We start from the raw sequence: 57,186 nt of genomic DNA on the forward strand, positions 1-57,186 counted from the left end.
AAATTTTGCGCCTTGCAGCGGCGAGAGCCACGCCCACCGGCGCGGCTCCCGATCGTCGGCTAGTTTATTTTGCAGGCAATCGACTCGGGGAACTGGCACTCGTCTCCCGGCGCGGTGAAAGCGACCCGGTCGACCTGCATCATCGAGGGACCCTTGTAGGCAAAGGCGCCCATCCAATCCGTCAGGGTATCGGTTCCCCAAAGGCTGAAGAAAATCTTTTGCGGATTGGGCGGGATCTTCGCTGGGTCGGTGACCTCGTGGACCAGTTCGCCATTTACGTAATAGCGAATACGCTCCTTCTCCCAGACGAAAGCGTAGTCGTTGAAGCCCTGGTTGGCGCCGCCCGGCACGTCGACCAGCTTCTCGTTGCCGCCCTTGGCGGAGACGTATTGATTGATCTGGACCTTTGCCGGGTTCTTGCCGAGCACTTCGAAATCGATCTCGTCATGCGGCTTCTTGTCGGCCGGCCCGATATAGGTGAAGAAGGCGGAGTTGAGCCCCGAGCCGTCGGCCGTCTTGATCCGCGCCTCGTAGGTGCCATAGCTGAAGCGCTTGCGGGTCTGGATTTCGCCGCAGGCGTAATTGCGCTCGCCGAGTTTTCCTTCAGCAAACGTCAGTTCGGCGATGCCGTTGACGACCTTCGCCTGTTTCTTCGACCAGGTGCAGTTCTGATGCGCGCCATTGTTCCAGCCGTCCGAGACGTACCAGACGGCGGTGTCGAGTGTATCGAAGTTGTCGATGAAAGACGCACCCGTCGTGGTCTCTTCGGCCAGGGCCGGACCGGCAACGCCGACGGCGACAAGGGTGAGCAGGGCGAGGCGGTGAGGTCGTTTCGATCTCATGGTCAGGTCCTTTGCTGGGGGGAGGGACCGGCGCGAACAGCCCCTGTCCGCGCACGCATGTCGCGGGCGGAGCCGGTCCGGCTGCCGGTGAGAATAGCGGTGAGGGCTGGCAGCCAGCGCGCGGAAAGAGCGTAGGCGCCGGCGAGGAAGGCGATCGTGATGAGCGGAACCGCGCAGTAAAACGCCGGGTAGTAGCCGATGTCCGAGCGGTTCCAGATCATCCAGAAGAGCACGAGTAGCGGAAAGTGCGTGCAGAAGATCCAGAAGCTGAGACCGCTGCCGCGCGAAAGCTGAGCGCCGATGTTGGTTCGCACGAGAAGTGCCGAAACCGCCCAGGAACCGACGATGCCGGAAATCGCAATCAGACTGCGCAGCATTTCGAGCCACACCGGAAAATTCGGGCCAAACTGATAGAGCAGGATGGACAGGAGCACGGCTGCGCTCAGGAACGCGATGGTAATCGGCCAGGAAAAGCGATCGAAGCTGCGGACATCGATGCGATGCAGGCTCATGTAGATGCCGGCGCTAAACCCGAAAAGGATCGACTTCTTCAAAAAGATGCCGTTCGGAACGGGCAGCACCGCATAGGCGAAGAGGACGGCGAGCGTCTGTGCCGGATAGCGCTTGATCAGCCAGGCGAGCGCTGGCGAAAGAACGATACAAAGCAGGAGATCGCGCAGAAAATAGAGCGGTAGATTGATCGGCAGATCCTCGAGCGCGAAGGCAAAGCTCAGCCACTCTCTGGGGCTGGCTCCGATGACCTCCGGCAAATAGCCCGAACTGATGTCCTTGCTCTGCGCGACGAAAACCAGCGCGAGAAACGCCAGGTTCCACAACAGGAATGGCAAAAGTACCGTGCGAGCCTTGGTCTTCAGCGTCCGGCCATAGTCGAAATTTTCGAGACCGCGACGGAATAGGAGATAACCGGAAATCGCGCTGAGGCAGGGGACGCCGACACGGAAGAGGCTGTCGCCCAGGAAAATGCGCAACCAGTCGATGCCGCCATAGGTGCCGACATACGGACTGGTCGCCGGATCATAAGGCACATGCACAAAGACAATGCCTGAGATCAGCACGATGCGCATCAGATTGATCCGCGAGGAGATATTCGCGTTCACATCAACGATATCCGTCACCCCCATCTGGCAGCGCGTTTAGAAGCGGCCGTTTCAACAGAGCAGACCAGAGCCCGCACCCAGAAGATTAGGCTCGGGCACGGATCAAAATATGGCGCCGCAGCAAACGAATCGGCCTTGGTTTGCTGCGGTGCAGCATTGGAATTTGCGGCAATACTAGGAAAATAGGCCTATCCCCGCACTTGGACTGGGAAAAAACCAAGACGTGGGCGTCAGTTGCGGAATATTAACGGCCGCTGATTTTCTGATGCTTCTGCTTGTTAAAGTGCATATGTAACGCCGAAAAGTTGTGCGCTTTTTCTTCTGTTTTTCAGTTGAGACAATGCCGCGGATCTCATTCCTCGCCGAAATGCGGCAAGGGTGGGGCAGTCTTTAGCGCTATTCCAGCCATTACTCGGCGGCGGCTGGTACAGAGCTCGAAGCACCACGGGAACGAACCATATCGGTGAGCTTTGCCAGCAGCGACCGTTCGGTAACGAGTACCAGCACCAGATAGATCAGGGCACCGATCGCGGCGCCAACAAGAACCTGGAGCACCGCGCTTGGAAGAAGCGTGCCGTAGTGGTCCAGCAGCAGCCTTACGACGACAGCCATGATGCAAGCCGAGACCAGCGGCCTCACCGAAATCAGGAACCCGCGCAGGAAGGGCAGCTGGTCGGCGCGAAAGACAACCCAGGAATAGCCGACAAGCGTCGCTAGGTTCACGAGGCAGAGGGCGATCATCGCTTCGACGAGCGATCCGCCGATCGCGGCATAGGCGACGGCGGCAGTGGTGGCGATTGCCCGGATCACCGCCCACCAGAAGAGGGTCGTGCCCTGGCCGATACCCTTGAGATAGGGAATGTAGGTGCTGCAGGGTGTCAGCAGGCCCTTCGACAGGGCGAGCAGGCCGAGCACCGGCCAGGCTGAGGCCCATTGCTGTCCGAAGAGCACGAGCATCGCCGGCTCGGCAAGCGCCCAGAGGCCGAACATCATCGGCGCGAGCAGCACGGTGGTGACCTGCGTGCTGAGCATCAGCGCTTGCGAGCGCCGCTGGCGATCCTCGCCCATATGGCTGAAGGCGGGGAAGAGAACGCCCATGACTGCTGAAAGGACGATCTGGTTCGGAATGCTGGAAAAGCGGTTCGCCGCCGAATAGGCGCCGGCATCCGAAAGGCCGAGATAACGGCTGATGACGACCATCGGCGATTGGAAGGTGACGAAGTTGGCGATCTCGGAGCCCATCATGCCAAAGCTGAAGCGGCAGAGCGAAAGTACGCGCCGTGCCGAGAACACGAAACGCGGGACATAGCCGGAGACGGCGTAGAGACCGGCCAAACGGATGAATGCAGAAACGAAAAGCTGCGCAAGCAGCGACCACACCCCAAAGCCGAGAAGCGCCGCCCCGACCGCGATGAGCGCGCCGAGGATTTCGGAGAGCATGGTCCAGACCGCGTCCTTGCTGAAATTCATCCGCCGGGCAAGCAGTGAATAGGCAACATCGCCGGCAAGCTGCAACGGGATGAGCAGGCTCATGATCTGGAGCAGATGGCTTGCCTCCGGCGCACCCAGCAGGCTCGCCAGCGGTCCGGCAAAGACGAAAAGCCCAACCGCCATCATCAGCGAAACCACCAGATTGGCCCAGAAAGCGGAGTGGATGAGTTCCATGTCCTCGTCGCGCTGGATGATCAGAGCGGAGGCAAGACCGGCGCCGCCGATCATCGCCAGAAACTGCACGACGGTGAGCGCGACGGCGACCGTTCCGAACTCCTCGGGCGTCAGGATACGGGCAAGAATCGGCACGGTGACAAACTTCAGCCCGAATGTGCCTGTCTTTGAAAGGACGCTCCAGCCGACGTTCCGAGTCACAGACTTGGCATTTACGTTTGAAGGCATGTGAGCATCCCGTGATGCCTTTGAAGGATTTCCGACAAAGGGCAAGCGCTAGATTTGAGGTCGCGACCCGGTGGGAGGAGACCACGAAATACTCTTTTAGAGAAACCGCAGGGGCGAAAAGATGGCGAAGCTGACTGTTATTATTCCCTACTACCAGAAGGAGTCGGGTATTCTTCGGCGCGCTCTCGCGTCCGTCTTTGCCCAAAGCTATCAAGACTTCCATGTCCTGGTGATAGACGATCAATCTCCCTACTCGATCGACGAGGAGTTGAGGCCGCTTGCCGATGGCGAGCGGGCGCGCGTGACGGTGATCCGGCAGGACAACAAGGGTCCAGGCGGCGCGCGCAACACCGGGCTCGACAACGTTCCGGCCGACGCCGCGTTCGCCGCGTTCCTCGATTCCGACGACATCTGGACCACCGATCATCTCCAGAATGCCGTCGACAGCATGAGCCGCTTTGGTGCCGACTGCTACTGGGCGTCGATAACAGGCGGCGAGGCCTTCTACTACCATTTCGGCATCGCCGATCTCGAGGCAAGCGATACGGTCGTGCGCTTGCAGGAAAGCCCGCTTGTCGTCGAAATTCCCGATCTTTCCAATGTCATGCTGCGGAACTGGAGCTTCCTGCACCTGTCTTGCATGGTGGTTGGTCGCCGGCTTTTCGAGACGGTGCGCTTTGATGCCGAGCTGCGTCTCGCGGCCGAGGACGTGCTGTTCTTCTGCGACTGCATTCTGGCGGCAAATCGTGTCGTGCTTTGCGATGCAGCCGGTGCCGTGCGCGGGGAGGGCATCAACATCTTCCACTCGATCGACAACGACTCGCCGCAATTCCTGCAGCAGCAGTTCAACACCTTTGTTGCCCTTGAGACGCTTGAGCACCGGCTTTCGCGCAAGCCATCGGCCGTCGCGTCGATCCAGTCCTACCAGCACACGGCCCGTCGTCAGGCGCTCTGGAGCCAGGCGCGCCGGCTGAAGCGGCGGAAGTCGCCGCAGTTTCGACTGCTGGCACGTTGGGTCCTGCGCGATCCCAAGCTGTTGCAAAGCGCATTCGAGCTTGCCGTCGGCAAGTTTTCCCGTTCACGCTGATCCGGACAGAAACTCCTTTTGGAGGAAGAACAAGCCCGCAACGCGCGGCATCGAACCTATCTCGCATTTGAAAGAAGGGACCGCCCATGAAGCCCTATTACTGGGAATCTCAGCACGGCAATTTCGGCGACGACCTCAACCTCTGGCTTTGGGATTTCCTACTGCCGGGTTTTCGCGATGTCCATGACGACATCCTCCTCGTCGGCGTCGGCACGGTGCTCAACCGCGCGCTTCTGCCTGATGGCGTCCGCAAGCTCGTTATCGGCAGCGGTTTCGGCTACGGCAGCTTGCCGGACATGCGGGATGCCGCCGAATGGGACCTTCGCTGCGTGCGCGGGCCGTTGACAGCCGAGAAGATCGGCCTTGCGCCGGAGCGCGGTATTGTCGATCCCGCGGTCATGGTCGCCGACATGCCGGAATTCCGGAACCTGCCTAAGCTATACAAGCGCAGTTTCATTCCCCATTGGGAAAGTGCGATCGCCGGTATGTGGCCCGTCACCTGCGGCACCGTCGGCATGCACTACATCGACCCGCGCGGCGAGGCCAAGAGCGTGATCCGCGAGATCGCGCAATCGGAGTTCATTGTCGCCGAATCGATGCATGGGGCGATTCTTGCCGATGCATTCCGCGTTCCCTGGGTGGCGGTGACGACGTCGGACAGCATCAACAGCTTCAAGTGGAACGACTGGGCAAAAACCGTCGGCGTCGAATACCGTCCCCGCCATGTTCCGGTCTCCAGCCGCACCGAAGCCATGATCAAGGGCGCACGTTTCTGGGGCATGGGCTTCGAGGCGCAGACCGTGCCGGAGGCTGCGAACCTGCGATCCGCCGACGGCGAGGTGATCGTCGCGGCCAGAGAACCGCGTCAGACGTTCTTGCGCAGCGCGGCCAAGCAGGTGCTTGCGGCGCCGTCGACGCTTGCACTTTGGCAGGCCACTCGCGCAGAGCCGCAATTGAGCAGCGACAGCCGGCTCGCCGAACGCAAGGAACGCTTCCAGGATGCGTTGGCCGCCGTACGGCGCGCCTACTTCTAGGACGTGACAAACGACGCTCCGGACGAGATGCCGGAGCGTATTCCGCTCGCGATGGTTCGACGTGGCGCCGACGCCGCAACGCGTGGTGCTAGCGCGCGTGCTCCGCGCCGATGGGCAGAAGGTAGCGCACTGCCGCGCCTCCGCCCGCCGGTGCCGCATCCTGGCGCGGCCTGAAGCGCTCCGTCTTGTCGGCGAAAATACCGGCGGTGACGGCCGGCGCGGCGCCCGGGCGCCGCATGAGGTAACCGATCGCAGCCATAGCACCGCGCTCTTTCTTGAGGTCGAGGAAGTGGCGGTGCTGGTAGCGGCCACGCACGTGACGCTCATGCCGTCGCACGGCAGCCGCTGCCTCACCGTCGAGGTCGTTTGCCGCGAGTATGACGCGGTCGGCCTCGTAGAGGCGCTTTAGATCCTCGGTCCGGTGGCTGCCGCTCAACGAATTGCCGCGCACGATCGCCGCATAGCCACAGCTTTGAATGACCTTGTAGCGTGCACCTTTGGCCAGTGCGCGAAGATAGAGGTCATAATCCTCCCCCAGACGAAGCGCCTCCTGATAGCGGATGCCATGCTTATCGAGGAAGCGGCGGCGCATCAGCGGCTTCAGGAAGCCGATCTCGCCACGTTTCACGCCCGGCTGCGAAATATTGCCCTCGACGAAATCAATGAGGCCGAGAAGGCGCGGCCGTGGCGGGAAGTCATCGACCCTTGGAGCCGCACCAGTCACTGCGGCCTCGCCCATGAAGGCGATATTGTCGGCGATGAAATCCCACTCCTCTACTGCGAGGAGCCTGCCGAGCCTGCCCGGTAGAAAGAAATCGTCGGCGTCGAGGATCGCCAGGACCGGGGCGCGGCTGATGGCAATCGCATGGTTGCGCGCTGCTGAAGGACCGCGATTGCTTTCAAAGCGTGCGATCGTCAGCCGTCCGCTGTGATCGTCGGCAGATCGCGCCGCGGCGACGGTCTGATCGGTGGAGCCGTCATCCACCACGATCACTTCGGCGGTTTCCTGTTCGGCCAGCGCCGACGCGACCGCGCGGGCGATGGTCGCCTCGGCATTCTTCGCAGCAATGATGACGCAGACATCTGTCCGGGCGACTGTGGTCATGGGGGCCTCCAGTATCGTGTCTCGCGGGCAGCGCGGCGCCTAGGGGCCAAGTGGACTGCACCAGTTCTCGATCGCTACATGACGCAGCCGGGTCATTGGCGACCGGCTAGATCATGCAGCCCGGCATGGAATCTTGCCGTAACGGGCCGCACCATGCAGGGCGATCATGTCGCAACCGCGTCAAAGGCGATTTTTTTGAAGAATGGCGAGGCAGGCTTGTCCGGCCGTGCGGTCAACGATTGAAGTGACCGGGCCGGTCCAGGCGGTGGCTATTGCTGCCCGGCTTGTCGTCATTGGCCGATTGCAGCACTTCAGCCGCTTTTTTTCCGCGCTCACGCGCCTTTCTCCAGATTAGGAAAACGACCGCGAGGAAATAGCCGATCTGAATGAGGACCGCACAGATCGCCGTCTGGATGAGCGTGGATGTGAGAGAGCCATTGAGGAAATAGGTGACGACAGCAAAAACCGTCAGGGCGCCGATCATACTCACGAAGACGCGTGGTGCGTACATGGTACTAGCTCGCAATCGGTTCTATCGCTGCAGACGTCATCGCAAAATCGGCCTTTCCTCTGCAAATGTTAATATATTGGCGACGGACATCGGCTGCAACCGGCAATAGCCGCCGCTTTGGTACATAGAAACAGGCAAATCTTTATGTCGCGTTTCGAGCAGCGTCGATCGAATCAAAAATCAGTTGATCAACCTCGAGCGCCATTGTGACGCGAGCCTGCGCTCGGCAGCTGATTTTCCACCTCCCGTCGGGAGAGGGTCTCCACGTCGCCCAATGGTTGCCGCCACACGCACGTGCTGATCAACTTTTATTACAAGTTTGAATGATGTTGCGAGTCTTTGTGTGCGCCGCGAAGACTTGGTGCGATGCAGCAAAATTTGGGAAATACGGAGGACCGATAATTTTGGAGCAGGGGAAATCACGCTCCCGAAGCTCAAAGAAAACATCGGCCTGCGAAGATATCGCCACTTCTCCGGAAATGTAATTTGGCTCGCCAGAAACAATACAGGAATACGTGCGAGGTGATACTGTTTCTCGCAATAATATAACAGCGCCTGTCACGAGAAATATTTCATATTCGAAAGTGGTGATATACGCATTTTGGCCCCTGCTCGGATACTCGCCTTTATTTCGCCTTCAAAAAGCAAATCCTTACCGGACGTTCATTATTCACGATGAGCGCGCCCCAGTGTGGGCTGTAGGCCCCCCTGGGGAGACCGACAAATCGCCAAACGTAAATGGAGTCACCTCTATGAAGTCTGCGACCAGATCGGCCAATTCGCCGTTTTTCAGTGCCGCAGAGTTTGCGGCAATCCCACCCGTGGGTGGCGTTTCGAAGCGTGGCTTCGACGTGCTTGCCGCTTCCCTCGCCCTGGTTGTCTTAAGCCCGCTGTTCCTGATGCTCATGGCGCTGGTCAAGTTTTCCGACGGCGGCAGCATCTTCTACGGCCACCGCCGCATCGGCCATAACGGCAAGTCGTTCCGTTGCCTTAAGTTCCGCACCATGCGCCCTGATGGGGACCGGATCCTGCAGGACTACCTCAAGGCCAATCCGGCCGCCTACGAGGAATGGCGCGCGACGCGCAAACTGCAGGACGACCCGCGTGTCACGGTCGTCGGCAGTGTCCTGCGCAAACTAAGCCTTGATGAACTGCCGCAGCTCGTCAACATCGTGCGCGGTGAAATGAGCATGGTTGGCCCGCGCCCGGTGGTGGAGGACGAACTGGAGCTCTACGACAGCGCCGCCGTCTACTACCTGCAATCCCGACCCGGTCTTACCGGCCTTTGGCAAATCAGCGGGCGCAACGACGTATCCTACGCAACCCGCATCGCGTTCGATACCCAGTACGTCCAGAACTGGTCGCTGCTGAAGGACTTCTCCATCGTTGTCAGAACCATACCCGCCGTTTGCCTTTCGCGCGGCAGCTACTGACGCAACAGCGCCTGGAAAGCCCGCGCGACCGGTCGCGGGAAGGCGCCTTCATTCGGGAAGCCCAAATGAGAGAACATCATCTGTCGGGAAAGTCGCGCATGCCGCGCACGCTACCCCGTTTCCTGCGCCGGGCGGTTCTCATCGCCGCGGCGCTCACTTGTGCTTTTCCGGCTTGGGCCGATGAGTATCAGCTCGGCACTATGGATAGGCTGAGAATTCGCGTGGCCGAATGGCAGACCGCGGAGGGGGCTGTCCGCGACTGGTCGGTCGTCAGCGGCGAGTACACCGTTGGTCCTTCGGGTGCGCTCTCCTTGCCCTTCATCGGCGACCTGCCGGCGGCGGGCAAGACGACGACCGAAGTTGGTGAAGCGATCGGCGAGAAGATGCAGACGCTCTTCGGTCTGCGCGATCGGCCTTCCGCCTCCGTCGAACTCGCGCAGTACCGCCCGGTTTATCTGGCGGGCGAGGTCCAGAAGCCCGGCGAATATCCTTTTGCCCCCAATCTGACGGTGCTGAAGGCCGTAAGCCTTGGCGGCGGATTGCGCCGTTCGGAAAGCGGCCAGCGCTTTGCGCGAGACTACATAAATGCGCATGGCGATTCGAGCGTCCAGACGTCCGAGCGCAACCGGCTGCTGATCCGTCGCGCCCGCCTTCAGGCTGAGATCGCCGAAAAGGATGGCATCGAACTGCCGAAGGACCTTCAGGGCGTTCCCGGTATCGACAAGCTTCTCGCAAACGAGACGGCGCTGATGGCCTCGCGTGACAGGAAGCAGAAGCTGCAACTGAAGTCGCTCGCCGATCTGAAGTCCCTGCTCGAAAGCGAAATCCAGTCGCTGGCAAAGAAGACGGAAACCCAGAACCGCCAGCTCGAGCTCGTCGTTGAAGACCGCGAGAAGGTCGAGAGCCTTGCCGAAAAGGGCCTGGCGCTCAGCCAGCGCAAGCTGTCCCTGGAGCAGCGCGTTGCCGAATTGCAGGCCGCTCTTCTCGACATCGACACAGCTTCTTTGAAGGCGAAACAGGACGTCAGCAAGGCGGGCCAGGACGAAACCAATCTTCGCAACGATTGGGACGCTCAGCTGGCGCAGGACCTGCAGAACACCGAGGCCGAACTCGACACGCTTTCGATCAAGCTCGGCACCAGCCGCGACCTGATGGCCGAAGCGCTGCTGCAATCAGCCGAAGCCGCACAGTCGAAAGACAATACGGCGGAGGCGACGATCGCCTATTCGATCATGCGCGAGCGCGACGGAAAGCCGACGGAGATCTCCGCCGACCAAAATACGCGTGTATTGCCCGGTGACGTGATCAAGGTCGAAGCCAACCTGGCAACGCAGTAGGAACCGCTGTGAAAATTTCGAAGGCGAGCCTGATTTCTTCCGATCGCAATGGTGTCTATGGCACTGTTGCGATCGCGCTATCGCTCTTCGTCTTCGCCTATTCCTCGCGCTTCGGACAGGCGTCGATCCTACTCTACTATGGCCTGTGGCTGCCGCTGGTGCTGGTCGATTACCGTCGTGTGCTCGGCAACTACGGAATCCGCCTCTGGATCTTAGGATTTGCGATCTTCGCCTGCCTGTCGGTCTTTTGGTCGGCGGCCCCCGGAATGACGGCGCGAACGGGGATACAGTATCTCTCCCACGTGATCTGCGCCCTGATTGCCATGCGGGTTGTCGACATCAGGACCCTGGTGCGCGGCGCGATTGCCGGAACCGGCGTCGTTCTCGTCTACTCACTGCTCTTCGGCGTCTACCACCTCGATCCTCTCGACGGCACTTACAGCTTCGTCGGCGCTTTCGCCTCGAAGAACCAACTGGGCTTCTACGCCTCGCTCGGCATCTATTTCGCCTTTGTCGCGCCGATCGCGCTTGGCGAACGCGGCCTGTGGTTCGCGGCATCCAGCCTGGTCGCGTTGCTGTCGGCCTATTCACTTTTTGCCTCGCAATCGGCGACGTCGGTGTTGACCACAGTGGTCATCCTCGGGCTGTGGCTGGGCATGCGGTTGGTCGGACTATTGTCGCCGGCACACCGCAAGGGGCTCTTCCTCGCCGCCGCCGTCTGTGGCGTCATGGTCGCCGTTGCGGCCATCTATGGTGGGGGCGTCGATCTTGTCCTCGGACTTTTCGGCAAGGATTCCACCCTAACCGGACGGACCTATCTGTGGCAGCAGGGCATCGAGGCGGCCATGTCCTCACCGCTGGTCGGTGTCGGCTATCAGGCCTATTGGGTCCAGGGCTTCTCGGAGCCCGAACGCCTGTGGGAAGAGTTCTATATTGCCACGCGCTCCGGCTTCCACTTCCACAACACCTTTATCGAAGCGATGGTGGAGACCGGCGCGATCGGGCTCGTGCTTCTGTCCGGCATCCTTCTGATAACCGTGCTCGGGCATACCAAGCGGTTGTTGACGCAGGATCATGACACGCAATCTTCCGTGCTCTTCGGCATAGCGCTGCTTCTGCTGGTGCGGTCCTTCGTCGAAATCGACATCATGAACCCCTATCACATCGGCTCGTTCCTGCTCTATTTCGCCGCCGGAAAGCTGACTTTACCGGAAGCGCGCACGCACCAGAGCGTCGAAGATCGTCCGGCGCCGGCCGTATCGGAGATCCCGCTACGACTGAGGTATCAATGATCAGCGCCCCGACGACGACGATCTACGGCATTCAGTATCTGCGGGCCGTCGCAGCGCTCGGGGTCGTCGTCTTTCATGCCGCCGAGCGCACCGGGCACCACTTCGCAATTGGTGCTGCCGGCGTCGATGTCTTCTTTGTCATCAGCGGCTTCATCATGTGGGTGATCAGCGAACGGCGGCCGGTGTCACCGCTCGCCTTCCTCCGTGATCGCATACAGAGGATCGCGCCGATCTACTGGCTCGCAACCGCGGTCATGGTCATCGGCGGCCTTGTTGGCCTGTTTCCCAATCTGGTCTTGAGCAACGCGCATGTGCTTTCCTCGCTGCTGTTCATTCCCATGCGATCGCCAAGCAGCGGCGAAATCTGGCCAGCGCTGGTGCAGGGGTGGACGCTGAACTACGAGATGTTCTTCTATGCGGTCTTCGCCTTGACACTGCTGTTGCCGCGGTCGAGGCGGCTGCCGGCGATCGCTGGCTGTTTCTCGGCGCTGGTTGCCATCGGCTTTGCCGTCGACAGCGACAACGCGCTCTTCGTCACCTATACGCGGCCGATTATTCTTGAATTTGTGGCAGGCATGATCGTCGCCGAGTTGTGGATGAGAGGCAGGGTGCCGGGCGCAATGTCCGGCCTTGTGCTTGTCGCCGGCGCGTTTTCAGGATTTGCGGCGGTCGCCGTGCTTCGCCTGCCTTTCGACGAATTCATCCTCGGGCCTTTGGCCGTCATGCTCGTCTTGGGAACGCTGGCGCTCGAAGCGCAGGGCTGGTTCCGCCCCAGCAGGCTGCCGATGATGCTCGGCGACGCATCCTACTCGATCTACCTCTGGCACACCTTTGCGATTTCGGTCGTGGTCAAGGCTTGTGGAATGATGGGTATAGGGCTGCTCACATCGGCGCTGCTGGCGGTCATTGCGGGGACCGCGCTCGGCGTTTTCGCCTATCTTCTGATCGAGAAGCCGCTGGCCACACGGCTGCGCTCGGGCTTTTTCTCAAGGCCGGTGCAGCACACGGCCTGACAAATCGGAGCCGTCTGGCGCGGCGATCACCGCCGCGCCAGACGTGGTCTGTATCTCAGGCGCCCTGATTACGACGGGAATGCCAGTTCCAGGCCGTGCGCGTGATGTCGGTGAGACCGTATTTCGGAACCCAGCCGAGAATGTCGCGCGCCTTGTCGTTGTTGGCGACCAGGGTGGTCGAATCCCCTTCGCGGCGGTCGACGAGATCGACCTGGAATTCGCGTCCCGAAACCTCGGAAATCGCCGTCAAGAGTTCCTTGACGGTCGTGCCGGTGCCTGTTCCGAGGTTGAGCTCGACGCTGTCGCCGCCCGAAAGCAGGTGTTCGACCGCGCGCACATGGGCGTCGGCAAGATCAAGCACGTGGATGTAGTCGCGCACGCAGGTGCCGTCGCGGGTGTCGTAGTCCGTGCCGAAGATCTTGAAACTCTGGCGTCGGCCGAGGGCCGCGTCGATGGCGAGCGGGATGGCATGCGTCTCCGGCTCGTGCCACTCGCCGATGCGGCCTTCCGGATCGGCGCCAGCGGCGTTGAAGTAGCGCAGGATCACCGAGCGCAGGCCCTTGTACTGCCCGTAGTCCTTCAGTGCCTGTTCGCACACCCATTTGGTCCGGCCGTAAGGGTTGATCGGCGCCTGGCGGTGCTGTTCGTCGATCGGCACGCTCTCCGGCAGGCCATAGGTGGCGCAGGTCGAAGAGAAGACGAACGCTTCGACGCCCGCGGCAAGGGCAGCCGAAAGCAAGGTCAGCGTGCCGATGACATTGTTGTCGTAGAAGGAAACCGGGTCTTTCACCGATTCACCCACCTCGATCATCGCGGCAAAATGCAGGATGGCGCGTGGCTTGTGACGGGCAAGGACTTCGTCGAGCCGCTTTCGGTCGCGGATATCACCCTTTTCCAGCACGCCCCATTTGACGAATTCTTCGTGGCCGTTCGAAAGGTTGTCGTAAACGACAGGCTCGAAACCCTTGTTGGCGAGTTCGAGGCACGTATGCGAGCCGATGTAGCCGGCACCGCCGACGACGAGGACTTTATTGCTTTCCATGATGCTTACGATCCTTGGGAGGTTCAGAGAAATTGCCAAGATTTTTCAACGGATGACGACAATGGTGTCAATGCCGCGCGCAATCAAGCACGTGTCCATGTCGCGTATGTGGCGGTGGTTACCAGCGGGCTTCTTTCCACACTTCCGTCGATCCCGGCCCTTCAAAATTGGTGGGAAAAATGCGGGAAGGGACAATTATCTCCCCGGCGACGTCGCGCTAGATGCTTCTTTCGGTTCGGGTAAAACATATAGCATATTAATTTACTAGATTTAATTGATTATGGCGGCCGCAGTCGTACCATAGCCTCCAGATTTCTGAAGGAAGGCTCTCATGACGACGAAACTGAAACGCTTGGCACTGACGCTCGCCACACTTGCGACCACTGGCCTGGCTCTGAGCGACGCGCAGGCGCAAGCGGCAGATCCGGTCAAGGGCGGTACGCTGATCTATCTTGAGCAGCAGGCCCATACGAACCTCTACCCGCCGGCCGGCGGCTTTTATCCGAACGGTGGCATCCTCAACCAGATCACCGACAAGCTGACCTATCAGAACCCGAAGACGCTGGAGATCGAGCCCTGGATCGCCGAGTCCTGGACGGTCAACGCGAATGCGACCGAATATACGTTCAAGATCCGTCCCGGCGTGACGTTCTCCGATGGTTCGCCGCTCGACGCGGCTGCGGTTGCCAAGAACTATGACGTCTTCGGCCTCGGCAACAAAGCCTTGAAGCAGCCGGTCTCCGAGGTCATCAACAACTACGAGCGCAGCGAAGTCGTCGATCCGCTGACGGTCAAATTCTACTTCAAGAAGCCGTCGCCGGGGTTCCTTCAGGGAACGTCCGTGATCGGTTCGGGCCTGGTCGCGGCAAGCACGCTGGCACTGCCCTTCGAAGAACTCGGCGACGCCACGAAAATCATCGGCTCCGGACCGTTTGTCGTTGAGAGCGAGACGATCGGCAAGGAACTGAACCTGAAGGCGCGCGACGAATACAATTGGGGCCCGGCCAAACTCGAACACCAGGGCCGCGCCTATCTCGACGGCATCAAGTACATCATCACCGGTGAAGACAGCGTGCGCATTGGTGCACTGCTCGCAGGGCAGGCGGATTTCATCCGCCAGGTCCAGGCCTATGACGAGGGCCAAGTCGAGGCGCAGGACTATCAGATCTACGCGCCTTCCACCCGCGGGGTGAACAACAGTGTCGTCTTCCGCCCAGACAACCCGTTGGTGTCCGACATCAGGGTGCGTCAGGCGCTGCTGCATGCGACCGACACCAAGGAAATCGTCACCACATTGTTTTCTGCCAATTATCCGCAGGCAACCTCGATCATCGCGTCGTCGGCCCTCGGCTACAAGGATATCTCGGCCAAGCTCGCTTTTGATCCGGCGAAGGCCAAGGCCCTGCTCGATGAAGCGGGCTGGTCGGTCGCCGCCAACGGTCTGCGCCAGAAGGACGGCAAGGAACTGGTGCTGACGGCTTATGAATCGCTGCCGCAGCCGCAGAACAAGGAAACGCTGCAACTGGTCGCGCAGCAGTGGGGAAAGGTGGGCGTCAAGCTGAGCGTTCTTGCCGGCGATAGCGGCAGCAAGACGGTGGATGATCTCGATCCGCTGAAGACGCCGGTGTCGCCTGCCATGGTCGGCCGTGCCGATCCCGATGTGATCAAGAGCCAGTACTATCCGAAGAACCGCGATGTGCTGCGCCAGAAGGGCGGGCTTAGCGACAAGGTCCAGAGCTTCGTCGATACCAAGCTGAATGGTCTGCTCGATGCGCTCGCGTCCGAGCCGGATCGCCAGAAGCGCCTCGCGATTGCCGGCGAGGTTCAGGATTACGTCGTCGATCAAGCCTATGCGATCCCGATCTTCGAGGAGCCGCAGGCCTATGCAGGTGCGCCCTACGTCCAGGGCGTGGCATTCGAGGCCGTCGGGCGTCCAAGCTTCTACAGCACCTGGCTTGCTGAACATTGATCGGTTCGACGGCCACCGCAACGTCGGTGGCCGTCGTCTCTGAAATCCGCCTGCGAGGAACGGATCATGTCAGCCTATTTGTTCAATCGTGTTGCTCAGGCTCTGTTTGTGCTTTGGGCCGCATTCACGATCTCTTTCGTGCTGCTGCAGGCAATGCCCGGCGATGCGATCCTCATTAAGTTCCAGAACCCCGATCTCGGCCTGACCGCCGAACAGGTCGCCGAAATCCGCGCCTCTTATGCGATCGATAGCTCCGTGCCGGTGCAATACGCGCGGACTATCGGCAAGTTCCTGGCCGGCAACTTCGGCTACTCGGTTCAAGCCGGTGTTCCGGTTTCAAGTCTGCTTGCTGCGCATCTGCCGGCAACGCTGAAGCTCGCGGGGCTCGGCTTCCTGCTAGCTGCGATCCTGGCGACCGTCATCGCTTTCCTCTCCAGTCTCGCGCCGTTTGCGTGGCTGCGTGGCGCGCTGCAGTCGGTTCCGTCGCTTTTCATTTCTATCCCGACCTTCTGGCTCGGCATCATGCTCATCCAGATCTTCTCCTTCCGCCTGAAACTCGTGCCCGTCATCAACCCTGGTCCCTGGCAGGAATTGATCCTGCCGGTCGCGACACTTGCCGTGCCGATTTCCGCGCCACTGGCGCAGGTGCTCGTTCGCAATATCGACGAGGTGTTGACGCGCCCCTTCGTCGCCGTGGCGCGGGCAAAGGGCGCCACTCGCCTTTGGGTTCTCTGGCGGCACGTCGCGAAGAACGCGCTGCTTCCGACGCTGACGATTGCCGGCGTGTTGTTCGGCGAACTGATTGCCGGGGCAGTGGTGACGGAGACCGTCTTCGGGCTGAACGGCATTGGCGGACTGACCGAACGCGCCGTGGGCAGCCAGGACGCAGCCGTGCTTCAGGCGATCGTCGTTCTGTCTGCGCTGGCCTTCGTGATCATCAATCTCGCTGTGGACCTGCTCTATCCGGTGCTCGACCCACGCCTTAGGACCAAAACGGGAGCCGTTGCATGACGACCTTCGATACGCTTCACGATGACGCCGTTGCGGCGCCAAGAGCAAAGAGCGAACTGCGTTCTGGCGCGGCATCGCGGCTGCGCCGTGTACCCGTAGGACTGGCCCTTTCCTGGCTTATCCTCGGTTCTGTTTTCCTCTGGGCGGTCGCCCCCTCGTTCTTCACAGGCTACAACCCGCTTGAGGGCGTCGGTGGCGCGCAGTTGCAGCGGCCGAGCGCTGATCATCTGCTCGGAACCGATGCGCTCGGGCGCGATCTCTATGCGCGCATCGTCTACGGGGCCGTCCATTCCCTGACCGGTGCTTTTGTCGCCGTTGGGCTGGGACTTGCGGTTGGCACCGGTCTCGGCGTCGTCGCAGGTTCGGTGCGGCGTCGCTTCGACGATGCGATCATGCGCGTTGTCGACGTGCTCCTGTCGATCCCTCCGCTGCTGCTTTCGCTCAGCATCATTATCCTGCTCGGCTTTGGAACTGTGAACGCGGCAATCGCTGTTGGGGTCACCTCGGTCGCAGGCTTTGCCCGGCTGGCGCGGGCGGAAGTCGTGCGCGTGCGTCGCAGCGATTATGTCGAGGCGGCCTTCGGCAGTGGCGGGACCTTTGCCTCGGTTCTGTGGCGCCATATTCTGCCGAATTCCTTAACCTCGGTCGTCGCCTTTGCCGCGCTGCAATTCGGATCGGCCGTACTGCAGATTTCGACGCTCGGATTTCTCGGCTACGGCGCGCCGCCGCCGACCCCGGAATGGGGGCTGCTGATCGCCGAGGGGCGCAATTACATTTCGACCGCCTGGTGGCTGACCACCGCGCCCGGCATCGTGGTTGTCCTCGTCGTGCTGGCTGCCAATCGCGTCAGCCAATCTTTCGGGAGGGCCGCAGCATGACCGTCATACCTGGACCTTTTCCCCCCGTTCTCGAGGTCGAGGATCTTTGCATTGCCTACGCTGACAGCAGCGGCGAACGCCGCGCCGTTCATGACGTTTCGTTTCGCATCAATCCAGGTGAGGTTGTGGCCCTTGTCGGTGAATCCGGTTCCGGCAAGACGACGACCGCACAGTCGATCATCGGTCTGCTCGCTGCGAATGGCCGAGTGGAACGCGGAACCATCAAGCTGAACGGAACCGACATTGCCCGCTGGACGGATCGGCAACTGGACACGGTGCGCGGCGCTAGGATCAGCCTCGTGCCTCAGGATCCGGGAAGTTCGCTCAATCCGGTCAAGACGATCGGCTCGCAACTCGGCGAGATGTTCCGTATCCACGGCGCGCTGCGATCCGACGAGATCGAGGCCCGGGTGCTCTCTCTTCTGGCCCGCGTCGGCTTGAGCGAGCCGGCACTTCGGACGCGGCAGTATCCGCATGAACTGTCGGGCGGCATGCGCCAAAGGGTCTTGATTGCGATTGCGATTGCGCTGAAGCCGCAGCTGATCATCGCCGACGAGCCGACGAGCGCGCTCGACGTCACAGTCCAGAAGCGCATTCTTGATCTCATCGACGAGTTGCGAACCGAGTATGGTACGGCCGTGCTTCTGGTGACCCACGATCTCGGTGTTGCCGCCGACCGGGCCGATCGGATCGTCGTCCTACAGGGCGGCCGGATTCAGGAGCAGGGCGCAACGGGCGCTGTTCTGGCCGCACCACGCAGTCCCTACACGAAACAACTGCTTTCGGACGCGCCATCCTTTACCGCCCCCCCGAGGTTGGCAACGGTTCGACCACCCGTTGCGGAGGCTCCGGACGATATCGTCCTCGTCGAGGGCCTTGTCCGCGAATTCGTTCGCAAGGACGGCGGATCCCCGCTACGCGCCGTCGACGACCTGAGCTTCCGCGTCCGGCGCGGAACGACCCATGCGATCGTCGGGGAATCCGGTTCTGGGAAGACGACGACGATCCGCAACATCGTCGGCTTTGACAGGCCGACGGCGGGGCGGATTGAGATCGACGGCACCAATGTCTCGGGCCTGACCGGAGAGGGGCTTCGGCAGTTCCGCCGCAAGGTCCAGCTCGTTTACCAGAATCCCTACGGCTCGCTGGACCCGCGTCAAAGCGTGCTGCAGATCGTGACCGAGCCGCTGACAAATTACCCGGGGCTCCTGCGTTCTGATCGCGAGGAGAAGGCTAGGGCGATCCTTGGCCGCGTCGGTTTGCCCGAGGACGCATTTGCACGGCGGCCCCATGCGCTTTCCGGCGGCCAGCGCCAGCGTGCTGCCATCGCCCGGGCGCTCGTGCTCGATCCGCAACTGGTTGTGCTCGACGAAGCGGTTTCCGCACTCGACGTCAGCGTGCAGGCCCGCATTCTCGAACTCTTGGACGAACTGCAGGGCGACCTCGGGCTCACCTACCTCTTCGTTTCCCACGACCTCGCCGTGGTGCGTCAGATCTCGGACACCGTTTCGGTTCTGAAGGATGGGCGGCTGGTCGACGGCGGAACCGTTTCCGACGTCTTCGAAAACCCTCGCAGCGATTACACCCGTGAGCTGATCAATGCCATTCCCGGACGCAACCGCCGGGCTGCGGCCTGAAGCAGCGGACTACAGACAGGACCGACCATGATTGAGACGACGCCACGCAAACGCCTCGGTTTTTTTACCCGACTGCTCGACGACGTTCCGGCGGGCACCCGCTACCATTACGCAAAGGAGCAGATCGTCACCGCCGAGCGTTTCGGCTTCGACACGGCCTGGGTCGCGCAGCACCATTTCCACGCGGACGAAGGCGGCCTTCCGGCGCCCCTGGTTTTCCTTGCCCATGTCGCCGCGGAGACGACGCGCATCCGTCTTGGAACCGGTGTCATTACGCTGCCGCTCGAAAATCCGATCCGGGTGGCCGAGGACGCCGCCGTTTTCGATCTGCTCTCCGGCGGGCGACTGGAGGTCGGGTTCGGGACCGGCGGCACGCCGTCCTCCTTCACGGCCTTTGGCTTGGAAAGCGCCGATCGCGGCGCGATCTTCGGCAGGCATCTCCAAACGGTTCTCGACGCTTGGGCAGGTCGTGGCCTTCCAGGCGGAGATCGCCTCTACCCGTCAGCGCCGCAACTGCTCGGCCGTATCTGGCAGGCAACCTTTTCGGTGGCGGGTGGCGAGCGGGCAGGGCGGGCCGGCGACGGCCTGATGTTGTCACGCACCCAACCGCGGCCAGAAGACAATCCGCACGCTTCGTTGGCGGAGTTGCAAAACCCGATCATCGACGCCTATCTGCATGCGCTTCCTTCCGGCCGCGCGCCGCGTATCCTCGGTTCTCGCAGCCTGTTCGTTGCCGACAGCCGCGCCGAAGCGTTGCGGCTTGCCGAGGTTGGGTTGAGACGGGGTGCGGAACGACTGATCGCTAGCGGTCATACAGTTCCCGGCAATTCGCTTGCCGATCTGATTGCGGCCTTCGACGTACATGTCGGCTCCGTTGACGACGTCATCGCCAGTCTCAGCGCAGATGAGACGCTGGAGCGTGTCACCGATCTGGTGTTCCAGGTTCATTCCGTTGATCCGCCGCACCCATTGATTCTGCGCTCCATCGAGCTCATCGCCACCAAGGTCGCTCCGGCGCTCGGCTGGTCGCCGCAGGAGAAATTCCATGCCCGGCGTTTCGGCGCCGTCGGTTGAAACGAACAGCTGGTTCCATTTTTCAAAGGAGACGACGTCATGACCACCACGTCACCGGATATCATCGATCTGCTGGCCGGCATCACCGCCGGGTCGGCGCTCGACCGCATTCGCGCCCAACGGCCGGAAACCCGCGAACAGGCGCAGAAAAGCTATCTTGCACTCTTTCAGCCCGCGGATTTCGGAGACGTGTCGGCGGCGGAGCGGCATGCGATCGCAAGTTTCGTTGCCGGCCTGCACCGTCAGCCGGACATTTTTGAATTTTACAGCAGTCCTTTCGAGGATAGCGACACCGATCGCTGGTTGATCGAGGTTATCAAGGCCGAGATCGGGGCAGGACGAGCAACAGGGCCATACGGCAACTATCCGGACGGGCCGCTCAATGGAGAGAATGAAGCCGGCCCACTCTATCAAGTATCACGGTCAAGCCGCGAGGTGCTCGGCCGTAAGCTGTCCGCCGCGCTGGAGCACGCCCACCTGCTCGTCTTCCATTTGCGTGATGCCAGCCCGCAGGCGTTGCAAGCCTTGCTCGACGCTGGCTGGACGACAAATGGTGTCGTGACCCTGTCGCAGTTGGTTTCCTTCGTTGCGTTTCAAATCCGCGTCATCACCGGTCTTGGCTTGCTGTCGACCGCCACGAAGCGCGCTGCGGCTTAAGAACTCAAGAGGACATGCGAATGACCGAGCATGCCATCATCCCGATCGTTGAAAATCCGCCTGTTACCTTCACGCAGGCCGAGATCGGCTGGACACCGTGGCTGCATCCCTTGCCTGAGGAAGAGCTGACGGAGCGTCACCTCAAAGGCCTGGTCGAGGCTGGGCGGGCAAAGTCGCCCTACTTCCGCCTGCTCGTGCGCGATCCGGAAGTGCTTGAAGCGCGCACGAAAACTGACAAGGACATCTTCTACAACACCCGCTCGGGCCTGCCGCGCGCCGAGCGCGAACTGGCGGCGACCGCCGCGTCTAGATATAACGGCTGCATCTTCTGCGCCTCCGTACATTCGCGCTTCGCTTCGCATCACTCAAAGCGCACAGAGGATGTGCAGAAGCTCCTCGACGAGGGCGTCGAAACCGATCTCGGCGAACGCTGGAATGCAATCGTCGCCGCTTCTGTGGCGTTGACGGCGAACCCGCCAACCTTTGGGGAGGAGCACATCGGCCGACTTTCGGCAGCAGGCCTCGACGAACTGGAGATCGCCGACGTCATCCATGGTGCCGCCTTCTTCAATTGGGCAAACCGGCTGATGCTCTCACTTGGAGAGCCGACACCGGCAAACTAAGCCGCTCACGCGATCCGCCGCAACTGGCACCACACATAGAGAGCCCGCAAGGTCGAGAGATGTTGCGGGCCTCCTTCATCCGAGTTTAATCGGGTTAGAAGTTACGCTGCAGACGGACGTAGCCGAGAACCTGGTCGTCCGACTGCGACCTAGATCGCTCTCGGCTCCGCTGCTGCTCTCGCAGCATTTTCCGGCGCCCAGGCCGCCGATCCCATCGTTGCAGCGGAGCCGGAGCCATGGAATACGTTCGCGTTTGCGACGCTTCGGCACTGGCTACTTCTACATCCCGGGCACCGACACCTGCCTCAAGATCGGTGGCTTCATCCGCTTCCAAATCTCGTTTGGTAGAGCCGGCCTTTGGGAAGAGAGGCTTCCGGTGAAAGCGCCGTCAACTTTGAACAGTAGGCGGCGCAATTATTTTCTAGCGATATATTTGGAGGGTCTAGGATTCTCCGGCACTCAGGATCTACTGCGTCGTCGCCACCGGCGGCTCGGCGTTTCGCCTTACGACCTTGCCTTCCTCAGCCTTGTAGAAGAACTGACTTGAGACGAGCCAGCCCTTCAGGGGGCGAAGCGGCGGAATGCAGGTCAGCAGCATGAAGGGCCCGGTCACCAGTAGGTGTATCCAGAGCGGTGCGCTGTATTGAACTTCCAGCCAGACGCCAAGAAAAACGCTCGGTACGCAGGCAAAGCAGATGACGAAGAAAGCGGGGCCATCGGCCGGATCGGCAAAGGAGTAATCCAGGCCGCAGACTTCGCATTCCTTGCGCATCTTCAGGAAGCCGTTGAACAGGTGCCCTTGCCCGCAGCGCGGGCAGCGGCCGCGCAAGCCAGTCTGCATGGGCGGGATCGGCGGCCAATCACTATCGGAAGACATGTTTGTTCCTTTCAGGCGTTCCGGTTGGCGCTGGAGTTTTGCGCCGAGATTGCCTGGATATGCGGCCGCTTCTTCTTCTTGGGGCCGCATCAGGCTCGCCAAGATTAGGCGCCGAAAAACATACATTGTCAATTTATTGTATGCATACATGTCTGCGACAATTTCGCCCGCCGACCATTTACACCACGAAGCTTGAGGCGGCGGGGGGCTGGCCGATGAGGTCGTTGATGACAAGAAGACTGCGTCGCAGCTCCGCGTGGCCGGCAGCGGCGCCGAGGCCGAGGCGGACGGCTTCCGGTGGCGCGCCGAGCGCAAAGGCGTCGCTTGCAACGACGCTGATGCCGGCCGCTTGCAATCGCGCGCTCAGTTCGCCGCGTGTCCAAGGAGGCGGCAGCTGCAGCCAGGCGTGAAAGGCGTGCGGATGCGTTTGTGCGACGCCGGCTGGAAGAAGCTCGGAGACGATGCGCTGTCGCGCCGCCGTCTCTCTACGTATGGCTGCGAGCACGGCGTCAGCCGTCCCGTCCTCGATCCAGCGCGTGGCGATAGCGGCCGCAAGAGGGGACGCCATGCCGACCGTGGCGCGGATCGCGCCTTCGACGCGGACCGAGCTTCGGCTGTCCGGCACGACAAGATAGGCGATGCGCAAGGCCGGCGACAGGCATTTCGCAAGGCCGCCGACATAGTAGACGAGGTCAGGCGCCAGTGCCGCCAACGGGCGCGGCGTCGAAACGGGAAGGGCGCCATAGGCATCGTCTTCGATGATCGCTACGTCGTGCCGCCGGGCAATTGTGACGATCGCCTGGCGCCGTTCGAGCGAAAGTGTCGTTGTCGTGGGATTGTGAAGCGTCGGATTACAATAGAGCGCTTTCGGCGTTTCCTTCGCGCAGAGTTCTTCGAATGCTTCGGGCAGGAGGCCCTCTCGATCCATGGCGAGGCCGTGCAGCCTGATGCCGAGATGTGCTGCGAGCGCGCGCAGGCCGGGGTAGGTGATTGCCTCGGCGCAAATCATGTCACCGGCCTTGGTCAGGCTGCCAAGCGTGGCAAGCAGAGCCCCTTGCGCGCCAGCGGCAATCAGAACGCGCTCAGCCGGAACCTCGCCCAGCCTGGGTTTCAGCCATGCGGCGCCTGCAGCACGGTTGTGCAGGGTGCCGCCCGGCGGCTGGTATCGCATCAGGAGTTCGAGCCCATGATCGGCCTGCAGCGCCGCCATGTCGTCCCAGAGCCGAGCGGCGAGCATCGGGTCGTCGAACAACGGCGGCAGGTTCATGCTCATGTCGATGAGGCCGCCTGCCGGCGTACGGTCGGTTCGGATGCGTCGCGTTTTCACGTAGGTGCCCTGGCCGACCCGGCCCTCGACGAGGCCGCGATGCCGGGCTTCGTTATAGGCGCGACTGACGGTGGTGAAGTCGATCCCCAGCGCCTCGGCAAGCGTGCGCTGCGGCGGCAGACGCATCCCCTCGGACAGGCGCCCTTCGCTGATATCGGCAGCGATGGCGTCGGCGATCGCGAGATAAAGCGGTCCATCCGATTTACGGATTACCGGTTGCCACGAAATTCCCAAGCGCACGTCCGCCATCGCGATTACCTCATGCTAATTGTATGGATATTGCATGGTTATCAGATTGAGGGCAAGTGTTAACAGTGGGAATGCAGCGGCGCGCCCGCGACCAAGCGTCGCCTAGCGTGTCACGCTTGCCGTTGCCAGCAACGCGCCGAAGCCGACGAGCAGGGCGCCGAAGGTGCGATCGATCCAATGGCGAAGCGCGATAAGACGAAGCCTTACCGTGCCGGAGGAAAAGAACAGGGCAACGATTGCGAACCAGATCAGATGTGCGGCAGAGATAAACGCGCCGTAACCCATCTGGACGGGCAGAGCCGTGGTCGGCCCGACGACTTGCATGAACAGGCTGACGACAAAGATCGTCGTTTTGGGGTTGAGCGCGTTCGTGAGAAACCCCACACGCAGCGCACCGATGTCGGAGAGGGCGGGATGTGCGGCCAAGCCCGTCGTTTCGGCTGGCTTGGTGCGTAGCATCCTGATGCCAAGCCAGATCAGATAGGCGGCGCCGACGAACTTCAGGACTGTGAAGAGAAATAGCGACTGGCGGATCAAGAGGCCGACGCCGAGCAGAGTGTAGGCGACATGGACCCAGACGCCGGCGACGATACCGAGCGCCGTCAGGACGCCGGCCCGTCGCGACAAAAGCAGGCTGTTGCGTGTCACCATCGCGAAATCCGGTCCCGGACTGATGACGGCAAAGATTGTAATGGTTACTACAGCTAACAGTTCAGTCATTGTCTTTCCCGTTCGTCTCTTTCATTAATGTCTAAATAACTTGATCGATGAGAAGCGACTAACGATGAGTTCTGACCATTTTGGTGAGCTGCACTCACAGATGTCGGCGACGCGGCTTCCGCCGCTGGCGGCGCTGCGCTGTTTCGAGGCGGCGGCCAGACTCGAGAGCTTCAGTCGCGCCGCGGACGCGCTCCATCTGACGCACGGCGCGATCAGTCGCGCGGTCCGGCTTATCGAAGATGAACTCGGCGTGGCGCTGTTCGAACGCCGCAGCCGGCGTGTCTTCCTGACAGAAGCCGGGCGAAAGCTGGCGGCGGCCGTGCGCGAAGGTTTCGGTCTGGTGGAGAGTGCCGTCCGGGAGATCAGGGACGTGGCGCGAACGCCGGCGCTGGTGGTGTCCTGCGAGCCGACCCTTCTGATGCGCTGGCTGATACCGCGCCTTCCTGATTTCCAGGCGCGGCATCCGGAGGTGTCTATCCATCTCGTTGCCGGAGGTGGGCCGGTGTCCTTGGGCCGTGGCATCGATCTGGCGATCCGACGCGATGATTTTCCTCGAGCGGGCGGCACGCATGCCGTGCCGCTCTTTCCGGAGCGAATAGGTCCGGTCTGCCGAACGGACAAAATCGCCCTGTTTTTTAACGAGGCTGAGGCCGGCTCTTTGCCTCAATTGCGCAAGGACGCGATCCCCTTGCATACGCGAACGCGGCCAAATGCGTGGGAGACCTGGGGGACGACGGCAGACCGCGCCGCACCCGAACAGCGCGGCCAAGTCTTCGAGCATTTCTATATCAGCCTTCAGGCGGCCATCGCCGGGATCGGCGTGGCGATCGGGCCTTGGCAACTCGTCCGCGACGATATCGACAATGGCATCCTGGCCGCGCCATGCGGATTTATCGAAGACGGTACGGCCTATCATCTGCTGTCGCCGTCAGCGATCGGCGACCATGGACCAAGCGCGGCGTTGCGTGACTGGCTGCTGGCCGTATCGATCTGAAACGGACCGTTTTCATTTCTGTCATTTGCATAAAGGCGAGCAACGTCATACGTTTAACGAACACGCGCGCATGACCGGCGATGCCAGTCGGCGGAAAGGCGCGCGAAGCACCTGATATGCAATCGATTCGACCCTCGGGTCCTGGAGCGGCGCCATGAACATCCTCAAAATCAATCTCGGCCAGGAGCGGGGTACGCTGCGCCCGGCTAGCGCAAAGGCATCGAGGATCGTGGCCGACGTCATGAAGGCACTGGTCGTTCCGGCGGCGGCTATAGGCCTAGTGGCGTTCGCAGCGCCGTCGATGGCGCATGCCGCCAGTTGCAAGGATTCCGCATCGCCTGGAGCCGATTGGACCGACTGCAACAAGAAAGCGCTTATGCTCGGCGGCAGCGACCTTCAGGGTGCCAATCTCGTCAACACCGACTTCACCTTGACGGATCTGCGCGGTGCGAACCTGACAGAAGCCAATCTGGAAAAGGCAACTCTGGTTCGATCCTCGATTGCGGGGGCTACCGCGAATGGCGCGAACTTCTCCAAAATCGAAGCCTATCGGTGCAATTTCGCAGGCGTCTCCGCCGAGAAGGCATCGTTCGTCAATTCCGAGCTGCAGCGGGCCAATTTCAGCGGTGCCCGCCTGACGGGGGCAAGCTTTGAGAAGGCCGAACTCGGCCGGGCGAATTTCGACAAGGCGGAGCTCACCGGAACCCGGTTTACCCATGCCAACCTTTCGCGCGCGGACCTGACCAGCACGAGTTTTTCCGGCCCGATCGATTTCCAGGGGGCGTTCATGTTCCTGACACGTATCGAGGGCGTCGACCTGTCCGAGGCAACCGGACTTGAACAGGAGCAGGTCGACATGACTTGCGGTGACAGCTCGACCAAGCTTCCCGCCGGCATGAGCACGCCGGCGGGCTGGCCCTGCGCCAGCGACTGATCGCCGTCACAAAGCCGCGGCCCAATCGGTCGTTATGCCAAATGCCGCTTTGCGGCAATTGCAAGGCATTCCTTGAAGGCTTGCAGGTCGGTCAGGCGATCGGCCTCAGGCACTTCGCGCTGGACGAGCCTGCCTTCCCTTCGCAGAACGCCGCCATCGAGCATCAGGTTGTCGGCCATATCGAAGTCTTCGATGCTGAGCCCGTCCGGACCGGCCATGCGGCCGTCGAGGCGCAAGCCGGCCTTGCCGCCGTAGTGGTCGTGCAAGATGCGCTCGTAGTAGCTGCGGGAGGTGTTCGTATAGGCATAGACGTGCTTGCTGTGACCGCACATGAAGCCGAGTTCGAAGACCGTGCCGACATCGGCGCTGATGCCGCGAAACGGTGTCAGGTTGGCGATGATCATGTCGGCGGCAAGCATCATGCCTTCGTCGACGGCGTAGATCGCAAGGCCGCGCTGATGCTTGGTCGGAGCCGGCGGAATCTCAAGATCGCCGGGCACGAGCGGTGTGAACCCGGCTGCACGCGCCAACTCTGCCTTCAATTTCTGAATCTCCGCCGCATTGGGCAGAAACACTTCCGGGCCAGCGAGATAGACTTTCACGCGCATTTCTCCTCACATTTTCGAGCGGCCAATCTAGGAGAGCTGCAGCGCCGAGCCTAGCCATGGACTTCAACTTGCCCACGGTTTTTTGGAGCGTGGGAAGCAGGGATGCTGGCTGAGCGCATTGCCGCACCGGTGGAGACGCCCGTGGCTCGCCATGTGCCACCTTCGGTCAATTCCGGAGATTTGCGCATGCCACGCGGGCGAGCTGGTCATGCGGACGTGTCAAAATCTGCAGCCGATGTCAGCGGGGGCTGCGATCGCAAACGCCGCCACCGGCGCGCGCACCATCCCACGGGAAGGCTCGCAGGTCGTTGGCGGCTCGGTCTCCGCCACGTTCGCATGCGGAAACACTCCTCAATACGGGTGTTTCCTAACGAATCCTGTTTGCACGCAGGCATGCCAGAATGCCCGCCGCCGGTTTGCAAGGGCGCTTCTCCGGTTTCGATTCGCTCCATGGTTGCCGCTTCCCCCTTATTTTTCCCTTGCCCTCGTCCGCTGGTGGGCCGTCGTTTTCACCGCCGTATGCGACTTTAAACAATCATGCATACAAAATTGTCGACAAAATAGTTGACATTGTCGCCGACAGCTTCAAATCTAGGGCAACTTGCTCACGAGTGGGTGAGGGCGCCTGCATATGGCGACTGATGAGAAAACAGAGGGAACGACATGAAACTGAGAAAGCATCTCCTCGCGGGGTTGGCATTTGCCTTTCTCGCATCCTCGGCCTCCGCCGAAACGCTGCGTTGGGGTAGCCCGCGGGATATCTTCTCGCTCGACCCCTATTCCTATGGCAGCACCTCGAACCTGGCCTTCCTCAACCACGTGTACGAAGGCCTGACCCGCTATACGCCGGAGTTCAAGGTCGAGCCGGCGCTCGCCACGAGCTGGGAGATGGTCAAGGACAAGGTCTGGCGCTTCCATCTGCGCAAGGGCGTAAAGTTCCAAAACGGCGCCGAGTTCAACGCTGACGACGTCGTCGCCTCCATGGCCCGCGTCAGCCATCCGACCTCGCCGCTGCGCGGCAACATTCCGGCCTATGTCTCGACCACCAAGGTCGACGATTACACGGTCGACATCGAAGTCAATTCGCCGAACCCGCTCTTCCTCAACGACATGACCAACATCTTCATGTTCGACAAGGACTGGCTGGTCGACAACAAGTCCGAGCTGCCGACCGATGTCGGCGCCAAGGTCGAAGGCTTCGCCACCTACAACACCAACGGCACCGGCCCGTTCAAGGTCGAATCGCGCGTGCCCGACAGCAAGACCGTTCTCATCAAGAACGACGGCTGGTGGGATACGCCGAAGCACAATCTCGACCGCATCGAATTCATGCCGATTACCTCGGCCGCAACCCGCGTTGCAGCGCTGCTTTCGGGCGAAATCGATCTGACCGATGGTGCGCCGGTGCAGGATCTTGAGCGCCTAAAGAGCTCGCCGGACATCAAGGTCATCGAGCGCACTGACCTGCGCACCGTTCACATGGTCTTCAACCGTCACGAGACCTTCGCCGACGGTCGCCAAAACTTCTTCAACAACATCAAGGTGCGCCAGGCGATTGACCATGCCATCGACCGCCAACTGATCTTCAAGCGCGTGATGCGCGGCAAGTCGCATGTCGCCGGCACCATGGTTGCTCCGGAAATCCCGGGCTACAGCGCCGAACTCGACGTGCCGACCGCCTATGATCCGGAACTCTCCAAGAAGCTGCTCGAAGAGGCAGGCGCCGTCGGCAAGGAGTTCACGCTCGTCTGCATGAACGACGAAAGCGTCAACGAGGAAGACGTCTGCAGCGCACTGGTCTCTATGCTGTCGCGCGTCGGTCTGAAGCCGACCCTCGACATCGGTCCGCGCGCCGTGCAGGCGCCGAAGCGCGCCGGCGGCAAGTCCGACGCCTACATGATCGGCTGGGCCAACGAGCCGACGCTCGATGCCTACTCGATCCTGGTTCAGGTTCTCTCGACCCGCGAAGGCGCGGCCGGCGTCGCCAACTATGGCGGCTGGTCCTATCCGGAACTCGACGCGATGGTGAAGAAGGCCGCGCTCGAGATGGATCACGACAAGCGTCTGGCGATCGAAACCGAGGCGCTGAAGTTCGCCAAGGATGAGGTCATCATGATCCCGTTGCACCAGCAGCCGATGGCCTGGGCAATGTCGAAGAACGTCACGGATGTGACCATTCGGGCCGACAACAAGCCGCGTCACTGGCTGACCCGTATCGGCGATTGAGTTTTCTTGCCCCGGCAGAGCGTGCTTTGCCGGGGCTCCTCATTCAGCGAGAAACCCAATGATTGTCTTTCTCATCAAGCGGCTGGCCAATGCCGTTCTGGTCATGCTCGCCGTCGCGCTGCTCGCCTTCCTGATCTTCCGCTTCGCTGGCGACCCGGTCGAGTTGATGGCCAACGAGCAGATGTCGCAGGCCGACCGTATCGAGCTGCGCGAAAAGCTCGGGCTCAACGATTCGTTCCTCACCCAGTTCGGCCGCTTCGTCGGCAATGCCGCCCAGGGCGATTTCGGCATCAGCTACCGCAACGGCCAGGACGTGATGAAGCTCATTGCCGAGCGCTTCCCGGCAACGATGGAACTGGCGCTGGTCGCAACCGTCCTGTCGCTCCTGATCGGTCTTCCGCTTGGTGTCCTGACCGCTATCCACCGAGGGCGATGGTATTCCGAGGGGTTGCAGTTCGTCAGTATCATCGGCGTCTCCTTGCCGAGCTTCGTCGTCGGTATCCTTCTGATCCTCGTCTTCGCCGTAACGCTCGGCCTCGTACCTGCTTTCGGGCGCGGCGATGTGGTGCAGCTCGGCTGGTGGAGCACCGGCCTGTTGACGTCGTCGGGCCGCGCATCGCTGCTTCTGCCGTCGCTCGCACTCGCGCTCTACCAGATCACTCTGGTCATGCGTCTGGTGCGCGCAGAAATGATGGAAGTGCTGCGCTCGGACTTCATCAAGTTCGCACGCGCCCGTGGCGTGCCGCGGTGGCGGATCTATTTCCGACATGCGCTCAGGAACTGTCTGATGCCGGTTGTCACCATGACGGCGATGAACTTCGGCTCGCTGATCGCCTTCGCGCTGATCACCGAAACGGTGTTCCAGTGGCCGGGCATGGGCATGCTCTTCATCCAGGCGGTCACCTTCCTCGATATGCCGGTCATGGCGGGCTATCTCTGCATCGTCTCCTTCATCTTCGTCACGCTCAATACGCTCGTCGATATCGCCTATGCGGTCATCGATCCGCGGTTGCGCGATGCAACCCGCTGAGGTCGTTGCCATGACAGATCACGTCCAGCAAACCACACCGGCGCGCAAGCCTTCGCGGCTTGCCCGCTGGCGCCAGAGCGATCTCTGGTGGTCCTTCACCCACAAGCCTTCGGCAATCATCGGCGCGATCATCCTTACGTTCCTGATCGCGACCGCCTTTGCAGCACCTTTGATTGCGCCGCAGAACCCCTTCGATCCGGCTCAGCTCGAGCTCTGGAACTCCGAGCTGCCGCCGATCTGGGAGGCCGACGGCCAATGGCCTTACGTGCTCGGCACCGACACGCAAGGGCGCGACATGCTCTCGGCCATTCTCTATGGCTCGCGCATCTCGATCCTGATCGGCGTCGCCTCGGTTGTGCTTTCGCTCGCCGTCGGCCTTAGCCTCGGCCTCGTTGCCGGCTATTTCGGCCGCTTCATCGACAACTTCCTGATGCGCATCGGCGACGTGCTTCTGTCGATCCCGACGATCCTGATCGCCATTCTCGTCAGTGCCGTCGCGCGCCAGATGCTGCCGCCGGAACTGCGGGACGTCGGCTCTGCCGCCGTCCTGGTGCTGGCGATCACGCTCAGCGCCTGGGTGCAATATGCCCGTACCGTGCGGGCCCAGACGATCGTCGAGCGCGGCAAGGAATACGTTCAGGCGGCGCGTCTTCTGAAAACGCCAGCGCGGCGCATCATGCTGAAGCACATCCTGCCGAACACGCTGACGCCGATCATGGTTGCCGCGACCCTGAACTTCGGCATGGCGATCCTGACCGAAGCGACGCTTTCGTTCCTGGGTATCGGCATGCCGCCGAGCCAGCCGAGCCTTGGAACGCTGATCCGTCTCGGCAACCAGTTCCTGTTTTCGGGCGTATGGTGGGTGGTGCTCTTCCCCGTCGTCCAGCTTTGCCTTCTCGTGGTTTCGGTCAACCTTCTCGGTGACTGGCTGCGCGATGCGCTCAATCCGAAATTGAGGTGAATGATGTCCAATCTCCTGATCCGTAACGTCAGGCCCAATGCCGGCGAAGCGACCGACATCCTGGTGCGCGACGGCAAGATCGCCGCCTTCGGCAAGGGCCTCGCCGCCGATGGCGTGGCCGTGGAAGACGGCAACGGTCATATCGTGATCTCCGGTCTGATCGAGGCGCATACCCATCTCGACAAGTCGGTCTGGGGCATGCCCTGGCACGTCAACGCCAAGACCGCAACGCTGCGCGAACGCATCGATTTCGAACGCGAAAAGCGGCTGGAAATCGGCATCGACCCGCACCGTCAGTCCATGCGCCAGGCGATCATGCTCGCTGCCAATGGCGCAAGCCACATCCGCAGCCATGTCGACATCGACACCACCCACGGCCTTCGGCTGATGGAAGGCATCATCGAGACCCGCCAGGTGCTGAAAGATGTCATCGATATCGAGGTCGTCGCATTCCCGCAGTCGGGCCTCGTCACGCGGCCCGGCACTGTCGAGTTGCTCGACAAGGCTCTGAGCAATGGCGCGGAAGTCCTTGGCGGCATTGACCCCTGTGGCATCGATCGCGACCCGAAGGGCCATCTCGACGCGATCTTCGGCCTTGCCGAAAAACATGGAAAGCCGATCGACATTCACCTGCATGAGCAGGGCGAACTCGGCGCCTTCAGCATGGAGATGATGTTCGAGCGCATCCGCGCGATCGGCATGCAGGGCAAGGTCGCAATCAGCCACGCCTTTGCGCTCGGCGCACCGGATTATCTGCGCGTCGGCGGTCTCATCGAACAGATCGCCGAACTCGATATCCGTATCGTCACGACAGGCTCTCCGTCTTCGACCGTGCCTTCGATCCTGCGTCTGAAGGATGCCGGCGTGAAGGTTGCTGCCGGCTGCGACGGTATCCGCGACACCTGGGGTCCGTGGGGCCAACCCGACATGATGGATCGTGCCCGCATCCTCGGCATGAAGAACGGCCTGCGCCGCGACGTCGATCTCGAACATGCGCTTTACGTCTGCTCCAAGGGCGGCGCCGACGTCATGGATATCAAGGGATATGGCCTCGACGTTGGCTGCGATGCCGATCTCACCCTGCTCACCGGCGAGACGCTGGCGCATGCCGTCGTCGACGTCGCGCCGCGGCCGCTGGTCGTCAAGCGTGGCCGCGTCGTCGCCCGCAACGGCGTTGCGGAGGTGGCGATCCCATGACCAACATCAAGGATTTGACGCTCGGTGAGCGCGCCGAAGGACGCACGCTTCTGACAGCGCAATGGGTGCTCGGGCACCGCGACGGTTCGCACCGGCTGATCCCGAACGGCGAAGTCGTCATCGAGGGCGGCACGCTGCTCTATGTCGGCCCACGTTTCGAAGGAGAGGTGGCACGCCGCATCGATCTCGGCGCGGCCATGATCAGCCCCGGGCTCATCGACCTCGATGCGCTGTCCGATCTCGACACGACGATCTTAGCGATCGACCATCAGCCTGGTTGGGCCAAGGGTCGCGTCTGGCCGCTGAGCTACATCGAGCGCGGCCCCTATGAGATGTACACGCAGGAGGAGCTGGCGTTCCAGAAGCGCTTCGCCTTCGCGCAGCTTCTCTTGAATGGCATCACCACCGCAGCGCCGATCGCCTCGCTTTTCTATCGCGAATGGGGCGAGACCGTTGCTGAATTCGCCGCCGCATCCGACGCCGCAGGTGACCTGGGTCTTCGCGTTTATCTGAGCCCGGCCTATCGCGCCGGCGGCATGATGGTGACGGCGCCGGGTCAGCTCGAAGCGATCTTCGACGAGGCAAGGGGTCTGAAGGGCCTTGACGACGCGATTGGCTTCATCCGTGACCATGAAGGTCGCCATGGTGGCTTGGTGAAGGGCCTGCTGGCTCCCGACCGGGTGGAAACCTGCACCGAGAAACTGCTGGTGCGCACCGCCGATGCGGCGCGCGACCTCAATTGCCCGATCCGGCTTCATGCTGCGCAGGGCACGATGGAGGTCGACACCGTCCGCCGCCTGCATGGCAAGACGGCGCCGGAATGGCTGGCGAGCTTCGGTTTCTTGAGCGACCGGCTGATTGCGCCGCATGCGACCCAGGCGACCGACAACGATCTGCGTCTCTATGCCGAAAACGGCGTGAGTATCGTGCACTGCCCGCTGGTTTCGGCCCGCGGCGGCAGCACGCTCAACTCGTTCCGCTCGGTCAAGGCCCGCGGCGTCAATATTGCCATGGGCACCGATACGACGCCGCCGGACATGCTGATGAACCTACTCGTCGGCCTGATCGCTGCCCGCGTCGTCGAAGGCGACCCGTCAGCCGTCAGCTGCGCCGATCTCTTTGATGCTGCGACACTTGGCGGCGCCAAGGCCCTCGGTCGCTCGGATCTCGGTCGCCTGGAAGCGGGCGCCCGTGCCGATATTGCCGTGTTCGATCTTATGGACCATCACATGGCGCCTGCGATCGATCCGATCACGACGCTCGTCGTCGGTGGTTCCGGACGCGTCACCAAGGCGGTCTTCGTCGATGGCCGTCTGTCGATGCGATATGGCGAGGTGGCAGGCTTCGACATGAACGCGGCACGCGCGCAGGCACAGGTCCAGTTCGATGGCCTGATTGCCAAGTATCCGGAGCGGAGCTTCGGTCACCCGCCTGTCAGCGAGATCTTCCCGCCGAGCTACCCATTGGAGGTGCAGCGATGACTGAACATACCTCATCGGCCGTGCTCGACGTGCGCGGTCTCTGCGTCGAATTCCCTGGCCGCCATGGAACGGTGCAGGCGCTATCCGACGTTTCGCTCAGCATTCGCCCCGGCGAAATTCTTGGCGTCGTTGGTGAATCCGGCGCCGGGAAGTCGATGACCGGTCTTGCCGTCCAGGGTCTTCTGGAGCCGCCTGGCCGCATTTCCGGCGGCGAGGTCTGGGTCGGCGGCCGCCGCATCGACCAGCTCGACGACAAGCAGATGCAGCAGGTGCGCGGCCGGCAGATCGGGGCGATCTTCCAGGACCCGTTGACCTCGCTGAACCCGCTCTTCACCGTCGGGGCGCAGCTAGTTGAAACCATCCGCCTTCACCTGAAGCTTTCCAAGGCCGATGCCAAGGCGCGGGCGATCCAGCTCCTGAAGGAAGTTGGCATTCCGGCGCCCGAGGCACGCTATGACCACTACCCGCATCAGTTCTCGGGTGGCATGCGCCAGCGCGTCGTCATCGCCCTGGCACTTGCTGCGGAACCGAAGCTGATCATCGCCGACGAACCGACGACGGCGCTCGACGTCTCGATCCAGGCGCAGATCACCTCGCTGCTTCGCCGTCTTTGCGATGATCACGGAACGGCGGTCATGCTCGTCACCCACGACATGGGCGTGATTGCCGAGACGGCCGATCGCGTCGCGGTCATGTATGCCGGGCGGCTCGTCGAAATCGGCCCTGTCGCCGAGGTGCTGAAAAACGCCCGTCATCCCTATACGCGGGGCCTGATGGGCTCGATCCCGGCGCTTGGCCGCCGCGTCGAGCGGCTGAACCAGATCGACGGTTCCATGCCGCGGCTGAACGCGATCCCCGCCGGCTGCGCCTTCAACCCGCGCTGCCCGGATGCCGGGCCGCGTTGCCGCAAGGATAGGCCCGAACCGGCGCCGGTCGGGACCGGCGTCGCCGCATGCTGGCTCAATGCAGGAGGAGTGCTATGAGTGATGCCCTGACGGTCAACGACCTGACCTGCAATTTCGACGTTTCGGCACCCTGGCTGAACCGGGTCATCGAGCGCAAACCGCGGCAGTTCGTGCGCGCCGTGGACGATATCAGCTTCAGCGTGCCCATGGGCGGCTGTCTGAGCCTCGTTGGCGAATCTGGCTGCGGCAAGTCGACGGTGGCGCGGCTGGTCACAGGTCTTTATCGCGCCAGCGAAGGCGAGGTGCGGTTTGCACCGAGCAAGAACGGCGAGCCGCTCTCGGCCCAAATGATCTTCCAGGATCCCTATGCAAGCCTCAATCCGCGCTGGCGGGTGCGCAACATCATCGCCGAACCGCTGCGCGAGTTGAAGCTGCGCAACTCCGAAGCCGAGGTCATGGACCGGGTCGGCGAACTGCTGACGATCGTCGGCCTTGCGCCCTCGGACGGTGCTAAGTTCCCGCACGAGTTTTCCGGAGGCCAGCGCCAGCGTATCTCGATTGCCCGCGCGCTTGCCGGCGAGCCGGAGTTCCTCGTCTGCGACGAGCCGACCTCGGCGCTCGACGTGTCGGTCCAGGCGCAGATCCTCAACCTCATGCGCAAGCTGCAGGACGAGATGGGGCTGACCTATCTGTTCATCAGCCACGACATGAGCGTGGTTCGCCACATGTCGGACCGGATCGCCGTGATGTATCTCGGACGCATCGTCGAGGAGGCCGACACCGAGACGCTCTTTGCCAATCCGAGGCATCCCTATACCCAGCTGCTGCTGGAGACGATCCCGGATATTACCCATCCAAAGCGCGGGCGCAGCATTGCGGCGAGCGAAGTGCCGAGCCCGCTGAACCCGCCGTCCGGCTGTACCTTCCATCCGCGTTGCCCGTTTGCAGACCAGCGCTGCAAGAGCGAGCGGCCGGAGATGCGCAGCTTCGCTGACGGCTCGCGTGCCGCCTGCCATCGCATCGAAGAAACTGTGAAGGCGATCAACGCAGCGTAACGCCCACCTCTTTCCCTGAAGACTTGGGCTCCGTGTCGTACCAGTCGCGGAGCCTCTTTTTTTGCCGCCGGCGATTTTCAGTATTTGCGCCAAGCAGTTCGCATGCCCCTTTCGCATCGCTGTCGTGGGGCAAGTGCTAGGCTGCTAACCGGAATTCAACGAAATAGACCGATGAACATTCCCGGGCTCCAACACTCACGTTAGGGTAGGGGCCTATGGTCGGACCGCTTCCCGCTCGGGACATCCGGCCGGGATCGAAATGCGTTGATTTGAAGAGTTGGCTTATGAACACGACCTCCGACACCGATTTCCCCGTCCTCAATGCCGTTGAAGCCCGCGTTCTCGGATGCCTGATCGAGAAGAAGGAAACGACGCCCGACGTCTATCCGCTGACGCTCAATTCGGCGCATTCGGCTGCCAACCAGAAAACGGCGCGCGATCCCGTCATGGCGCTCGAGCAGGTCGAGATCCACCGCGCTCTCTCGTCTCTGGGGCAGAAAGGGTTGGTCCGGCAAGCATTTGCCTCGCGGGTCGAGCGCTACGAGCACCTCGCAGCCAACCGCTTCTCGCTGACGTCGCCGCAGATCGTCGTGCTCGGCCTGCTTCTTCTGCGCGGCCCGCAGACCGCCTACGAGCTTTGGGCGCGCAGCGAGCGCATGGCGCGGTTCTCGTCGATCGAGGAGCTGAAGGACAATCTGGATCTGATGATGGGCCGCCGGCCGCCGCTCATCGTTCAACTGAACCGGGGCGCCGGCCAGCGCGAAGACCGCTTCGCGCATCTCTTGTGTGGTGAAGTCGAGCAGCCTGCCGAAAGGGCGGCCGTGTCGTCGGCGCCAAGCGGTTCGGCCCTATCGGCTCTCGAAGAACGACTGGAAGCGCTTGAGCGGAAGGTGGCGACGCTCGAGGAGCAGCTTGACGCCCTGACGCGCTGATAGCGCGGCGCCGGAAACAAAATGTCCCGGGCGCCATGTGCGCCCGGTGACATATTCGGATGCGCTCAGCTGGCGTCGACCAGCCGGCAGGCCGGCGCTTCCTTGGCGCGCGGATAGTCGTACGCACCTACCTTCGAGGTGGCATAACCGCCCCCGACGAGCGCCTCGGCAAGCTTCACGGCTGCCGTGACGCCGTCGATCACAGGCATGCCGGTACGCGCCTTCAGGCGGTCGCAGAGCTCAGACATACCGGCACAGCCGAGAATGATCGCTTCGGCGCCATCCTCCTGGCGTGCTTTCAGGATCTCCTGAACCAGCATCTCCTCGGTGTGGACCAGATCCTCCTCCAGCGCCAGCACGGGCATGTCGACCGATCGCACCTTTCGGCAGCGATGGCCGGCACCGTAGGCCTCGGCGAGGTCCTCGATGATCGGCACGGAGCGGGACAGGGTGGTGATGATCGTAAAGCGGGTCGCAATGTTCATCGCCACCTGTACGGCCGCCTGACAGATGCCGATGACCGGACCGCGAGCGATCTCGCGTGCAGCGCCAAGTCCGGGATCGTCGAAGCAGGCGATTACATAGGCATCGATGCCGCGCGCTTCGCCTTTGCGGATTTCCGCAAGCATCGCTGGCACAGCCATCGCTTCGTCGGCATGGCCTTCGATGCTGGCTGGGCTCGATGTCGGGTTGATTGATTCGAGCTGGGTGTCGGATGCAGCGACGCGCTCGGCGCTGCGATGCGCCTGTTCGGTCATCGAGCGGGTGGAGTTCGGATTGATCAGCAGGATACGCATGGATCAGCTCGTCTTCCGCATGGCGTTTGCAGGGGGGGCATAGGCGGTAATGTCGGGCGTCGGCATGACGAACTGACGATCCGATGTGATGTAGTTGTTGGCGTGCAGCCGTGCGATCGGCTGGTATTGGGACGGGTCGACGTAGCGGCCTTCCTCGTCGAGGCAATCCTTACGCACGTGCATATGCACGACCTCGCCGAGAACGATGACGCGGCGGTCATATTCGATCAGCCGCTCAACGCGGCATTCCATCGAGCAGGGTGACTCGACGATACGGCGGGCGCTGACTTTGAGGCCGTCAGCCGCCGTCAGTCCGGCGATTGCCACTTCGTCGACATCCGGCTCGAAGGACAGGCCGCAGACCAGCATCTGGTCGGCGATCGCCATGTCCACCATGTTGACGACGAACTCGTTGGTGCGCCGGATATTGGCGACCGTGTCCTTCTCTTCCCCGTTCGGGCGGGTCTGGATACCGAGAATGACGATCGGCGGGTCGTGCGAGAAGACATTGAAAAAGCTCATCGGCGCGGCATTGTCCTGTCCGCTCGGCGAGAGCGTCGAGACCAGCGCGATCGGTCGCGGACCGATGAAGTTCGTCAGCAGGCGGTAACGGTCCTGGGCCGGCAGTTCTGTGAAATCGAAGTCCATCGGAGCTCTCAATTGGCGCCGCGGCCCGGTCTATTTGCCGGTCGCACGGTCGTGTTTAAGCGGTTGCCATTGCACATCAAGTTGCGGTACACAATATTGTCTACAATTTTGTAGTCAATATCTAACTGCAGCGGATGGAATTGACTTTGAGCGCCGCACGGCGAGAGTAAGCGAACGGCTAAGGGAGATTTCATGTATAACGCGGACGAAGTCGCCGGTGCTCCGACGGCGATCATTTGCGAGAAGATCTGGCTTGCGATCGCAGAGCGTCGGCTACGGCCGGGAACGCGATTGAAAGAAGAACAACTTGCCGAAATATTCTCCGTCAGCAGGGCTCGCATCCGCCAGGCACTGACAGCGCTCGAGCGCGATGGCCTGGTGACGATCATGCCGAACCGGGGCGCCTTCGTCTCCGAGCCTTCGGTAGACGAGGCACGCGATGTCTTCGTTGCCCGCAGGGCGATCGAACAGCGGGTCGTCGAGCGGCTTTGCGAGCGCGCCAATCCCAAGGATCTCGTCCGGTTGCGCGCCCATATCGAAGAGGAGCGCATTGCCGGCCGATCCGGCAATCTCTCTGATATCGTTCGGCTTTCCGGTGGTTTCCACCTGTTGCTCGCGGAGCTTTCGGGGTCTGCCTTCCTCTTCGGTATCCTGCGCGACCTCGTGTCCCGGACATCCCTGATCACCGCAATGTACCGGTCGAACCACCTGCACAATTGCGGACCGGACGAACATCTGGCCGTGGTCGAGTACATCGCGTCACGCGACGTCGCGAGCGCGATCAAGGAAATGGCCGAGCACCTGAACCACGTCGAAGCGGAGCTGGACCTGGACGAGGAGAAAGACCAGCCCCGCGATCTTCGCACCGCATTGCTTTGATGCGGCGCGCGCGACCCATTGCACCGCACTTTAGAGGAGGCGGTGCCTGCAAGCAGACTGAAGGAAGATATGACCAACCGTAGTTACTATGCGCCGCATGGCGGCAACCCGCCCCAAACCCAACTCCTTTCGGATCGCGCGGTCTTCACCGAAGCCTATGCAGTGATTCCGAAGGGGACGATGATGGACATCGTCACCAGCTATTTGCCGTTCTGGGACAAGACCCGGCTGTGGATACTTTCCCGGCCGCTCTCCGGTTTTGCTGAAACATTTTCACAATATATCATGGAAATCGCTCCGGGCGGCGGCAGCGACCGGCCGGAACTCGACGAAGGCGCCGAGGGCGCGATCTTCGTCGTCGAGGGCGAATTGACCATCACGCTCGACGGTAAGGCGCATAAGATGCAGCCGGGCGGCTTCGCCTTCATTCCGCCGGCGAGCAACTGGACCGTTCGCAACGGAAGTGAAGCGATCGTTCGCTTCCACTGGGTGCGCAAGGCTTACGAGTATGTCGATGGCCTGCCCGCGCCGGAGGCCTTCTTCACCAACGAGGCCGAAATCACCCCGTCGCCGATGCCGGGCACGGAAGGCAAGTGGGCAACGACCCGCTTCGTCGACCCGACGGACCTGCGCCACGACATGCACATGACGATCGTAACCTTCGAGCCCGGCGCGATCATTCCCTTTGCCGAGACGCACGTGATGGAACACGGCCTTTATGTGCTCGAAGGCAAGGCCGTCTACCGGCTCAATCAGGACTGGGTCGAGGTCGAGGCCGGCGATTACATGTGGCTGCGCGCTTTCTGCCCGCAGGCCTGCTATGCTGGCGGTCCGGGCAAGTTCCGCTACCTGCTATACAAGGACGTGAACCGCCACATGAAGCTGCGCTCGCGTTAAGCGAGCCCACTCTAGGATAGACAAAACCGCGCATTCCACTGAACGCGCGGTTTTTCTTTGCAATCAAATGACTATGGCGGCAGTCGCACCCCGTCGTTTAACGGAAGGGCACGTTCACGTTCTCAGTCCACCAGTTGCGGATCGGCCGGCTGCAGGCTGCGCGGCTGGAGACGCCTGAGCGTGTTGCCGGTCGGGTTCTTGTCGAGGTGGAGCACGCGGGTAAAGAAGTCGCTGCCGCGTTCGGTGCGTCCGATGTTGACGATCGCAACACCTTGAAGCTCGTCGTCCATGAACTTCAGCACGCGCTGGTAGGCGTCGTCCTCAAGGGTATCGAGCGCTTCGTCGATGATCAGCCAGCGCGGCTTGTGCAGGCTGAGCCTAGCGATGGCGAGTAGGCGCTGCTCGGCCTCGCTGAGGTTCATCTGCTTTCGCGCATCCTGGTCGAGCCGGCCGCTCAGGCGGCCAAGGCCGACCTTGGAGAGAACGGCGGCGAGTTCGCCCTTGCTGTAGGTATCGGGCGGGCTCGGATAGGCGAGGACTTCTCCAAGCGTGCCCGGCGGGAAATAGGGAGACTTCGGCACAAAGGCGAGGCCGTCGTCGACCGGCAGCGCAATGCGGCCGTGCCCCCAGGGCCAGAGCCCGGCGATCGCGCGGAAGAACGGCGCCTTTTCCACTTCCGGCGCGCCGGTGACGAGCACGCGTTCGCCCGGATCGATGGTGACGCTCGCTTCGCGAAGCTGGATGCAGCCGGTCGGCGAGACGATCTCAATGTTGTCGAAGCTCATCTGCGGCGTATCGGAGGTCCTGAAGTCGATGCGCTTGTCGCCCTCATGCCGTTCGTCGGTCATCAAGAGCGCCGAGCGGAAGGCGGCGACGCGCAGCAATGTGGCGCGCCAGTCGGCGATCGCGCCGATATTGTCGACGAACCAACGCAGCGACGCATGCACCTGATTGAAGGCGCCGACGGCCATCATCAACCCACCGAAGCTCAGATCGCCGGCGAAATAGACCGGTGCAGCAATGACGATCGGTGCGACGACGGTGATCCAGCCATAGCCGCCGGTCACCCAGGTGAGCCGCGTAACCGCACGCAGCAGGCCGTAGCTGATCTCTAGCACCGAGGCGAGGTCGCGCTGCAGCCGCTTTTTCTCATTGGCCTCGCCTGATGAAAGCGACACGGCCTCGATATGTTCGTTGACGCGCATCAGCGAGAAGCGCAGCGCCGCCTCCCGGGCATAGTGTTCGCCATTGAGCGCCACCAGAGGCCGGCCGACGAGCCAGCTCAGCCAGGAGGCGGTGCCCGCATAGAGGATCGCGGCCCAGACCATGTAGCCGGGAATGTCGAAGGAATAGCTCGCGACATGGAAGACGAAACCGTCGGACAGTGACCACAGCACGCCGATAAAGCTCACCAGCAGAATGCCGGATTGGAAGAGGCCGATCGAAAGTCCGGCCGAGAGATCGGTCAGGTGGCGCGCGTCCTCATGGATGCGCTGGTCCGGGTTGATGCCGATGGCGCCGGCATTCGCCAGCCGGAACGCGCGCGTCGGGCGCATCCATTCGGTGATCAGGTCCTGGGTCAGGCCTTCGCGCAGCCGCAGCTTGATGACCTGGCCGAGCCAGGTTTGCAAAACATTGAGAACGAGGAGCACGCCGGCGATCTGGGCGAAGACGACGAGCTGATGGAGAAAGGCCGGAAGGTCGCGTCGCTCGAGCGTGTCGTAGAACGGCTTGTACCATCGGTTGAGGATAATCTGACCAAAGGCTGTCACAACGATGACGACGATGATGCTTATGCTCAACCAGATGATCTTGTTGCGCAGTGGCGAGGCCATGAAGGCCCGATGCATCATCCGCAATTGATCACCGAGGGATTGTTCGTCGCTGGGTTCTATCCGGCCGCTATTTTTGCCGTTCGTCCGGTTCGACATCGGTGCGAATCTCTCCTTCCCGGTCTCCTCGAGTAGAATATAGCCTGCCTTACCCTCTCTCCCTAGCGCGGATTGTCTGCGCCCACATGTAACCGCGGTCACAGCGCGGATCGTCAAATCCGTGACAATGCGGCACACTGCCCGAATTGCGGCGGAAAGTTGAATTGCAACCCTCCGCAGAGGGTTCATAGTTTCGTGAGCGAGGTCGGAACACGGCACCGAGGGAGGAGCCTGCATGTCGGCGCATCTCGATCAAATCCGCGATCAGCAAAGAGAGACCTGGGACCGCTTCTCCGCCGGCTGGAAGAAGTGGGACGCACTGGTGCTCGGATGGCTCGCTCCCTTCGGCGAGGCAATGATCCGGCAGGCGACCATCAAGGACGGCGACCGGGTGCTTGACGTCGCTGCGGGAACTGGAGAACCAGGCCTGACGGTGGCGGCGTCGATACCGAAGGGCCGCGTGACTGTCACCGACCTTTCAGAGCGCATGTTGCAGGTGGCGACGGAGAACGCCAGGCATCGCGGTCTTACAAATTTCGAAACGAGGGCCTGCGACGCTGGCGCCTTGCCGTTTCCGGAAGCAACATTCGACGCCGTCCTCTGCCGGTTCGGTTTCATGTTTTTTCCCGACGTTGCAGCGGCAGCCCAACAGTTGACGAGGGTCGCAAAGCCCCAGTCGCGTGTATGCGCTGCGGTGTGGGGTGCACCGGAAAAGAACGCCTGGGCAACGACGATCATGGCGACGATCGCCCGGCACGTCGACATGCCGAAGCCTCCGGTCGGCGCGCCCGGCCTGTTTCGCTGCGCGTCTGCAGGCCTGATGAAGGCCGTTTTCGAGGATGCGGGATTGCACGACATCCACGAGGAAGAGATCACCACCACGATGGTCCACGAGACCCCGGAGGACTACTGGGCCTTCATGACCGAGATCGCCGCACCCGTCGTCGCCGGACTGGCACATGCGGATGATCAGAAGCGCAACCGCATCCGCAGCGAGGTTCTCGACCTGGCAGGCCAGGCGATCCGGGCGGGAAAGGTGGAACTGCGCTCGACGGCAACGATTATCGCCGGCACGCGACCATAGCAGAAGAGAACGACGGAGCGGGAGCGGGCTCTGTCGCATCGGATCGTCGGCGATGCGATCGACTATCTCAGACAGGTCCGGGAACGACCGGCATGGCGCAACATGCCCGACATGGTGCGGGGGAGCTTTTCTGCCCCGCTTCCCAGAACGCCAAAGCCGCTTGAGGAGATCTACGCGTCGGTAGCAGAAAACGTGCTCGGCTATCCCATGGGCAACGTCCTCCCACCCTTTGGGCCTGGTATATGCGCTCGGACAACTTTACCGGTGTGCTTGGTTCTTGCAGCCGAACAGGGATCGAACGTCGGCGGCCGCAATCATGCCGCCGTACTTAAGGACCAGTAGGTTATTAATTGGTGCAAGGAAATTGGGGTTTCCGGCGTCGGCCAGCGTCGCGCTCGTCAGCAATAATGATACCAGCCGCACCCCAAAGCTCGCTTCAGCCAGTCGCCATGCAATGGGTCGGTGATAGTTGCTTCGAAGCCGCAAATGACTGGTAGACCATAACATTGGAGATTCTTGATCAGCCGATCTTGTTCCGCGCGCATGTCGAGGACCTGCAGCCGACGACGGCGCTTGTCGCCAGGCGCTCGATGAATACGTCATTGCGGGCCTTGGCGATATCCATAGCTACCAGTACGGCATCAGCGGGTATAGTGTTTGAAACGATCATGGTCGGTCCCTCCGGAATGGTTGTGAGCATTCACATTCTAGAGAAATTCCGCTGACCATGGCCGCGGTGCGCGCTTGTAGCGAAAAGCTGCGCGCACGGACGGCTCAGTCGCCGAAACTCAACCCTTCCATAGGTGCTAAGAATCCTGCTTCATCGCAAGGGACGCCGCGTCCTTGCTGCGCGGCATCGGCATGGAGCGGCGTTAAGAAATCAATCGCCGCGCGAGTCCATCAGCTCGCAATCTCAAACCTGAGCATGCCCGGTTATGGGGCAACTCCGCGCGGCGTCGCCAGCCTGGGTTTGTCTGGCCGCCATGAAAGCTGAAAACCGGCACCGCTAAGGTCTAAAGTTGGCTACCGAAGGCACAACCGCGAGGCCCCGCAAATGGGCGGCCAAAATAGTGGCCGCGAATGCAGCCCCCCGGCTGTTGAAGTGTCCGTCCGGGCCATAAAAGGTTTCTGGTTGGAGTTCTTTCTCGAGTGCTGAGGTTAGATCGATTACGTCTACCCCTGCCTCGGAAGCGCTTCCCAGAACCCGAGTTCGCAGCGGTTCATAAGCATGCGCCGCTGGCAGAGGTCCGATAAATCGGTCGAGCTGTGGCACATAGACCAATGTGAATGATCCCCTCCACCCGATCGCCATGGTTTTTGCTCTGCGGAGGACTTCGCCGAACTCGGGAATAGCAGGCGTCGCTTTCGGAAAGATTAGCCCGAGCCGGGTGAAAGTTTGCTGCAGTGCGATAAAATTCCGAAGGATCTCGGTTTTTGTAAAAAGGTCGGCGGCTGTTACTGGTCGGCTATTGAGATCGTCCATCATCGACTTTGCGCGCTGCATCATCTCGTTTGCGGTTGAAGGCGTTCCATAATCGGCGCTTTCGGCGAGAGCCGGACGCAGCCAGGGCCGCTCAAGTTCGGCTTGGAGGTTTTCCCAGTCATTGCCCTCAAAAAAAACCATAAAGACGTGGCGGGGTTTGAACATCGGGCCAAACCGCCCCAGCGTCGCCAGCTCTGTCAGCGGTCCGTTACCGCGAATTCCCATGCCGATGGCATGAATGCCTTCTCGGCGCAGCTGCGACACCATGTTTTCTTCCGGCGGCAAACAAAAGCCCTCAACGAAAGAATCTCCTAGCAACATAGATTCTAAACGCGTTGTCTCATACAGAGCATCCGGATTGTTGAAGCCGTAGCGATCGGCGCGGTAACTAACAACACTATCCGGTCCAGAGCAAAGCACGACTTGCGTCTTCGGGAACCCTGACAGAACGGCTTCGCGTAATTTGGTTGCGCCGGATAGCTTATTGAGCTGTGCGAGCGTGAATCCTCGGACCATGTCTTCGCGTTGCGCCATCGCCTCGCTTTGCTGCTGTGACAGCTGCCCGAGCATCGATAGACGAACCGGTACGGAGCGCACGGTGAGCAGCGCCTCGAAGAGAAAAAGTCCCATCAGGATGCTCAAGCCGTAGATACCCACGCCGGTCGCCACCCTTGGGGGAGCGAGGAGTCCCACACAAAGGACGATCAGCGATAATGCGGCAGGGACGAGAACGTATCGCACAAGGAGGGGGGCGGTGGAGGCATACTCATCGAAATGCCAAACAGCGTAGATTGGGCTCAGCAGCCAATAGGATGCAAGTACCCCACATAAAATCGCCGAAGTTTTTCTAGAAATCATCACGCTAACATCCAATTGTATAATTCTTTTTCATGCAACTCACTAAAATCGTGTAGATATTTACTTGCATATACTACTCCCATTGAGCGTCTCTGAAAAAGCGCCAGCGTTAGGGAGTGCACCATTTCTCCTGACGAGTCAGGTATTAAAACGGGTTAATGTGCCTGGGTGATGCCACTTTCGGCGCCAAGCGGGGATGGATCCCGCTGTAAACCTCGATACGTCTACCGAGTTCCGGAGCACTTGTCGGCGAACGCAAAGCGAGATGCATATGGTCGCGTTTCAGTGTTTTGACGAAAGCCTCCGACATACTGCTGGATCGAGGGCTGGCGACTGGCGTGAAGTCAGGGACCAGATTGAGGGCCTGAGCAGACACCTTTGTTTCCCTTCCTGTGAAAGCAGACCCTTTTGGGTCCACGCCTGCCACCGAAGCGTTTCTTCCACTGCTTCCATTATCGCATTGCGGCCGTCAGAACCGGAAATCCCGACATTATCTGCCGATCGAACGTTTCGATAGTGGACCGAGGCAGTCCAGCAGGTGAACACCAGGGCATTGGACGGTGACGTCAAGTACGTCGCTGCAGGTCGCAATGATGAATGAGTTGATCGACTTTGGCCCCTCCTTGACATCCGTCGCATTTAAGCATTCCACAGTCTGCCGCAGTTCGAACACGGGAAATAGCTTATCCTTCCAGGGGGCCGGATTTATACCGTGGATTGCGAATAAGGTGACCGATGTAAACATGTGCGGCCCCGCAACATCGGAACTTCCTAAAATAAGATTATATCGTGGGTTGCGCGAGTCAAGGTGGTCGTTAGGCGGCGATTCCGTTCCAAAGCATGAAACCGGCGATAAGATACGCTTTATCGGGGATTTGGCAGATGGTCCGTTACAGAAGCCGACGGCTCTGACTGAGCGACAGGCCCTCCACAGATCGACCGACCCGCTTGCTCTCAACATACACAAGCCTACGCGTTAGCGATGTGGGTCTCGCATCCGGACCCCGCACGAACTCCAACACAGCGCTTCGTGCAAGCGAACATCAAGCGTCTAGTCGAAGTGGAGCACGGCGCAGGATTTCGGTCTTGTCGGGGGCCGTGCGCTCGCGCGCCGCCAACGCCACGGCGTCCCATTGGGAGAGGATATGTTCGGCGTCGTAGCGTCTGACATTGGCTTCGGCGTTGGCCGCGAGACGGGCGCGCAGGGTCTCGTCGCCCATCAGGTTGGAGAGGGCTTCGGCCAGGGCGTTGATGTCGCCGTTTTCGACGAGAATGCCGTCGTCGCCGTTGGCAATCATGTCGGTCGGGCCCCATTCGCAGGCGAAGGAGACGACGGGGAGGCCTGCGGCCATCGCTTCAAGCAGGGCGATGCCCCAGCCTTCGTAGCGGGATGACAGGACGAAGAGGTCGGCGGTTTCGACCCAGAGACCGGGTTTTGCGGTGACGCCGGGCATTTCCACCCGGTCGGCCAATCCGAGCGCGTTGCGCTGGGCTTCCAGCGCTTTTCTCGCCTCGCCTTCGCCCCAGATGACGAGCTTCCATTCGGGGTGGTCGCTGGCCACCTTTGCGAAGGCTTCGAGCAGCAGATCGAAGCCCTTTTGCTCAGTCAGGCGCCCGACGGCGGTGAGCACATTGTTGCCGCGCTTCTTTTGCCAGCCGTCGGGCAGATTGATCGCATTGGCGATCACCCGGCTGGAGCGGCGAACATTCGGCGGGAAATAGTCCAGCGCGCCCTTGGTCATCGTCACCAGCGCAAAGGCGCGCGGGTAGAGACGAAGCTGCAGCCATTTCCAGAAGGGGCCGAAGGGCTGCACCGCCGGGTTGTTGCGCTCGGACACGATCACCGGAAGCCTGAGGCCTCGTGTTGCGAGCAGCGTCAACACGTTCGTGCGCGTCAGGAAGCTCAGGACGAAGTCGGGACGGGTGCGGCTGATCGTGGAGCGCAGTCGGTAGAGCCGCCTTGCCACCAGCCAGGCGGCCCGCAGCTTGCCAGCCTTCTGAACCGGCACGTCGAGCCGCTCGATGGTGACGCGCGGATCGAGCCTGTAATAGGGTTCGGAGGTCGGCGCTTCGAGCGTAATCACCGTGACGGTGCAGCCGAGGCGGGCCCAGTGGCTGGCAACGAGACTGACGACGTGCTCGGTACCCCCGGCGCCGAGTGCAGAAACAATGATGGTTATGCGCGCGTTGGTGAGGTCGACCACTCCGATTCCTGCACTTTCGCTCCTCTCAACTCATCAAGTTATGTTACGGGTTCCTTAAATACTTCGCAATCGCTCTTTCGGCGTGCTGACTGACTTCTTCCGAAGCCAAAAAATATGCCGGCAGGGGTAGAAGCTCTGGTTGTTTGTAGTTAGCGCCAAAATCGCCGGTCCGATTGCCTTGGTCGCACAGCGCGGCCGGTGAATGCGCGAGGAACTGTCCGGCCGCCCCTGCTTCGTTGACAACAATCTAGCGCGCCTTCGGTATAGCAGGTTAGCACCAGAACTGATTCGCAGCGGGATCCGGCGACAAATGCGGTCGATAAGTGGTCCCAACAGAAGGCCGCTAACTCCGCCTCCGTGCTATACCTCTGATCGCTAGACGACGCGTTCGCGTATTCGTGCGTGGCAAAGCCGCACACGTCGCATTGCAACAGACCCTTCACATGTGTTGAAACGATGTCGCGCAGAGCGGTAAAGTAAGATAAGCCTAATATGTTCTGACGCTGGTATCAGTTTGAACCATGAGACCTGACATTGTGGCAATTGGTGCGCCTGCTGGGGGGGTAGAAGGCGTTATGGATCTCGTTGGGCGACTGCCGGAAAACCTGCCGGCCGCCGTCCTTGTGGTTCTTCACCGCTCGCCATTCCCCGATAGCTATCTGCCAGAGACTTTGAGGCAGGTGGCCCATTTGCGTGTTGTTGTGCCAATCGAGGGAGCTCTGCTCGATCCCGGGGCTTGCTTCGTCGGACCGCCGGGCAAGCTTCTGACCGTCGTGTCTGGACCTCGGACACACCTCATCGCCGACGGATATTATCGAGGATACACAATAGATGCACTGTTTACGTCACTCAGTCATAGCGCCGGGAGACGGGTGATTGGTGTAACCCTTACGGGGCTGTTGAAGGATGGAAGGCTAGGACTGAAGGCGATTAAGGAAGCTGGCGGCACTGTGGTAGTCGAGGAGCCTATAGAGACCGAGACCCCGGAAATTGACATTGGCGCGTTTTATAGCGAAATCGATTTCACTGGAACGGTTCCCGCAATTGCTGACTATATCTGCGAACGGGTACGATCAGGTTGACGAAGCTCGCGTGGGTTATGAGGTAGACCGCACGGCACCCTTCGAGAAGGGCTGCGTTCGCGATGCGGCAGCGCACCGGGGCGCCTTCGCTGTTACGCCAGAGTATTTGGAGTCGACAGTGCGTGGTTCTCGTGCCCTGTAAATCTGGATGTCGTTGACGGAGCACGGCATCGAGAAGTTTGGCCGCCTCGTCGACCAAAATGTCGCTCAAGCCATTATCTGAGCGGCCTCGTCGAGGCAGAGCCGCAGCTCGAACTCGTGACGCCGATCAACATCGTCTGCTTCCGTTACCACCCGGCACCAGAACGAACGCCGTCATCTCCGACACGACGGTACACGGCGAGCATTGGCAGCGCGTGGCAATCAACAATCACCGGACGCGGGGAGGACCTGGACCAGTTCGTGCGCGAAGTTGTGAGACTCGGAGGGGAGATCGTCGCAGGCGGCGGCATCGGCTGACACATAGTTCTGCAAGCCTCCAAGCGTCACCGGGTTGCGGCCGGTTCTTGCGCCGGCAAGGTTTCTGGCTCCGGCGTGGCTTGGAGCACGCGAACCATCTCAGCGATCGCGGCTTCCCGTTACGGATCCTTGCCGGCCGCATAGGCAAGCGGAAAGGCCACCTGCAGATCTGGCGCGATGCCCACCCCCTCAAGCCTTAGCCCGTCGCCGATGACCGCATCCGACACTGCCACTTCCAAGAGGCTGTCGTCCGGTAGCACATAAGCACGGCCGGCAAGCAGAGCGCCGACGGTCCGCTCGCCGACGAGCGGGATCCCGTGTTGCCGCAACGTATAGGCGAAAAGTTCGAGACCGCTGCGGGTTCCGTTGTCGATCAGCGCGACCACAGGCTTTTGCCAGCGGAAATTGGCAAGCGTGGCTTCGCCCCGGCGCGGAACCAACCGGAACGTTGGCGTACCGCCGACCAGAAACTCGGCTGCGTCTGCCGGCCCGCCGCCCCAGCGGCCGCGAAGGTCGACGACGAGGCCTTCAGCAGCCTTCAAGCGGCCGCTCGAAAGCGCCTCGGCGACGAGATTGAGCCCGTTTCGCGTTGAAAGGGTCCAGAGGCGCACATAGCCGATCTTCCAGCCGCCGGTCTCGACCAGTGCGATGCTCTCTTCGATCGCGCGCTCGAACATCGGAAGTGGTCGCAAGCTCTCGACCGGAACCTGCAGCGACATTGGCTCCGCATCGCGATGGCGGCGGAGCCGAAGCTCGACCGTGCGGCCGACCTTGTCTTCGAAGGATCCGATCTCATGATAAGCCTGCCCGTCGACCGAAAGGATCTCGTCGCCGACGAGGAGGCCCGCCTTCTTTGCAGCCGACCCGTCATAAACATCGCTGACGAAGCGCTGCCCGTTATCGAGTGTCGTCACCATGCCGATGCCGGGATAGCGCGCGGCGCCATCCGGCGGAAAGAGACGCCGCATATCGTCACGGATGGCGAAGCGGAAAATGTCGGCGAGCTCGAAATAGTCGATCGTGTCGGCTTTGAAACGTCCGGTATGGGAAACCCCAAGACTTGCAAGGACGGACGTGACCGCCGCATCGACGCGTGAAGCCGGGCTCGTCCTGGAAAGCGCCGCCACGGGATCCGTGATCTCCGCCTGGGCGGCGGTATTGAAACGGTCAAGCGCCTTGCCGTCATAGAAGTTCGCATTCACCAGCTCGATCACCCGGTCGAATGTCGGCTCACCGGAGCGTGGCAGCTCCGCGGCCCACGCCATAGCGGCCGTCGACATGACGAGGCTGGCGATCAACGCTGTACACCTTAGTCTCGGCCGCATGGTCGTTGCTCCGGTTTCGCGCCGCCGATTATCGACAAAAGCGCGCGCACCTGCCGGCAAAATCGCGTGATCACGCCGTGATCCCCGCCCGGCACCCCCGATCTGCCGAACCCACTGCGGCCAAACCTTTCAGGTTCGTGTCAGGTTAGGGTGGCTTGTGTGGTGCATCGATCGCTCCGGGGACAGAGGCGATTGCCCTCTCGTTTGGCGTGCTCCGGAAAAGAAAGGAAAGTGCGAATGGTTGGCAAGGCCCCGCATCTACACGTGCACGACAACAGCCACCGCCGGGACGAGGTTTTCGCCGCACCGGACCAGAATGTCGGCGACTTCGCCTTCAATGCAACCGTGGCCGCCGTCTTCGACGACATGGTCAGCCGATCGGTTCCCTACTACGGCGAAATCCAGCGGATGGTTTGCGAACTCGCCAGCGACTTTGCCGAAGCCGATACCAACCTCTACGACATCGGTTGCTCGACCGCGACGACGCTGCTCGGGCTCGACGCCATGGTTGATCCCGCCGTGCGCTTCGTCGGCATCGACAACGCTCCCGACATGATCGAGAAGGCGAAGGAAAAGATCGTCCAGGCAAATTCCAACCGGGCGATTGATCTGAGGGGCGGCGACCTGCACCACGGCATCGAAATCCACAATGCCAGCGTCGTCCTGATGCTTCTGACCCTGCAGTTCGTGCGCCCCCTCTACCGCGAGCGCGTCATGCGCTCGATCTATGACGGCCTCAACGAGCGCGGCGCTCTGCTGCTCGTCGAGAAGCTGACCAGCGAGGACTCGACGTTCAACCGCTTGTTCATCGAGCACTACTACGACTACAAGCGCCGCAACGGCTATTCCGAGATCGAGATCGCCAGGAAGCGCGAGGCGCTTGAAAACGTCCTCATTCCGTACCGCCTGGAGGAAAATTTCCAGCTACTGAAGGAAGTGGGTTTCCGCAGCGTCGAGGTCTTTTTCCGCTGGTATAATTTCTGCGGCATTGTCGCGATCAAGTAGGCCGGACCGACCATGATCGCGATCGGCAATTTTCTCTTCCGCTTCCGCAACCAGCTTTTTCCCGCGATCATCGTGGTGTTGTTCCTGCTGATGCCGCCGCCGGCATTGGTGTTGGACAACCCGCTGCTGACGCTGGCCAAGGATGCGGTCGCGATCCTTGTCATTCTGGCCGGCCTCGCGCTTCGCGCGACGGTCGTCGGCTATAAGTATATCCAGCGTGGCGGCCTGAGAAAGAAGGTCTACGCCAAGGACCTGGTAACCGAGGGCATGTTCGGCGTTTGTCGGAACCCGCTCTATGTCGGCAACATGCTGCTCTACTGCGGCGTTTTCCTGCTGCACGGCAACCCGCTGCTCATCGTGATCGGCATCGGGCTCTTTGCCTTCATGTACCAATGCATCGTCTATGCGGAGGAGGCTTTTCTGCTTCGCACCTTCGGCGAAGCCTATCAGGCCTATTGCCGTGACGTGCCGCGCTGGGCGCTGCGCCTTTCAAACTTCAGCAAATCCACGGAAGGAATGGCGTTCAACATCAGACGTGTCGTCGGCAAGGATTACTCGACCGTCTCGGCGGCCATGATCGCGGTGCTTGCGACGGAGATGTACAAGCTCGCGACCTACGAGCCATCAGGCCGGAATGTTGGCGTGCTGGCCGTTCTTGGCGGCGCGATGGCTCTGGTCGGGATCGCGACGGCGGTGATCAGCTACAAGAAGAGGCGCGGGGCCTTTCGCGATCCCGTCGCCTCCTGAAATCCTCCCATTCTTGCGCCCTGTATGCGGCGGCCGAGACGGGCAGCCTCACCGCATTTCGCCGCTTGGGCGCTCAAGGACTTGACGGCCATCCCCGATCGACCCTAGGCAAGGACGAACAAGTGTCCGGTGATATCTTGAGAGTCCTACTAGTCGAAGACGATCAGGTTCTGGGGGAGGCGCTGCGCGACCATGTCGCCGCCGCCGGCCACGCGGTCGATTGGTTCAAGCGCATCCTCGATGCGGTGGCGGCGACCGATACGGTAACCTACGGACTGATCCTGCTCGATCTGCGATTGCCCGATGGCGAAGGGCTGACGCTCCTGCGCTCTCTCCGCGCGCGCGGCGACGGCACGCCCGTAATCATTCTGACGGCGCACGACCAGATATCCGACCGGATCGAGGGGCTCAACAGCGGGGCGGACGACTATCTGGTCAAGCCCTTCGATCTCAATGAACTGACGGCCCGCATGCTGGCCGTTTCCAGGCGCTATACGGGCAACGCGACGCCGACGGTCAAGCTGCCCGGCATCGAGATCGACCAGGTTCACCGCAAGATCGCCGTTAATGGCGACAGCCAGAGCCTGAGCGCTCGGGAATGGGCCGTTTTGGACAAGCTGGCCGCGCATCCCGGCGCCCTCGTGTCGAAGGCGCAGTTGCACGATGCGCTTTACGCCTTCGGTGCCGAGATCGAAAGCAATACGGTCGAGGTCTATATCAGCCGCCTGCGCAAGAAGATCGGGCCTGACCGGATCGAGACCGTGCGCGGCCTCGGCTACTGCCTCAGGTGATCGCATGTCCGACAAGAAGAGCATGACCCGCAGACTGGCCATTGCGCTCACCAGCGTGGTCGCCCTCTTTTGGTTTGTCGCGCTCGGGCTTGGCGTCTATGTGATGCAGGACGAGTTCACCGAAATCTTCGACAGCGGCGTGCAGGAAACCGCCGAACGATTGTTGCAGATCGTGGCTAACGAGACGACGAGGGACGCGCCCAGCGGCTTGGCCCAGGCGTCGGTTACGGCGCCCGCGCTCAATTCGCAATTCCTTACCTACCAGGTGCGCGACCGCGACGGCCGCGTTCTCTTTGACGACGGCGCGCCGGAGCCCTTCGCGGTTCCCCTTGCGACCGGCTTCTCGCAGACCCCCACCCATCGGATCTATACGGCCGGAACGACTGACGGATCACTCTATGTGCAAGTTGCCGATGCGATCGAACATCGCACAGAAGCGCTCATGGAAGGCGGAACGGCGCTGCTTTTGCCGCTGCTCGTGCTGATACCGGGCAGTATCCTTGCGATCGTCTTCGTCGTTCGCAGCACGCTGTCGCCCGTGTCGCAGCTGCGCGACGATATCCTGACCAAGGACAGCGGTAATCTGGCGCCGATCGACGAAGCGACGCTGCCGCGCGAACTGCGGGCGATCGCGCGTTCCGTGAACCTGCTTCTGGCGCGGCTGAAGGCGGGCCTAGAGGCGGAGAGGGAATTCACCTCGAACAGCGCCCATGAGCTGCGGACCCCGATTGCCGGTGCGCTCGCGCAGACCCAACGGCTGGCGCGCGAGGTGCCGCCGGCATACCAACCGCGAACCGCCCAGATTGAACGTGCGCTCGTGCATCTGAGCCGGCTTGCCGAGAAGTTGCTGCAGATGTCGCGCGCCGAAGCGGAGATTGCCATTTCGGACGAGCAGCACGATCTGCTGCCGGTGTTGATGGTCGTGATGCAGGATCTGGAGCGATCCGCGCTCGGCGCCAACCGCCTGAACGTTCAGGTCGCCAAGGGCACCGTACTTGAACGGCCGATCCGCGTGGACGCCTTTGCGATCGTCTTGCGCAATCTTCTCGAAAACGCCCTGATCCACAGTCCGCCGGGCAGCCGGGTCGATCTCCATGTCGACCGAATGGGTATCCGCGTCACGAACGAAAGCGCTGTTGTCGCCGAGGACGTCCGCGCCAACCTGACCAAGCGCTTCGTCCGCGGGCCGACCGAGGCCTCCGGTTCCGGGCTCGGGCTTGCCATCGTTGAGCGGCTGGTCGCGCAGATGCAGGGCCAATTGCTCATCGCTTCGCCGGCGCGCGGCAAGACACAGGGGTTTGAGGTCGAAGTCCGCCTTTGACGGCTGCAGGACCGGTCAATCCGGTCGCGTTTCCGTTCCTCGCAATCAAGGTCACGCGAGGAAAGGACGAACAAGCGGGACGCCTGTAACTGCGCCCCGCTGCCTCTGGATCTTACTGCTGGTCGAGCGCGCGGCTGAGGCTCAGCGCCGCGATCGTGCAGATCGCACCCGAAATCAGGTAGCCGCCGATGAAGATGATGCCAAAGCTGCTGGCAAGCCCGAGTGCCACGAGCGGCGCGAAAGCGGCGCCGACGAGCCAGGCGAGGTCCGACGTCAGAGCGGCACCCGTGTAGCGATAATACTGGGTGAAGCGCGAGGAGACGGCGCCCGAGGACTGGCCGAAGGAAAGGCCAAGGATGGCGAAGCCGATCAGGATGTAAGCGTCCTGGCCCTTGCCGCCGGCATCGAGCAGGAAGGGGGCCGAGAAGCTGAAGATCGCGATCAGGATCGCACCGATCATCAGCTGGTTGCGGCGGCCGACCCGGTCGGCAATTACGCCCGAAAGCACGATGCCGATGGCGCCGACGACGGCACCAGCGACCTGCACCCACAGGAATTCAGCCGCCGACTGGCCGCCATTGAGCGTCACCCAGCTCAAGGGGAAAATGGTGACGAGGTGGAACATTGCGAAGCTTGCGAGCGGCACGAAGGCGCCGAGCACGACGTCGATGCTGTGCTTGCTCAGCATCTCGAAGATCGGCCGCGCCTCAAGCTCCTTGGCTTCCATGGCGGCGCCGAATTCCTTGCTGGCGACGATGCGCAGGCGCGCGAAAAGCGCCACGACGTTGATCGCAAAGGCGACGAAGAACGGATAGCGCCAGCCCCAGGCGAGGAAATCTTCCTGCGAAAGGTTGCTGACGAAATAACCGAAGAGGATGCTCGCAAGCGCAAAGCCGATCGGCGCGCCGAGCTGCGGGATCATCGCGTACCAGCCGCGGTGATTCTGCGGCGCATTGAGGTTCAGCAGCGATGCGAGGCCGTCCCAGGCGCCGCCGAGCGCAAAGCCCTGGCCCAGCCGGAACAGCGCCAATAGCGCCACCGCCCAATATCCGATTGTGTCATAGCCGGGCAGGAAGGCGATTGACGCCGTCGAGCCACCGAGAATGACGAGCGCGATCGTCAGCTTCGTGCCGCGCCCGTAGTTGCGGTCGACCCACATGAAGACGAAGGAGCCGACCGGGCGGGCGAGGAAAGCGAGCGGGAACAGCGCGAAGGACATGAGCGTCGCGGTGACCGCATTGGGCGCGAACGGGAAAATCAGCTTCGGAAAAACGAGGATCGAGCCGAGGCCGTAGACGAAGAAGTCGAAGAATTCCGAGGTTCGTCCAATGACCACGCCGATGGCGATGCTGCCCGGGGACAGAGGCTTGTCGTCCTCGTGAATGCGACGTGCATCCCGCTCGAGACCAGACGATGTTGGGTTAGCGACCGAAACCATGAATTTCTCCGACGATCGAACGTCTTGTCGTTAGAGTGTTGACCAATTGGCGTCTGATATCAAGAATGCCGTGCACGTACCTGCGCACATGCCTCATTCGAGTTCGTGCCTAACGTTCGCTGGAACAGCCGGCATCGAACCGACAATATGCCTTTGCGCCCGTACAAACGCGCATAGAGCGATACGGTCGTCACTGCACTGCGGCAAAATGTTGCGCTGCGACGATGGACCTCACTTCCATGCCCGATCATGCCCGAGTAATGCCGACTAGACAAAACGCAAGTTGAGGCCGCAATGCCGAAGCCATACAGTTTAGCCGGACGATCGACGATTGCCGTCCTGTTGCTCTCCGTCCTCTCGGGATGCAACATGGTGGTCATGTCGCCTTCCGGTGATATCGCCGCGCAGCAGCGGGATCTGATCGTTATTTCGACGGTCCTGATGCTGTTGATCATCGTTCCCGTCCTTTTCCTGACGCTGTTCTTTGCCTGGCGCTATCGCCAGTCGAACACGGCCGCCAAGTATGATCCGGAATGGCACCATTCCACCGGCCTCGAAGTCATCATCTGGTCGGCTCCGCTCGCGATCATCATCGCGCTCGGCGCGATCACCTGGGTCAGCACCCATAAGCTCGACCCCTATCGACCGCTCGATCGGATCGATGCGGCGCGCCCGGTGACCGAAGAGATGAAGCCAATCACGGTCGAAGTCGTCGCGCTCGACTGGAAATGGCTGTTCTTCTATCCGGAATACGGTATTGCCACGGTCAATGAGATGGCGGCGCCGGTCGACGTGCCGATCAACTTCAAGATCACTGCCTCGTCGGTGATGAACTCGTTCTACGTTCCGGCGCTCGCCGGCATGATCTACGCCATGCCCGGCATGCAGACCAAGCTGCACGCCGTCATCAACAAGGCCGGCGAATACGAGGGCCTCTCGTCCAACTACAGCGGCGACGGCTTCTCGCACATGCGCTTCAAGTTCCACGGTGTGGACCAGGCGGGCTTTGACGCCTGGGTTGCCCGCGTCAAGCAGAACGGTACGATGCTCAATCGCGACGCCTACCTGAAGCTCGAAAAGCCGAGCGCGAAGGAGCCGGTGCGCTACTACGCTTCCGTCGAAAACGGCCTCTATGAAGCCGTTCTCAACATGTGCGTGCGCGAAGGCCAGATGTGCATGAAGGAC

The 57,186-nt window shown here is 61.4% G+C and carries 50 protein-coding genes and 2 pseudogenes (1 of these 52 running past the window's edge); 34 read left to right on the forward strand and 18 right to left on the reverse strand.

Annotation, left to right across the window (positions count from 1 at the left end):
* Positions 1-59: 59 nt before the first annotated feature.
* From OVA00_RS07440 to OVA00_RS07450, 3 genes are all read right to left on the reverse strand, one after another.
* A complete protein-coding gene (locus OVA00_RS07440; protein WP_442780450.1) occupies positions 60-842 on the reverse strand; it encodes a glycoside hydrolase family 16 protein in 783 nt (260 codons plus the stop codon).
* Between the two features lie 2 nt (positions 843-844).
* Positions 845-1,960 (reverse strand): acyltransferase family protein, encoded by a 1,116-nt coding sequence (locus tag OVA00_RS07445; RefSeq protein ID WP_090297405.1) that lies wholly within the window; start codon positions 1,958-1,960, stop codon positions 845-847.
* A 408-nt stretch (positions 1,961-2,368) separates the two neighbouring features.
* Positions 2,369-3,853 carry a lipopolysaccharide biosynthesis protein gene (locus tag OVA00_RS07450; RefSeq protein WP_268088465.1) on the reverse strand — a complete coding sequence of 495 codons (1,485 nt, stop codon included), beginning with the start codon at positions 3,851-3,853 and terminating at the stop codon, positions 2,369-2,371.
* 121 nt (positions 3,854-3,974) lie between these two features.
* On the opposite strand from OVA00_RS07450, the gene OVA00_RS07455 reads away from it, so the two are divergent.
* Together OVA00_RS07455 and OVA00_RS07460 are read left to right on the forward strand one after the other, a co-directional pair.
* On the forward strand, positions 3,975-4,940 hold the full coding sequence (locus OVA00_RS07455) for a glycosyltransferase family 2 protein (RefSeq protein WP_268088466.1): 966 nt from the start codon (positions 3,975-3,977) through the stop codon (positions 4,938-4,940).
* A gap of 86 nt (positions 4,941-5,026) precedes the next feature.
* Positions 5,027-5,974 carry a polysaccharide pyruvyl transferase family protein gene (locus OVA00_RS07460; RefSeq protein ID WP_034797971.1) on the forward strand — a complete coding sequence of 316 codons (948 nt, stop codon included), beginning with the start codon at positions 5,027-5,029 and terminating at the stop codon, positions 5,972-5,974.
* A gap of 88 nt (positions 5,975-6,062) precedes the next feature.
* Here OVA00_RS07460 and OVA00_RS07465 read toward each other — a convergent pair whose 3' ends face one another.
* Positions 6,063-7,079, reverse strand: a complete 1,017-nt coding sequence (locus OVA00_RS07465; RefSeq protein WP_060521084.1) for a glycosyltransferase family 2 protein — start codon at positions 7,077-7,079, stop codon at positions 6,063-6,065.
* A 232-nt stretch (positions 7,080-7,311) separates the two neighbouring features.
* A complete protein-coding gene (locus OVA00_RS07470; protein ID WP_060582949.1) occupies positions 7,312-7,590 on the reverse strand; it encodes an exopolysaccharide production repressor protein in 279 nt (92 codons plus the stop codon).
* Between the two features lie 752 nt (positions 7,591-8,342).
* On the opposite strand from OVA00_RS07470, the gene OVA00_RS07475 reads away from it, so the two are divergent.
* From OVA00_RS07475 to OVA00_RS07490, 4 genes are all read left to right on the forward strand, one after another.
* Complete coding sequence (locus OVA00_RS07475; protein ID WP_268088467.1) at positions 8,343-9,023, forward strand: sugar transferase; 681 nt, start codon at positions 8,343-8,345, stop codon at positions 9,021-9,023.
* Between the two features lie 65 nt (positions 9,024-9,088).
* On the forward strand, positions 9,089-10,360 hold the full coding sequence (locus OVA00_RS07480; RefSeq protein WP_268088468.1) for a polysaccharide biosynthesis/export family protein: 1,272 nt from the start codon (positions 9,089-9,091) through the stop codon (positions 10,358-10,360).
* 8 nt (positions 10,361-10,368) lie between these two features.
* On the forward strand, positions 10,369-11,652 hold the full coding sequence (locus OVA00_RS07485; RefSeq protein ID WP_268088469.1) for an O-antigen ligase family protein: 1,284 nt from the start codon (positions 10,369-10,371) through the stop codon (positions 11,650-11,652).
* Positions 11,649-12,665, forward strand: coding sequence for an acyltransferase family protein (locus OVA00_RS07490; RefSeq protein WP_252160600.1), 1,017 nt, complete (start codon positions 11,649-11,651; stop codon positions 12,663-12,665). Before OVA00_RS07485 ends, OVA00_RS07490 begins: the two co-directional genes overlap by 4 nt.
* Positions 12,666-12,720: 55 nt before the next feature.
* On the opposite strand, the gene galE is transcribed toward OVA00_RS07490, so the two are convergent.
* Entirely contained in the window at positions 12,721-13,707 is a 987-nt protein-coding gene (gene galE, locus OVA00_RS07495; RefSeq protein WP_077965108.1) for a UDP-glucose 4-epimerase GalE, read from the reverse strand.
* A gap of 331 nt (positions 13,708-14,038) precedes the next feature.
* Between galE and OVA00_RS07500 the strand changes: the two genes are divergently transcribed.
* From OVA00_RS07500 to OVA00_RS07535, 8 genes and pseudogenes are all read left to right on the forward strand, one after another.
* Positions 14,039-15,676, forward strand: a complete 1,638-nt coding sequence (locus OVA00_RS07500) for a TIGR04028 family ABC transporter substrate-binding protein (protein WP_060529211.1) — start codon at positions 14,039-14,041, stop codon at positions 15,674-15,676.
* 66 nt (positions 15,677-15,742) lie between these two features.
* On the forward strand, positions 15,743-16,687 hold the full coding sequence (locus OVA00_RS07505; RefSeq protein WP_060610516.1) for an ABC transporter permease: 945 nt from the start codon (positions 15,743-15,745) through the stop codon (positions 16,685-16,687).
* A complete protein-coding gene (locus OVA00_RS07510) occupies positions 16,684-17,565 on the forward strand; it encodes an ABC transporter permease (protein WP_268088470.1) in 882 nt (293 codons plus the stop codon). The genes OVA00_RS07505 and OVA00_RS07510 overlap by 4 nt, the downstream gene beginning before the upstream one ends.
* Positions 17,562-19,202, forward strand: a complete 1,641-nt coding sequence (locus OVA00_RS07515) for a dipeptide ABC transporter ATP-binding protein (protein WP_268088471.1) — start codon at positions 17,562-17,564, stop codon at positions 19,200-19,202. Before OVA00_RS07510 ends, OVA00_RS07515 begins: the two co-directional genes overlap by 4 nt.
* A gap of 27 nt (positions 19,203-19,229) precedes the next feature.
* Positions 19,230-20,276, forward strand: a complete 1,047-nt coding sequence (locus OVA00_RS07520) for a putative FMN-dependent luciferase-like monooxygenase (protein ID WP_110819106.1) — start codon at positions 19,230-19,232, stop codon at positions 20,274-20,276.
* Positions 20,277-20,315: 39 nt separating this feature from the next.
* A complete protein-coding gene (locus tag OVA00_RS07525) occupies positions 20,316-20,933 on the forward strand; it encodes a CMD domain protein (RefSeq protein ID WP_268088472.1) in 618 nt (205 codons plus the stop codon).
* 20 nt (positions 20,934-20,953) lie between these two features.
* Positions 20,954-21,556 (forward strand): alkylhydroperoxidase domain protein, encoded by a 603-nt coding sequence (locus OVA00_RS07530; RefSeq protein ID WP_268088473.1) that lies wholly within the window; start codon positions 20,954-20,956, stop codon positions 21,554-21,556.
* 153 nt (positions 21,557-21,709) lie between these two features.
* Positions 21,710-21,902 (forward strand): annotated as a pseudogene (locus tag OVA00_RS07535) (porin); the annotation flags it as partial.
* A gap of 120 nt (positions 21,903-22,022) precedes the next feature.
* Here OVA00_RS07535 and OVA00_RS07540 read toward each other — a convergent pair.
* The 3 genes from OVA00_RS07540 to OVA00_RS07550 form a co-directional block, all read right to left on the reverse strand.
* Positions 22,023-22,433 (reverse strand): DUF983 domain-containing protein, encoded by a 411-nt coding sequence (locus OVA00_RS07540; protein WP_252160918.1) that lies wholly within the window; start codon positions 22,431-22,433, stop codon positions 22,023-22,025.
* A gap of 178 nt (positions 22,434-22,611) precedes the next feature.
* Positions 22,612-24,009, reverse strand: coding sequence for an aminotransferase-like domain-containing protein (locus OVA00_RS07545; protein WP_268088474.1), 1,398 nt, complete (start codon positions 24,007-24,009; stop codon positions 22,612-22,614).
* 102 nt (positions 24,010-24,111) lie between these two features.
* Positions 24,112-24,729 carry a LysE family transporter gene (locus OVA00_RS07550; protein WP_268088475.1) on the reverse strand — a complete coding sequence of 206 codons (618 nt, stop codon included), beginning with the start codon at positions 24,727-24,729 and terminating at the stop codon, positions 24,112-24,114.
* Positions 24,730-24,769: 40 nt separating this feature from the next.
* On the opposite strand from OVA00_RS07550, the gene OVA00_RS07555 reads away from it, so the two are divergent.
* Positions 24,770-25,723 (forward strand): LysR substrate-binding domain-containing protein, encoded by a 954-nt coding sequence (locus tag OVA00_RS07555; protein WP_244546774.1) that lies wholly within the window; start codon positions 24,770-24,772, stop codon positions 25,721-25,723.
* Positions 25,724-25,964: 241 nt separating this feature from the next.
* Positions 25,965-26,657 (forward strand): pentapeptide repeat-containing protein, encoded by a 693-nt coding sequence (locus OVA00_RS07560; RefSeq protein WP_034798066.1) that lies wholly within the window; start codon positions 25,965-25,967, stop codon positions 26,655-26,657.
* A gap of 32 nt (positions 26,658-26,689) precedes the next feature.
* Here the strand turns inward: OVA00_RS07560 and OVA00_RS07565 are convergent, their stop codons facing one another.
* The gene (locus OVA00_RS07565) at positions 26,690-27,265 is read right to left on the reverse strand and encodes a nucleoside 2-deoxyribosyltransferase (RefSeq protein ID WP_060521100.1); all 576 of its coding nucleotides are present in this window, start codon (positions 27,263-27,265) and stop codon (positions 26,690-26,692) included.
* 663 nt (positions 27,266-27,928) lie between these two features.
* Here OVA00_RS07565 and OVA00_RS07570 point away from each other — a divergent pair.
* The 8 genes from OVA00_RS07570 to OVA00_RS07605 all read left to right on the forward strand — a co-directional run bounded on the left by OVA00_RS07570 (position 27,929) and on the right by OVA00_RS07605 (position 37,052).
* Entirely contained in the window at positions 27,929-29,491 is a 1,563-nt protein-coding gene (locus OVA00_RS07570; protein ID WP_268088476.1) for an ABC transporter substrate-binding protein, read from the forward strand.
* Between the two features lie 58 nt (positions 29,492-29,549).
* Positions 29,550-30,521, forward strand: a complete 972-nt coding sequence (locus OVA00_RS07575; RefSeq protein ID WP_034797927.1) for an ABC transporter permease — start codon at positions 29,550-29,552, stop codon at positions 30,519-30,521.
* Positions 30,522-30,531: 10 nt separating this feature from the next.
* A complete protein-coding gene (locus OVA00_RS07580; RefSeq protein WP_060529200.1) occupies positions 30,532-31,482 on the forward strand; it encodes an ABC transporter permease in 951 nt (316 codons plus the stop codon).
* A 3-nt stretch (positions 31,483-31,485) separates the two neighbouring features.
* Entirely contained in the window at positions 31,486-32,679 is a 1,194-nt protein-coding gene (locus tag OVA00_RS07585; protein WP_268088512.1) for an amidohydrolase family protein, read from the forward strand.
* Positions 32,676-34,160 carry an amidohydrolase family protein gene (locus OVA00_RS07590; RefSeq protein ID WP_060529199.1) on the forward strand — a complete coding sequence of 495 codons (1,485 nt, stop codon included), beginning with the start codon at positions 32,676-32,678 and terminating at the stop codon, positions 34,158-34,160. Before OVA00_RS07585 ends, OVA00_RS07590 begins: the two co-directional genes overlap by 4 nt.
* Entirely contained in the window at positions 34,157-35,143 is a 987-nt protein-coding gene (locus OVA00_RS07595; protein ID WP_034797922.1) for an ABC transporter ATP-binding protein, read from the forward strand. Before OVA00_RS07590 ends, OVA00_RS07595 begins: the two co-directional genes overlap by 4 nt.
* A complete protein-coding gene (locus OVA00_RS07600; protein ID WP_268088477.1) occupies positions 35,140-36,120 on the forward strand; it encodes an ABC transporter ATP-binding protein in 981 nt (326 codons plus the stop codon). Before OVA00_RS07595 ends, OVA00_RS07600 begins: the two co-directional genes overlap by 4 nt.
* A gap of 284 nt (positions 36,121-36,404) precedes the next feature.
* On the forward strand, positions 36,405-37,052 hold the full coding sequence (locus tag OVA00_RS07605) for a YceH family protein (protein ID WP_060529198.1): 648 nt from the start codon (positions 36,405-36,407) through the stop codon (positions 37,050-37,052).
* A gap of 65 nt (positions 37,053-37,117) precedes the next feature.
* Here the strand turns inward: OVA00_RS07605 and OVA00_RS07610 are convergent, their stop codons facing one another.
* Together OVA00_RS07610 and OVA00_RS07615 are read right to left on the reverse strand one after the other, a co-directional pair.
* Positions 37,118-37,849: an aspartate/glutamate racemase family protein gene (locus OVA00_RS07610; RefSeq protein WP_268088478.1), complete on the reverse strand. Its 732-nt coding sequence runs from the start codon at positions 37,847-37,849 to the stop codon at positions 37,118-37,120.
* 3 nt (positions 37,850-37,852) lie between these two features.
* The gene (locus OVA00_RS07615; RefSeq protein ID WP_060521104.1) at positions 37,853-38,497 is read right to left on the reverse strand and encodes a flavin reductase family protein; all 645 of its coding nucleotides are present in this window, start codon (positions 38,495-38,497) and stop codon (positions 37,853-37,855) included.
* 192 nt (positions 38,498-38,689) lie between these two features.
* Between OVA00_RS07615 and OVA00_RS07620 the strand changes: the two genes are divergently transcribed.
* A complete protein-coding gene (locus OVA00_RS07620; RefSeq protein ID WP_051659389.1) occupies positions 38,690-39,376 on the forward strand; it encodes a GntR family transcriptional regulator in 687 nt (228 codons plus the stop codon).
* A 69-nt stretch (positions 39,377-39,445) separates the two neighbouring features.
* The gene (locus OVA00_RS07625) at positions 39,446-40,273 is read left to right on the forward strand and encodes a bifunctional allantoicase/(S)-ureidoglycine aminohydrolase (protein ID WP_034797912.1); all 828 of its coding nucleotides are present in this window, start codon (positions 39,446-39,448) and stop codon (positions 40,271-40,273) included.
* Positions 40,274-40,395: 122 nt separating this feature from the next.
* Here OVA00_RS07625 and OVA00_RS07630 read toward each other — a convergent pair whose 3' ends face one another.
* A complete protein-coding gene (locus OVA00_RS07630; protein ID WP_113136262.1) occupies positions 40,396-42,204 on the reverse strand; it encodes an ABC transporter ATP-binding protein/permease in 1,809 nt (602 codons plus the stop codon).
* A gap of 235 nt (positions 42,205-42,439) precedes the next feature.
* Here OVA00_RS07630 and OVA00_RS07635 point away from each other — a divergent pair, with 235 nt between their 5' ends.
* On the forward strand, positions 42,440-43,288 hold the full coding sequence (locus OVA00_RS07635; protein ID WP_268088480.1) for a class I SAM-dependent methyltransferase: 849 nt from the start codon (positions 42,440-42,442) through the stop codon (positions 43,286-43,288).
* 520 nt (positions 43,289-43,808) lie between these two features.
* Here OVA00_RS07635 and OVA00_RS39935 read toward each other — a convergent pair.
* The 3 genes from OVA00_RS39935 to OVA00_RS07655 form a co-directional block, all read right to left on the reverse strand.
* Positions 43,809-43,958: a hypothetical protein gene (locus OVA00_RS39935; protein ID WP_192441782.1), complete on the reverse strand. Its 150-nt coding sequence runs from the start codon at positions 43,956-43,958 to the stop codon at positions 43,809-43,811.
* Positions 43,959-44,294: 336 nt separating this feature from the next.
* Positions 44,295-45,629, reverse strand: a complete 1,335-nt coding sequence (locus OVA00_RS07650; RefSeq protein WP_268088513.1) for an alginate O-acetyltransferase AlgX-related protein — start codon at positions 45,627-45,629, stop codon at positions 44,295-44,297.
* A 1,043-nt stretch (positions 45,630-46,672) separates the two neighbouring features.
* Positions 46,673-47,833, reverse strand: coding sequence for a glycosyltransferase family 4 protein (locus OVA00_RS07655; RefSeq protein WP_252160590.1), 1,161 nt, complete (start codon positions 47,831-47,833; stop codon positions 46,673-46,675).
* Between the two features lie 521 nt (positions 47,834-48,354).
* Between OVA00_RS07655 and OVA00_RS07660 the strand changes: the two genes are divergently transcribed.
* Positions 48,355-48,915, forward strand: coding sequence for a chemotaxis protein CheB (locus OVA00_RS07660; RefSeq protein WP_113136371.1), 561 nt, complete (start codon positions 48,355-48,357; stop codon positions 48,913-48,915).
* 34 nt (positions 48,916-48,949) lie between these two features.
* Positions 48,950-49,374: pseudogene (locus tag OVA00_RS39940) on the forward strand (pyridoxal phosphate-dependent decarboxylase family protein); the annotation flags it as partial.
* A 119-nt stretch (positions 49,375-49,493) separates the two neighbouring features.
* On the opposite strand, the gene OVA00_RS07670 reads toward OVA00_RS39940, so the two are convergent.
* A complete protein-coding gene (locus OVA00_RS07670) occupies positions 49,494-50,699 on the reverse strand; it encodes a S41 family peptidase (protein WP_442780453.1) in 1,206 nt (401 codons plus the stop codon).
* A 237-nt stretch (positions 50,700-50,936) separates the two neighbouring features.
* Between OVA00_RS07670 and cmoA the strand changes: the two genes are divergently transcribed.
* The 4 genes from cmoA to OVA00_RS07690 all read left to right on the forward strand — a co-directional run bounded on the left by cmoA (position 50,937) and on the right by OVA00_RS07690 (position 54,563).
* Positions 50,937-51,704, forward strand: coding sequence for a carboxy-S-adenosyl-L-methionine synthase CmoA (gene cmoA / locus OVA00_RS07675; RefSeq protein WP_034790738.1), 768 nt, complete (start codon positions 50,937-50,939; stop codon positions 51,702-51,704).
* 12 nt (positions 51,705-51,716) lie between these two features.
* On the forward strand, positions 51,717-52,451 hold the full coding sequence (locus OVA00_RS07680) for a methyltransferase family protein (protein ID WP_112772415.1): 735 nt from the start codon (positions 51,717-51,719) through the stop codon (positions 52,449-52,451).
* Between the two features lie 137 nt (positions 52,452-52,588).
* Positions 52,589-53,242, forward strand: a complete 654-nt coding sequence (locus OVA00_RS07685; RefSeq protein ID WP_060521322.1) for a response regulator transcription factor — start codon at positions 52,589-52,591, stop codon at positions 53,240-53,242.
* 4 nt (positions 53,243-53,246) lie between these two features.
* On the forward strand, positions 53,247-54,563 hold the full coding sequence (locus OVA00_RS07690) for a sensor histidine kinase (RefSeq protein WP_113136370.1): 1,317 nt from the start codon (positions 53,247-53,249) through the stop codon (positions 54,561-54,563).
* A 112-nt stretch (positions 54,564-54,675) separates the two neighbouring features.
* Here the strand turns inward: OVA00_RS07690 and OVA00_RS07695 are convergent, their stop codons facing one another.
* Positions 54,676-56,001: an MFS transporter gene (locus OVA00_RS07695; protein WP_060521113.1), complete on the reverse strand. Its 1,326-nt coding sequence runs from the start codon at positions 55,999-56,001 to the stop codon at positions 54,676-54,678.
* Between the two features lie 294 nt (positions 56,002-56,295).
* Between OVA00_RS07695 and cyoA the strand changes: the two genes are divergently transcribed.
* Positions 56,296-57,186, forward strand: partial view of a ubiquinol oxidase subunit II gene (gene cyoA, locus OVA00_RS07700; protein WP_090297267.1) — the 5' portion only. Its footprint extends 222 nt past the window's final position; only the first 891 of its 1,113 coding nucleotides appear in the window; it begins with the start codon at positions 56,296-56,298; the stop codon falls past the right edge of the window.

Origin of the sequence: Ensifer sp. SL37, assembly GCF_026672675.1 — a bacterium.
In the GTDB taxonomy this organism is placed as follows: domain Bacteria; phylum Pseudomonadota; class Alphaproteobacteria; order Rhizobiales; family Rhizobiaceae; genus Ensifer; species Ensifer adhaerens.

Bases quoted from the DNA above. Each gene is read 5' to 3' on its own strand.
- OVA00_RS39935 (WP_192441782.1), bottom strand. From the start codon at position 43,958: ATGATCGTTTCAAACACTATACCCGCTGATGCCGTACTGGTAGCTATG.
- OVA00_RS07540 (WP_252160918.1), bottom strand. From the start codon at position 22,433: ATGTCTTCCGATAGTGATTGGCCGCCGATCCCGCCCATGCAGACTGGC.
- OVA00_RS07570 (WP_268088476.1), top strand. From the start codon at position 27,929: ATGAAACTGAGAAAGCATCTCCTCGCGGGGTTGGCATTTGCCTTTCTC.
- OVA00_RS07575 (WP_034797927.1), top strand. From the start codon at position 29,550: ATGATTGTCTTTCTCATCAAGCGGCTGGCCAATGCCGTTCTGGTCATG.
- OVA00_RS07480 (WP_268088468.1), top strand. From the start codon at position 9,089: ATGAGAGAACATCATCTGTCGGGAAAGTCGCGCATGCCGCGCACGCTA.
- OVA00_RS07585 (WP_268088512.1), top strand. From the start codon at position 31,486: ATGTCCAATCTCCTGATCCGTAACGTCAGGCCCAATGCCGGCGAAGCG.
- OVA00_RS07600 (WP_268088477.1), top strand. From the start codon at position 35,140: ATGAGTGATGCCCTGACGGTCAACGACCTGACCTGCAATTTCGACGTT.
- OVA00_RS07565 (WP_060521100.1), bottom strand. From the start codon at position 27,265: ATGCGCGTGAAAGTCTATCTCGCTGGCCCGGAAGTGTTTCTGCCCAAT.
- OVA00_RS07515 (WP_268088471.1), top strand. From the start codon at position 17,562: ATGACCGTCATACCTGGACCTTTTCCCCCCGTTCTCGAGGTCGAGGAT.
- OVA00_RS07530 (WP_268088473.1), top strand. From the start codon at position 20,954: ATGACCGAGCATGCCATCATCCCGATCGTTGAAAATCCGCCTGTTACC.
- OVA00_RS07605 (WP_060529198.1), top strand. From the start codon at position 36,405: ATGAACACGACCTCCGACACCGATTTCCCCGTCCTCAATGCCGTTGAA.
- OVA00_RS07450 (WP_268088465.1), bottom strand. From the start codon at position 3,853: ATGCCTTCAAACGTAAATGCCAAGTCTGTGACTCGGAACGTCGGCTGG.
- galE (WP_077965108.1), bottom strand. From the start codon at position 13,707: ATGGAAAGCAATAAAGTCCTCGTCGTCGGCGGTGCCGGCTACATCGGC.
- OVA00_RS07560 (WP_034798066.1), top strand. From the start codon at position 25,965: ATGAAGGCACTGGTCGTTCCGGCGGCGGCTATAGGCCTAGTGGCGTTC.
- cmoA (WP_034790738.1), top strand. From the start codon at position 50,937: ATGGTTGGCAAGGCCCCGCATCTACACGTGCACGACAACAGCCACCGC.
- OVA00_RS07635 (WP_268088480.1), top strand. From the start codon at position 42,440: ATGTCGGCGCATCTCGATCAAATCCGCGATCAGCAAAGAGAGACCTGG.
- OVA00_RS07615 (WP_060521104.1), bottom strand. From the start codon at position 38,497: ATGGACTTCGATTTCACAGAACTGCCGGCCCAGGACCGTTACCGCCTG.
- OVA00_RS07590 (WP_060529199.1), top strand. From the start codon at position 32,676: ATGACCAACATCAAGGATTTGACGCTCGGTGAGCGCGCCGAAGGACGC.
- OVA00_RS07680 (WP_112772415.1), top strand. From the start codon at position 51,717: ATGATCGCGATCGGCAATTTTCTCTTCCGCTTCCGCAACCAGCTTTTT.
- OVA00_RS07620 (WP_051659389.1), top strand. From the start codon at position 38,690: ATGTATAACGCGGACGAAGTCGCCGGTGCTCCGACGGCGATCATTTGC.
- OVA00_RS07520 (WP_110819106.1), top strand. From the start codon at position 19,230: ATGATTGAGACGACGCCACGCAAACGCCTCGGTTTTTTTACCCGACTG.
- OVA00_RS07695 (WP_060521113.1), bottom strand. From the start codon at position 56,001: ATGGTTTCGGTCGCTAACCCAACATCGTCTGGTCTCGAGCGGGATGCA.
- OVA00_RS07505 (WP_060610516.1), top strand. From the start codon at position 15,743: ATGTCAGCCTATTTGTTCAATCGTGTTGCTCAGGCTCTGTTTGTGCTT.
- OVA00_RS07670 (WP_442780453.1), bottom strand. From the start codon at position 50,699: ATGCGGCCGAGACTAAGGTGTACAGCGTTGATCGCCAGCCTCGTCATG.
- OVA00_RS07660 (WP_113136371.1), top strand. From the start codon at position 48,355: ATGAGACCTGACATTGTGGCAATTGGTGCGCCTGCTGGGGGGGTAGAA.
- OVA00_RS07610 (WP_268088478.1), bottom strand. From the start codon at position 37,849: ATGCGTATCCTGCTGATCAATCCGAACTCCACCCGCTCGATGACCGAA.
- OVA00_RS07460 (WP_034797971.1), top strand. From the start codon at position 5,027: ATGAAGCCCTATTACTGGGAATCTCAGCACGGCAATTTCGGCGACGAC.
- OVA00_RS07595 (WP_034797922.1), top strand. From the start codon at position 34,157: ATGACTGAACATACCTCATCGGCCGTGCTCGACGTGCGCGGTCTCTGC.
- OVA00_RS07470 (WP_060582949.1), bottom strand. From the start codon at position 7,590: ATGTACGCACCACGCGTCTTCGTGAGTATGATCGGCGCCCTGACGGTT.
- OVA00_RS07690 (WP_113136370.1), top strand. From the start codon at position 53,247: ATGTCCGACAAGAAGAGCATGACCCGCAGACTGGCCATTGCGCTCACC.
- OVA00_RS07550 (WP_268088475.1), bottom strand. From the start codon at position 24,729: ATGACTGAACTGTTAGCTGTAGTAACCATTACAATCTTTGCCGTCATC.
- OVA00_RS07650 (WP_268088513.1), bottom strand. From the start codon at position 45,629: ATGATTTCTAGAAAAACTTCGGCGATTTTATGTGGGGTACTTGCATCC.
- OVA00_RS07625 (WP_034797912.1), top strand. From the start codon at position 39,446: ATGACCAACCGTAGTTACTATGCGCCGCATGGCGGCAACCCGCCCCAA.
- OVA00_RS07465 (WP_060521084.1), bottom strand. From the start codon at position 7,079: ATGACCACAGTCGCCCGGACAGATGTCTGCGTCATCATTGCTGCGAAG.
- OVA00_RS07510 (WP_268088470.1), top strand. From the start codon at position 16,684: ATGACGACCTTCGATACGCTTCACGATGACGCCGTTGCGGCGCCAAGA.
- OVA00_RS07545 (WP_268088474.1), bottom strand. From the start codon at position 24,009: ATGGCGGACGTGCGCTTGGGAATTTCGTGGCAACCGGTAATCCGTAAA.
- OVA00_RS07475 (WP_268088467.1), top strand. From the start codon at position 8,343: ATGAAGTCTGCGACCAGATCGGCCAATTCGCCGTTTTTCAGTGCCGCA.
- OVA00_RS07580 (WP_060529200.1), top strand. From the start codon at position 30,532: ATGACAGATCACGTCCAGCAAACCACACCGGCGCGCAAGCCTTCGCGG.
- OVA00_RS07490 (WP_252160600.1), top strand. From the start codon at position 11,649: ATGATCAGCGCCCCGACGACGACGATCTACGGCATTCAGTATCTGCGG.
- OVA00_RS07500 (WP_060529211.1), top strand. From the start codon at position 14,039: ATGACGACGAAACTGAAACGCTTGGCACTGACGCTCGCCACACTTGCG.
- OVA00_RS07525 (WP_268088472.1), top strand. From the start codon at position 20,316: ATGACCACCACGTCACCGGATATCATCGATCTGCTGGCCGGCATCACC.
- OVA00_RS07440 (WP_442780450.1), bottom strand. From the start codon at position 842: ATGAGATCGAAACGACCTCACCGCCTCGCCCTGCTCACCCTTGTCGCC.
- OVA00_RS07630 (WP_113136262.1), bottom strand. From the start codon at position 42,204: ATGTCGAACCGGACGAACGGCAAAAATAGCGGCCGGATAGAACCCAGC.
- OVA00_RS07455 (WP_268088466.1), top strand. From the start codon at position 3,975: ATGGCGAAGCTGACTGTTATTATTCCCTACTACCAGAAGGAGTCGGGT.